The following is a 56041-nucleotide window of genomic DNA, read 5'->3' as shown; positions in this document are numbered from 1 at the left end:
AGGTCTCGGTGGTGACGCTGTAGCCGCTGACCGGGCTGACGGTCAGGCAGCCTCCGGTCGCGGTGTTCTTGAGCGTGCCGCCCGGGCCCTCGCGCCACTCCTGTCCGTTGCGGCCCCCGCAGTTGAACGCCAGCACCTGATGCCCGAGCGTCTGCGCCTGCAGGCACTTCCCGGACCGCCCGCTGACGATCCGGAAGCCGCCGCCGGGAAGGCTCTGGTACGACCACGTGGCACCGGCGCCCTCGCAGGAGCCGTCGTAGGGGGCGTCGCTGTAGTGGGCCGCCAGGCACTTGCCGTTCGCGGCGTTCTTCAGCGTGAACGTCCCTGATGCGGGCACCTCGCCGGCATCCTGGCCGCCGCCCGCCTCCGCGTCGCCACCGCCGGGGTTCCCGTCCGTCTGCCCGTCACCGCCGCCGGTCTGCGCCCCTGCGTCTCCCTTGCCCTTGCCCTCCGGCTTCCCGGCCGCGGCCCGGTCCGCGTCTCCCGGTGACGCCGGTGCCTGTCCGCCGGTGCTGTCTTCGCCGGACGCGCGCGCGGACGGTGAGCTCCCGGCGCCGGCCGCGGACCGGGAGGGGCCGGCGGAGACGGTGGCCGAGGCGGACGCACGCGGCCGTGCCCGGTCGTCGCCGGGGTCGAAGGCGTAGGGGAGGAGCTGGAAGGCGAGGGTCGTCCCGGTGACGACGACCACGACGGGAATCACCACCAGCCGTACCCGGGAACGCTGCCGCCCGGACTTCCCGGCTTCCGGCTTCGGTGCGGCCACGGGTCCGGGTCCGGGTACCGGTTCCGGAGCCGACGGTCCGGGCGTCGTGGGCGCTGTGGTCTCCGGGGCCCCGCGGGCCGCGAAGGCGGCGCGTTCGGCCAGCTCTCCGGTGATGGCCTCGGGCCAGAGCGGCGGGGTGAACGGGCCGTGCCGGTCGGCGAGCCGGACGAGTTCGGCAGCGGTGGGACGGCCCTCGTAGTCCTTGTCGAGGCAGCAGGCCACGACGTCGGCCAGCTCGGTGTCCAGCTCCCGCAGGGCGTCGATGTCGGGCGCCTCGTGCACGATGCGGTACAGCACCGGAGGGCCGGAGCCCTCCCCGAACGGCGGGGTGCCGGTGGCGGCGTACGCGATCACCGAGCCCAGCGCGAAGATGTCCACGGCACTGCTGGACGCCCGGGTCCCGGTGGCCTGCTCCGGCGACATGTAGCTGGGGGTGCCCACCATCATGCCGCTCAGGGTCAGCCGGCTCTGGTCCGCGGCGCGGGCGACACCGAAGTCGATGAGGGTGAGACCCTCCGGCGTGAGCATCACATTGGACGGCTTGATGTCCCGGTGCACCATCTCCCGCTCGTGCACGAGGGCCAGAGCGGCGGCGGCCTCACGCAGCAGCAGCCACAGCGCGTCGACGGGCAGGGTGCCGTGCCGTTCGACCGCGTCGCTCAGGGTGATGCCGGGCACGTACGCGGTGGCGAACCACGGGGGCTGGGCATCCCGGTCGGACGCGAGCAGCGGAGCGGTCGCCTCGGCCGGCAGCCGCGACAGGTTGTCCAGCTCGTGCCCGAAGCGCCGCAGGAACCCCTTGTCCTCGGCAGCCACCGAGGGCCGTACCTGCTTGACGGCCGCGTACCGCCCTTCGTGCACACCGAGATACACGCGGCCCATGCCGCCGGCGCCGAGGCGCCCGATCAGCGGGATGGGCCCGATCCTTGACGGATCGCCCTCCTCCAGCGGATCGGCACCGCTCCCTTTGAGTTCAAAGCCCCCGCCCCCGCTCACTCGCTCTCCTCGCTCACCGTCCTGCGGAGCGAAAGAGCTTACTGGGTGGAGAGGTTGTCAGGCGGCGCGTTCTCAGCGCAGGCCCGCGGTGAAGGCGGCCCAGGCACCCCGGCCCACCATCAGCACCGGCCCGTCAGGATCCTTGCTGTCGCGGACGGGAACGGCACCGGGAAAGTCGAGGGCCACCTCGACGCAGTTGCCGCCGTTGTCGCCGCTGTAGCTGCTTTTGATCCAGGTCGTGGCCGAGCTGAACTTGTCGCTGTTCATCGTGCTCGTACCTCTCCATCGCCTCGCTGATCAGAGCGGCGGACTCGAGAGCTGACGGAGCATCCGCCCTGAGCACATCATAGGTCTGCAAGTGCCGTCCGTAGACGGCCGGATCGTCACTGAAATGGCCTCGATCCAGTGACTCGGAGTAAACCCATTTGTGCCCGTCCGGCAGCTCGATCAACGACATCGAGGCGTTGGGGCGCACGAGTTCGGCGCGGTCGGCAGGCGCCACCTGCACGTGGATGTTGGGGCAACGGGCGACGTCGAGCAGGTGCGCGCACTGCTCCCGCATGACGTTCGATCCGCCGATCACGTTGCGAAGACAGCTCTCGTCGAGAACCACGGCGTAGAACGGACCTCCGCCGGACACAAAGCGCCGCTGCCGGCTCAGGCGGGCACGAACCCGCTCCTCCACTTCCTCACCGCTGGTGACGCGCGAAAACAGCGCCCGTGCGTACGACTCTGTTTGCAACAGGCCAGGCACCACCTGCACTTGATACTCACGCAGTGCCACAGCCACCGCATCCATCTCCGCCCGGCGCCGGAACCAGTCCGGATGCTCCACCTGTGGGTACCAGTCGATCCTCCCCCACAGCCGGCCCAGGACCCCGCCCGTGCCGAGCAGTTCGTCGCACGTCTTCGCGAACGCGTCCGTCGGTACGCGCGTGCCCGCCTCCACCCGCGCCACATGGGACCGGTCGCACGGGATGCGCCCCGCCAGCCCCTCCTGCGTCAGCCCAGCCGCCTCCCGGAAGTGCCTCAGCACCTCACCGAACACGGCGGCCGTGGTCGCCCCCGTACTCCCCCCGGCGTTGCGTCGGCTCACGGCGCCCCCTCCGTGACAGTGGTCGAGTGTCACGCGTCATGCATTGATGCCCACGATTCCACTGCGCCACGCTCGACACACCGAGAGTGACGAAAGGGAATCGCCGATGGATCTGAGCGCCGAGGTCCGCGAGGCCAACCGCCGTTCCGCGATCCGCCTGTCGCTGGCTCACCCGCTGGTCCCGGTGAGCCCGCCCCCGGAGCCGGTCCCCGGCTGCGGGGAGTGCGCCGAGCTGGCCGCGCGGCGCAGCAGGGCGCGGGCGGCGGACGACGGCAGCGCGGAGACGGACGCGGACGTGCTGCTCAGACGCCACCAGCGACGCGTCCACGAGCCGCCGGCCCTGCGGTCGGGGAACACTGGCCGTATGGAGACGATCGATACCGCCACCGCTCGTTCCTGGCTCGGGGTCGCGTTGGAGGAGGCGCGGGCGGGGCTTGCCGAGGGCGGGGTTCCGGTGGGGGCCGCGCTGTACGGGGCGGACGGGGTGCTGCTGGGGCGGGGGCGGAACCGGCGGGTGCAGGACGGGGATCCGTCGGTGCACGCGGAGACGGCCGCCTTCCGGGCGGCGGGCCGGCAGCCGTCGTATCGCGGGACGACGATGGTGACCACGCTGTCGCCGTGCTGGTACTGCTCGGGGCTGGTCCGGCAGTTCGGGATCTCGCGGGTGGTGATCGGTGAGGCGGTCACCTTCCGGGGCGGGCACGAGTGGCTGGCCGAGCACGGGGTGCGGATCGTGCTGCTGGACGATCCGGAGTGCGTCGCGATGATGCGGGAGTTCGTGGAGCGCCATCCACAGCTGTGGAACGAGGACATCGGGAACACCGGGACCATCGGGAGGTGAGCGCGCCTGCCTCCCGATGGTCCCTGCCGGTGTCCCCGGTGCCGGCTCAGAAGCCGGCGGCGGTCAGGACGCCGAGGCCGACGTCCGCATAGGAGTGCTTGCCGGAGACGAAGATGTTGACGCCGTAGTAGTTGAACAGCCAGCAGCCGAAGGCCAGCAGGGCCAGGTACGCGGCCTTGCGGCCCTTCCAGCCGGCCGTCGCGCGGGCGTGCAGGTAGCAGGCGTAGGCGACCCAGGTGATGAAGGACCAGACCTCCTTGGGGTCCCAGCCCCAGTAGCGGCCCCAGGCGTCGCCCGCCCAGATCGCACCCGCGATGATCGTGAACGTCCACAGCGGGAAGACGGCCGCGTTGACCCGGTAGGCGAACTTGTCGAGCGAGGCGGAGGCGGGCAGGCGCTCCAGGACGCTGGTGGCGAAGCTGCCGGGCTTGCCGCCGCCGGCCAGCTTGCTCTCGTAGGAGTCCTTGAACAGGTACAGGATCGTGGTGACCGCGCCCAGGTAGAAGACCGCGCCGCAGAGGATCGCCGTGGAGACGTGGATGTAGAGCCAGTACGAGTGGAGGGCGGGAACCAACTGGTCGCTGGCGGTGTACAGGACAGTGACAGCGAGGCCGAGGTCGAGGAGGACCGAGGTGATCAGGAACAGCCCGATCCAGCGCACGTTCTTCTTCAGCGCCAGCAGCGTGAGGTACACGCCGACGGCGACGGTGGAGAACGTGATGTTGAACTCGTACATGTTGCCCCAGGGCGCCCGCTGCACGGACAGCGCCCGGGTGAGCACGCCGCCGAAGGCCAGCAGGAAGCCGAGCACGGTGAGGGACACGGCGATACGGCCGTAGAGGTCGCCCTGCTCGTCACCGCCGTGGGCGCCGGGGCCGTCCGGTACGTCCCGGGTGCCGGCCGTGGCCCGGACGACGACCTTGGGCCGCTCCAGGACGGCGGTTCCGCCCGCCTGCTTCACCGTCACCGCCGGCGCCTTCCTGGACTCCGCGCCCGGGGTGAGCGCGGCGGCCGTGCGGGCGACCTTGCTGCGGCTGCCGAAGAGCCATTCGGCGATGTACGCGAAGAAGGCCAGGGTGTAGACGGCCATCGCGGAGTAGATGAGCACATTGCTCATCTCCGCGAGGCTTTCGTTGGTCGCGGCGGCGAGAGTCACTGCTGCTCAGCCCCTTCGGCAGATGCAGGGTTGCGGTGGTCGGGTGTCTTCGCTGATGCGTCGTCCGGTCCGGGAGCGCTGTCGGGAGCGGTCGCGGAGTCGGGGTCGGGCTCGGGGGCGCCCGGTGCCTGTGCGTAGAGGGCCTCGGCGAGGTCGCCGAGTTCCTCCGGGACCTTCGCGGACTCGCTGCGGCCGAGGCCGGCCATCTCGACGACGGTCACCCCGTCGGCGCCCGCGGTGGCCCGCACCCAGACGCGGCGGCGCTGGATGAACAGGGACGCGGCGAGGCCGCCGATGGCGACGATGGCGCCGCCGAGGGCCCAGCCGCCGCCGGGCTCCTGCACGACCTGGAAGCCGGCCCACTCCTTGATGTCCTTCTCGAAGGTGACCGAGCCCGCACCGTTCGGGAGCTTCATGGTCTCGCCGGGGCGCAGCAGCTTCTTCAGCAGCTTGCCGTCGGGGCCCTTGAACTCCTTCATCTTGGACTTGTCCATCTGGTACACGCTCTGCGGAATGCCGGAGTCGGCCTTCAGGTCGCCGTGGTAGGCGTTGAGCGCGAGGACCGGATAGTCCAGGGCGGGGAACTGGGAGAGCATCGTGCCGGTCGCCGACCCGCCGAAGGTCGGCACGAAGAAGGCCTGGAAGCCGAGCTGCTCCTTCTTGCCCTCGGGGTTGCGGTAGCCGTCGAGGACCTTGACCACCCCGGAGGAGGTGACGTTGGCGTCGAGCGGCAGCAGCGGGACGGCGTCCTGGAAGACGATCTGGCCCTTGCCGTCGCGGACCGTGACGACCGGTGCGTAGCCGTGGCTGACCAGGTAGACCTTGGCGTCGCCGATCTTCAGGGGCTCGTTGACCTTGACGGTGGTCCTCTTCTGCTCGCCGTAGGCGCCCTCGCTGTAGGTGAGGTCGGCCTCGTAGGTGCGCGGGGTGCCGCGGTTGGGGCCGGTGCGCTCGTAGGTGCCCTTGAAGTCCTTCAGGTCGAAGCTGAAGGGTTCGAGGTCGTCGGTGGTGAAGAGGCTGCCGGACTTGAAGTCGTCGTACTGGGTGAGCGTGTTGGCGAAGCCGTGGCCCTCGACGATCAGCTTGTTGCCCTCGGACTTGAACAGCTGGCCCCAGGCGAAGGCGATCAGCATCACGATCAGGGCGATGTGGAAGGCGAGGTTGCCGACCTCGCGCAGATAGCCCTTCTCGGCGGCGACCGCGTCACCGGAGAGATGAGCACGGAAGCCGCGCTTCTTCAGCAGGGCGAGCGCGGCCTCGCGGACCTGCTCCGGGCCGGTCTCGGTGCGCCAGGTGGTGTGGGCGGGCAGCCGGGTCAGCCGCCGGGGCGCGCCCGGCGGGCGGCCGCGCAGCTGGCCGACGAACTGCCAGGTGCGCGGGACGATGCAGCCGATCAGGGAGACGAACAGCAGGATGTAGATCGCGGAGAACCACACCGAGCTGTAGACGTTGAAGAGCCCCAGCTTGTCGTAGACGGGGGCGAGCACCTCGTGCCGCTCGCGGAAGTCGGCGACCTTGGTCTCGTCGATCCCGGTCTGCGGGATCAGCGAGCCGGGGATCGCGCCGAGCGAGAGCAGCAGAAGCAGCAGCAGGGCGACCCGCATGGAGGTGAGCTGCCGCCAGAACCAGCGGGCCCAGCCGATCACGCCAAGGGAGGGCAGGTTCGGCGCCTCGTCGGGGGCGGTGGACAGCTGGGCGCCGGCCGCGCCCAGCTCCTGGTCGTCACCGGCCTTCGTGGTGTCGTCCGTCGTGGTGTTGCTCATCGGGTCAGATCCCCACAGTGAAGCCGTTGGACCAGGTCTGCATCTGCGCCACGAGGCTGTCCCACGCGCCGGTCAGCAGCAGCACACCGGTGACGATCATCATGCTGCCGCCGATGCGCATGACCCACACGTAGTGCCGCTTGACCCAGGCGAACGCGCCGAGCGCCTTGCGGAAGGCGACGGCGGTGAGCACGAAGGGCACGCCCAGGCCCAGACAGTACGCCACGGTCAGCAGGGCGCCCCGCCCGGCGCTCTCCTGCTGGGCGGAGAGGGTCAGCACGGAGGAGAGGGTGGGGCCGATGCAGGGGGTCCAGCCGATGCCGAACAGGGCACCGAGCACGGGCGCGCCCACCAGCCCGGTCGCCGGTCGCTTGTGGAAGCGGAACTCGCGCTGGGTGAACCAGGGCATCAGCCCCATGAAGAAGACACCCATGAGGATCATGAAGGCGCCGAGGATCTTGCTGAGGACGGCCTTCTGCTCCTGGAGGGTGTCCCCGAAGTAGCCGAAGAGGGCACCGCTGGAGACGAACACGGCGGTGAAGCCGAGCACGAACAGGGAGGCGCCCATCACCATGCGGCCGCGCCGGGCCTCGGCCAGGTCGGTGCCGGAGACTCCGGTGACATAGGAGAGGTAGCCGGGGACCAGGGGCAGCACGCAGGGCGAGAAGAAGGAGACGAGGCCGGCGAGCACGGCGATGGGCAGCGCCACCAGCAGGGCGCCGTTGAGCACCGTGGTGTTCGGGTCCATCAGGTCACTTCTCCGCGACGACCGGCTTGAGCATCTTCAGCAGCCGTTCCTCGCTGAGCGGGGACAGGGAGCGGGCGGCGATCCTCCCGTCCCGGTCCAGGACCAGGGTGGAGGGGATCGACTGCGGGTTGAGCGTGCCCTTGGGGAAGCGGAGCATCAGCTTGCCCGTGGGGTCGTACAGGCTCGGGTAGGGGACGTCGAAGTCCTCCTCGAACGCCCGGGCCGCCCGGATGTTGGTGTCGCGGGTGTTGATGCCGACGAACTGCACGCCCTTGTCGGCGTAGTCGTTGGCGACCTTGGTGAAGTACTTGGCCTCCGCACGGCACGGGTTGCACCAGGAGCCCCAGACGTTCAGCACGACGACCTTGCCCTTGTAGTCGGCGACGTCGAGCTGCTTGCCGTCGACGGTCTCGCCGGACAGCTCGGGGGCCGCGGCGCGCTCGCCCTTGGCGGCGGTGGAGATGCCGTCGGTACCGGTGACGAAGTTGGTGTCGCCGCCTCCGCCGGAGGTCCCGCCCTCGCCGCACGCGGTGGCGAGCAGCGCGGCCACGGCGGCACCGGCGGTCAGGGCGACACGGCGGCGGACGCCCGCACGGCGGTCACGGCCGACGCGGGCGGCGCGGTTCGGGCGCTGGGGGGCGCGGCTGGCGGCACTCATGTGAAAAGTTTCGCATGCCCTTCCAGGGGATCATGCGCACCCCCCTTGCGGGCGGAAACCCGCATTTCAGGCGCCGTTCGAGGTGCTCTCCCCGGTGCCGCTGCCGGTGTCCTCCATGAACGCCTTCCAGCCACCTGCCGGTTCCTGCCCGACCTCCAGGGTGCGCAGCCGGTTCAGGACCTCGGGCTTCTGCACGTCGAGCCAGTCGACGAACTGGCGGAAGGAGACGAGCCTCACGTCGCCGCCCTTCTCCTTCTCCCGCGCCATGTGCTTGAGGGCCTCCTCCACGGCGTCCATGTAGATGCCGCCGTTCCACTCCTCGAAGTGGTTGCCGATGAAGAGGGGAGCCCGGTTTGTCTCGTACGCCCGCTTGAAGCCGGATATGTACGCCTGGGCGGCCTGCCGCCGCCAGCCCGGGTAGTTGTGCGCGGGCGCCTTGGTCGAGTTGACGGACTGGTTGGCGAGCATGTTGTAGTCCATCGACAGGACCTCGAAGGAACGGCCGGGGAACGGTATCTGCTGCAGCGGCAGGTCCCATATGCCCTGCCTCTTCACCGGCCAGGTCTGGCGGCCGCCGGGCGAGGAGGCGTCGTAGCGCCAGCCCAGCTCGCGGGCGACGGGCAGCAGGTTCTCCTGGCCGAGCAGGCAGGGCGTACGGCCGCCGACCAGCTCCTTGTCGTAGTCGAAGGGCAGGGACGGCAGGTCCGTCCAGCCGGTGTTGGTCCGCCACTGCTTGACGAAGGACTTCGCCTGGTCGATCTCGCTGCGCCACTGCTTCGGCGTCCAGTTGGCGACGCTGCCGGTGCCGGCGCAGAAGTGGCCGTTGAAGTGGGTGCCGATCTCATGGCCCTCGAGCCAGGCGCGGCGGACGTTCTTCAGCGTGTCCTTGATGTGGTCGTCGGTGAGGTAGCCGATGTCGGAGGCGCCGCGCGGATTGTTCGGCGGGTCGTAGAGGCGCTTCTTCGACTCGGGCAGCAGATACAGCCCGGAGAGGAAGAAGGTCATGGACGCGCCGTGCTCCTTGGCGAGGTCCAGGAAACGGGGGAAGAGCCCGTTGCCGACCTCGCCGGCACCGTCCCAGGAGAACACGACGAACTGGGGCGGGACCTGACCCGGCTCCAGCGGCACGGGCTTCTCCGGCTGGTGGGGCTGCCGCCCGGTGAAGGAGGTGGACCCGTCACCGATCGGGCGCGCCGTCCTGGAGGGTTCGGGCGAGGCGCCCGCCCCTTCGTCGCCGCGGGAACCGCCGGCGTGGGTCGAATCGTCCGACCCGGTGAGGCCTCCGCAGCCGGCCAGCGAGGCGGCGGCCACGGCGCCCGCGCCGAGCCCGAGCATTCCCCTGCGGGTGAGAGTGCGCATGGCCTCCCCGTTCGTCACATCATCAGCTGGTCACTCATTCAGAGGCCGTGACGGAGGCGGAGGTTCCACTCATTTGGGGAGATTGTGCAACGAACAGGGCACGCGACGGTCATGAGCCGCCCCGCTTGCGGTAAGTAGGCGCGCTACGCCCGATTGCGCCCGCCCACTGCCCCGTGCAGGACGACATCGACGCACGGCGGAGGCGGAGGCCCGGCGGCCGCACGGCCGCCGGGCCCCGGAACGACGGGCCTCGAAACGCCGGGCCCCGGAACGACGCGGGCAGCCGGGAGCCGTGGTGAGGGCTACGCGCCGAAGGCCTTGCCGCCGCCTGACCCCTTGCGGCGCTTGGCGCCGGCCAGGAGGTGCGGGGGGACGAGGTCGCGGGCCGGTTCGCTGTAGCCGACAGAGACGATCTTGTCGCCCTGGAAGGTGAAGCTGGTGAGCGAGGCGAGGGTGCACTGGCGCTTGCGCGGGTCGTGCCACAGCCGCCGCCGCTCGACGTAGGACCGCACGATCCAGATGGGCAGCTGGTGGCTGACCAGCACCGCCTCGTGGCCGCGGGCCGCGTCCCTCGCCGCGTTCAGGGCGCCCATCATCCGGATCACCTGGTCGACATACGGCTCGCCCCAGGACGGCTTGAACGGGTTGACCAGGTGCTTCCAGTTCTCCGGCCGGCGCAGGGCGCCGTCGCCGACCCCGAAGGTCTTGCCCTGGAAGACGTTGGCCGCCTCGATCAGCCGCTCGTCGGTGACGATGTCCAGCCCGTGCGCCTTGGCGATCGGCTCGGCCGTCTCCTGCGCCCGCTCCAGCGGGGAGGCACCGACATGGACGATGTCGCGGCCGGACAGGTGCTCGGCGACCCGGTCCGCCATGCGCCGGCCCAGTTCCGAGAGGTGGTAGCCGGGCAGCCGCCCGTAGAGGACGCCGGTCGGGTTCTCGACCTCGCCGTGCCGCATCAGGTGCACGACGGTGACGTCGGCGCCCAGGTTCTTCTTCTGGTCGGCGCTCACGCGGTGGCCTCCGCTGCCGCTCGGGCCGCCGCCGGGAGGGCGTCGGCGATCCGCTGCACCGCCTGCTCGTCGTGCGCGGTGGACACGAACCACGACTCGAAGGACGACGGCGGCAGATACACGCCGTTCTCCAGCATCGAGTGGAAGAAGGCGGTGAAGCGGAACGACTCCTGCGCCTTGGCGTCCTCGTAGGTGCGCACCGGCCGGTCGGTGAAGAAGACGGAGAACATGTTGGAGGCGTTCTGCAGCGTGTGCGCCACGCCCTCCTTGGTGAGCGCCTCGCTGACGAGCGACTGGATCTGTGCCGAGACGGCGTCGATCTTCCGGTAGGCCGCCTCGTCCAGCAGCCGCAGCTGGGCCAGTCCGGCGGCGGTGGCCACCGGGTTGCCGGAGAGAGTGCCGGCCTGGTAGACGGGCCCGGCGGGGGCCAGGTGCGCCATGACGTCGGCCCGCCCGCCGAACGCCGCGGCGGGGAAGCCGCCGCCCATCACCTTGCCGAAGGTCATCAGGTCGGGGCGCACACCGTCCACGCCGTACCAGCCGGCGCGGCTGGTACGGAAGCCGGTCATCACCTCGTCGGAGATGTACAGCGCGCCGTTCTTCTCGCAGGCGTCCTTCAGCCCCTGGTTGAACCCGGGCAGCGGCGGCACCACGCCCATGTTGCCCGGCGAGGCCTCGGTGATCACACAGGCGATCTCACCGGGGTGGGCGGCGAACGCCGCGTGCACGGCCTCGAGGTCGTTGTACGGCAGCACGATGGTGTCGCCGGCCTGGGCGCCGGTGACGCCCGGGGTGTCGGGGAGCGCGAAGGTCGCCACACCGCTGCCGGCGGAGGCGAGCAGCGAGTCGACGTGCCCGTGGTAGCAGCCGGCGAACTTGATCACCTTGCTGCGCCGGGTGAAGCCGCGGGCCAGCCGGATCGCCGACATGGTGGCCTCGGTGCCGCTGGAGACCAGCCGCACCTGCTCCAGCGGCTCGATCCTGGCGACCATCTCCTCGGCGAGCGCGACCTCGCCCTCGCCCGGCGTGCCGAAGGAGGTGCCGCGGGCCACGGCCTCCTGCACGGCGGCGATCACCTCGGGGTGCGCGTGCCCCAGGATCATCGGGCCCCAGGAGCAGACGAGGTCGACGTACTCACGCCCGTCGGCATCGGTCAGGTACGGCCCGTTTCCGGACACCATGAACCGGGGCGTGCCGCCGACGGCGCGGAAGGCACGCACCGGTGAATTGACGCCACCGGGAGTGACGGCCGCGGCCCGATCGAACAGCGCCTGCGAGGCGGGGGCTTCGTATGGATATGGCAGTTCGCTCATGACCTGCGACTTCTCCGACCTTCTGTCGACTTCTCGGGCTCTCGGAGGGCTCCGGTGCCGAGTGCGAGGGACGTTGTTCAGGGTAGGCCAGGGGCGCCGGGGAAGGGCTTCAGGGGCGATCCGGGCAGCGGCGTGGCAGGTGCATGACCAGGGGCGGCAGGCCGGCGGGCCCGCACGAGCGCCGGCCGGGCGGTCGCGAAGAGCGACCGCACCGATCGTTCTCGGCCACCGCGCGGATCTCTGCGGCCTCCGGTCCCCCTCACCGCCGTGTGATCTGCGAAACTGGCGTCTGGTACACGCAGCTCACACGGCCCGGGTCGGGCGGAGGCCGCGAAGATCGCGCGGACCGATGTTTCACCGCACGTTTCGGCGGGCGGCCGTGGGGGAGGTCACTGACACGATCATCGGGTTGCGCGGCGGGGGCCGCGCGTCCTAGAAAAGCAGTCGGGTGGAGATATGCATCGCGGTGGCGGACTGGGCGAGGGGACTGATGACCTGGGTCCTCGACGTGCCCGGCGGGGAAGGCACCGGCGCGAGACCCAGCACACGGACGAGGCGGCGAACGCGGCAGGCGCGAACGAGTCCCGTCAGACTCATGGAGTTCCGAGCGAACCCGAGCGGCTCGACGGACGTATACACGGACGGATCGATCGGCTGGGACCGGGGAGCAGGAATGGTGGTCGGGTGGGGGTGACGTACAAGTACTTCGGCGCGCCGGACGGCGCCACGGCAGCCCGCGTCCCGATCTCGATGCGTCCCGAGGAACTCGGCGGCGACGAGCTCGGCATGGGCGGCATGTTCACCAAGATCAAGCCGGAGACCATGGCGGCCATGGTGCTGACCGGCATCGAGGGCGTTCCCCTGCACAAGGTGCCTCCGCTGGAACTGGTCGTGCTGCACCCCGACTACGCGGTGGTCAAGCTGCCCATGACGGTCGTCGACCCGCTGCGCGGCATCGGCGAGGAGGCGGTCGGCGCGGCAGCCTTCATCTGGTCCACGGTCCCCGACCGCGGCGGCCCCCGCGACGCCTTCAACGTCTACCAGCTGCTCCACGAGTGGCAGGACTTCAGCCACCGGCTGCACGAGGCGGGGCACCAGCCGTACTGCCTCGTCTGGCCCTGATCCGGGGCCGCTGATCCGGGCGGGGTTCTCCGAATCCGGGCGGGGTTTCGGGCCCCGCCCTCGTCATGTGCGGGAGGGACCACCGCCCTCGTCATGTGCGGGAGGGACCACCGCCCTCGTCATGTGCGGGAGGGCCCCCGCCCTCGTCCGTGCCGGGTGAGCGGACCGGCCTCAGTCGCCGCGGCCGCCCAGGATGCCCCGCTCGTACGCCGTCGCCACCGCTGCCGCACGGTCGTTGACCCCGAGCTTGGCGTAGAGGTGGGTGAGATGGGTCTTCACCGTGGCCTCGCTGATGAACAGCTCGCGGGCGATCTCGCGGTTCGAGGTGCCCCTGGCGACCAGGGCGAGAACTTCGCGTTCGCGGGGTGAGAGGGGCTCGTTGGCGGGCGCGCGGACCGCGGAGACCAGACGGGAGGCCACCGCCGGGGACAGGACCGTGCGGCCCTCGGCCGCCGCGCGCACCGCGGCGAACAGCTCCTCGCGCGGGGCGTCCTTCAGCAGATAGCCCGTCGCGCCCGCCTCGATCGCGGGGATGGTGTCGGAGTCCGTGTCGTAGGTGGTCAGGACCAGCACCTTGGCGCGGGCGCCGCGGCGGGTGAGTTCGGCGATGGCGCCGACCCCGTCTCCGTCCGGCATGCGCAGGTCCATCAGAACCACGTCCGGGTCGAGTTCGGCGACCAGCGCGACCGCCTCGACACCGTTGGCGGCCTCGCCGAGCACGGTGAAGCCGGGCGCCGACTCGAACATGCCCCGCAGGCCGTCCCGCACCACGGGATGGTCGTCGACGACGAGCAGGGAGATCACGGCGTCCTCCGGCACGGCGTCCTCCGGCACGCGGTGCTCGGGCACGCCGTCCTCGGGGACGCGGTCCCCGGGAGCGGGGTCCTCGGGAGCGGCGGCACCCTCGTCACCGGTCACGTCATCGGTCATGGCGCACCAACGGTACGCGAGCCGACACCGCCGTGCCGTACCCCGGTTCGGACTCGACGGTCAGCGAGCCGGCGATGCGTTCGGCGCGGGCGCGCATGCCGTCGAGGCCGAAGCCGCCGGTGCCGGTGCGCTCGGGCAGCGTCAGCGGGTCGAAGCCCCGGCCGTCGTCGCGCACGTCCAGGGTGACCTCGTCACCCATGAAGCTGAGCGTGACGCCGACGCGCGAGGCGGACGCGTGCCGGGCGGCGTTGGCCAGGGCCTCCTGGGTGATGCGCAGCAGCGTCGCCGACACCTCGGCGTGCAGGGACTCCTCGGTGCCGGTGAGCGTGAACTCGGCCCGTACACCGTTCTGATCGGACCACTGGGCGACCAGCTTCTCCAGGGCCTGGGGCAGTCCGTCGTGGGTCAGGGCCACGGGCGCGAGGTTCTGCACGGCGCGGCGGGCCTCGCCGAGGCTGTGCCGGGCGAGGTCGGCGGCGCGCCGCACATGCTCGTGGGCGGTCGCCGGGTCCGGTGTGCCCGCGACGACCTGCAGCTGGGCGATGATGCCGGTCAGGCCCTGGGCGATGGTGTCGTGGATCTCCGCGGCCAGCCGTCTGCGTTCGTCGGCGATGCCCGCTTCTCTCGCCTGCACCAGGAGCTGGGCGTGCAGGGCGGCGTTCTCGTCGAGGGCCTGCTGGAGGGCGGCGTTGGTGCGTTCGAGCTCGGCGATGGTGGCGGCGCGGGCGCGGGAGCGTTTCTCCTCCTGCGCGGAGAGGTTGCTGATCACGGTGAGCAGCACGTTGTTGGCGACCAGCAGCCCGGCGAACAGGGCCCACTGCGCGCCGCTGCGGAACGGCATCCCGCCGGCCTGCGAACCGGCCACGGCCACCGAGCAGGCGAACGGTCCGGCCCGCTGCCACCGCCTCCCGCCGGGGATCAGCTTGTCGGCGTCGAAGTAGCCGGTGACGGCGTAGAACGCGAAGAAGGGGTTCAGCCAGGTGAGCGCGAAGCCGAGCGCCCAGCGCAGGGTGTAGTACACCGCTCCGGCGGGCGTCGGCCCGGGACGGGAGCGGCCGGCCCGGCCCCAGTACAGCTGCAGCAGGAGGGCCGCGGGCACCAGGACCGCCGCCGTGTACCGTTCACCCGCGCTCGGCGTCAGCTCGGGGGCGGTGGCCGCCGCCAGGAGCGTGCCGCCGCCGAGCAGTCCGTACGGCCCCCACCTGCGGAACAGCTCCCAGCGCCGCTCGATGTCCGTGTCCGCCGCCGTCATCCCCCCAGTCTGCACGGAAGCCTTCCTACTCCCACCGGAACCAGCGGCTCGCCACCGCCGTCAGCAGCACCGCCCAGGCGGTGAGCACGGCGAGGTGGGACAGCGACGGCCAGTCGCCCGCGGCCGCCTGGTCGAGGGCGCGGGCCGCCGCTCCGAACGGGGTGAACCCGACGACGCGGGCGAGCACGTCCGGCATGGCCGCCACGGGCACCCAGACGCCGGCGCAGAACATGCTCGGGAAGAACACCGCGGAGCCGACCGCGGCCGCGATCTTCGCGGTCCGGGCACGCGCCGCCACCAGGGCCCCCATGGCCAGCGCGGCGGCGACCGCCAGCAGCAGGGCGAGGACATAGCCGAACGGCTGCTGCGGCAGCCGTACGCCGAAGGCGAGGCGGCCCACCGCGAGCGACAGCAGCGCCGACACCAGTCCCGCGGCGCCGTGCAGGGCCATCTGCGCGGACAGCAGGGCCGACGGGCGCACCGGGGTCGCCGACATCCGGCGCAGGATGCCGCGCTCCCGGTAGCCGGTGACGACGGGCGGCATCGCCTGCACTCCGGCCACGATCAGGGCGACCAGCACGGTCACGGGCACATAGGTGTCGATGAGCCGGATGCCGCCCAGGTCCTCGCTGACCTTCCGGAACGGCGGGATGCAGCCGAGGATCGCCAGCAGCAGGGGCGGGAACACCAGGATCCAGAAGAGGTTGCCGGGTTCCCTGCGGAAGAGCCGGGCCTCGGCACACAGCACGGCGTTGCGCGGGGAGGCGCCCCCGCGGGCGCCCGTCTGAGTCGTGGTCATGTTCCGGCTCCGTCCGGGTGTTCCGAGTGCGGCGTCTCGGGCGTCAGGCCGTCGTCAGGCCGTCGTCAGGTCGAGGAAGGCGTCGTCGAGCGTGGCGTCGGTGACGCGGAGCTGGTGCGCGGCGATCCGGCGCCGGGCGAGGAGCGAGATGACCGCGTTGACGGTCTCGTCCGTGCCGGCCAGCGTGATCCGGCCGTCCTTGTGCTCCACGGAGGCGAGCGCGGGCAGCGCGGCCACCTCCTCGTCGTCGAGCGGTTCCGACGGCGTGAACGAGATGACGGTGGAGCCCGCCGCCCGGCCGATCAGCCCGCGGGGTGTGTCGAGCGCGGCGATCCGCCCGTTGTCGATCAGGGCGATCCGGTCGCACAGCCGCTGCGCCTCCTCCATGAAGTGCGTGACGAGGAGAACGGTGACGCCGCGGGCGCGGACGTCCTCGATGAGCTGCCAGGTGTCGCGGCGGGCGCGCGGGTCGAGCCCGGTCGTCAGCTCGTCGAGCACCACGATCCTGGGGTCGCCGACCAGGGCGAGCGCGATGAACAGGCGCTGCTTCTGGCCACCGCTGAGCTTGGCGAACCGGGTGCCGAGCTGACCGGCGAGGCCGAGGCGTTCGGCGAGCGGACGCCAGTCGGCGGGGGCCGGGTACAGGGCGGCGTACAGCTCCAGCGCCTCGCGCACGGTGAGTTTCGGCTGCAGCTCGCTCTCCTGCAGCTGGGCACCGAGGACCCGGGTCACCGCCTCGTGGTCGGCGACCGGGTCGAGCCCGGCGACCCGGATGCGGCCCGCGTCGGGGAGGCGCAGGCCCTCCACGCACTCGACGGTGGTGGTCTTGCCGGCGCCGTTCGGGCCGAGGATGCCGAAGATCTCGCCCTCCTCGACGGCGAAGGAGACGCCGTCGACGACGGTCCGCCCGCCGTAGGACTTGCGCAGGCCGCTGACTTCGACGACCGGCCCGGAGGCGGTCGCCCTGCTGCTCGCCGTGGTCATGCGACGAGCCTCGCGCACGGGCGGCGCCCGCCGCATCGCCCATCACGCTCGAAGCGGCATCAGCCGATCGGCGGATGCGGTGGTACGACCTCGTGCCGGCTCGCCCCTCCGGTCCCTCCGTCGGCTGCCGTCCGGTGGCCCGGGACCGGGGGGTGGGTGACAGTGGCGGCAGGTCGGGTGGTGCGAGGGAGATGCGATGCTCCGGATCGGGTCATGAGCCATCCGGGCACCCTCGTCCTGATCATGGGCGCGGCCGTCCTCGCCCCGCTGCTGGTGTTCGCGGCCGGGCGGTGGGTGCGGATCCCGCTGGTCATCTTCGAGATCGTGCTGGGCGTGCTGATCGGGCCGGACGTGCTCGGCTGGGCGCACAGCACCGAGGTGGTCGACACGCTCGCCGATCTCGGACTGTCGATGCTGATCTTCCTCGCCGGCTACGAGATCGACTTCGCGGCGGTGCGCGGCGACACCCTGCGCCGTTCGCTGTGGGCGTGGCTGGTCTCGCTGGGCCTGGGGATCGGGCTGGCCTTCCTCGTCAGCGGCGAGGACGTGCTCCAGGCACTGGTCGTCGGCACCGCCCTGACCAGCACGGCGCTCGGCACGGTCCTGCCGATGCTGCGCGACAGCGGCGAACTGAAGGGCCGCTTCGGGACGGTGATGTCCGCGTTCGGGGCGGTCGGGGAGTTCGGCCCCGTGGTGGCGGTGACGCTGCTGCTCAGCGGGCGCCGGCCCGCCGAGTCCGCGGCGCTGCTGGTGGCGTTCGGCGTGATCACGGGCCTCGCGGTGCTGTGGGCGCTGCGGCCCCGGCCGCCCTGGTTCGGGCGGCTGGCCGAGCGGACCCTGCACAGCAGCGCCCAGTTCGCGGTCCGGTTCGTGATGCTGCTGCTGGCCTGCATGCTGGGCCTCGCCGAGGTGTTCGGCCTCGATGTGCTGCTCGGCGCGTTCGCCGCCGGGGTGCTGACCCGGATCATCCTGCAGCGGGCGGTGCCCGCGGCGGGCGGGGTGGTGCTGAGCAAGGTGGAGGCGATGGGGTTCGGCTTCCTGGTGCCCCTCTTCTACGTCGTCACCGGTATCGAGTTCGATCTGCACGCGCTGCTCCACGATCCGGAGGCGCTGCTGCTCGTGCCGGTGTTCCTGCTGCTGGTGGTGCTGGTGCGGGGCGGGCCGGTGTTCCTGCTCGCGCCGAGGGACCTGGGCCGCAGGGACCGTGCTGCGCTGGCGCTGTTCGCCTCCACGTGTCTGCCGCTCGTCGTCGCGATCACCACCATCGGGGTGGACCAGAAGCTGCTCGCCACGGACGAGGCGGCCTCGCTGGTGGGGGCGGCGATGATCTCCGTGCTCGTGCTGCCGCTGCTGGCGACGCGGGTGCGGGCGGGTGCCCGGAGACCGGAGAGGGCGGAGGAGGACGGCCGTGCGGGCCGGGCTGCTCCGGCCCGGCCCGCACGGGAGGGGGTGGACGACTCCGAGTCGTGGTGACTCCGGGTACGCCGCCGGTCAGGCGGCCACGCCCGCTCCCCGGGGCTCCCCCCGCTCCGTCTCGTGCCGGGACGTGATCAGGGCCGAGCGGGCACGGGCGGCGCGGGAAAGGACCGTGCCGAGCGGGCAGCCGCTGAGCGCGGCCGACTCCGAGACCCGTCACCCGGGGGTTCAGAAGCCGAAGACCTGGGTCCAGGTCCAGTCGTCGGTGGTGACGCCGACCCCCATGGTCTTGAGGTCGCAGTTGAGGATGTTCGCGCGGTGGCCGGGGGAGTTCATCCAGGCGTCCATGACCGCCGCGGCGGAACTCTGGCCCTTGGCGATGTTCTCGGCGCCGGGGCTCGGGTAGCCCTGGGCCTTGGCGCGGTCGACGAAGGAGCGGCCGTCCTGGCTGGTGTGGCTGAAGTAGTTGTTGGCCGACATGTCCTCGCTGTGCAGCTGGGCGGCCTTGGCGAGGCGGCTGTCGGCGGTCACCGGACCACAACCGGCCTTGCTGCGCTCGGCGTTGGTGAGCGCGAGGACCTGCGCGGCGGGTGAGCCTGCGGGGGCCGCCTGCGCGGTGGTCGACGGCTTCTTCCGCGGCTGCTGCTGCGCGGTCCTGGTGCGTTCCGGCTGGGTGGCGCGAGCGACCGTCGTCTTCCTGGGGGACGTGCTGGGCTTCGGGGACGCCGAGACCGACGGCTTGCGGGACGGGCCGGCGGAGGGCGAGGCGGAGGGCGAGGGCGAGGGCGTCACCGTATCGGTGCCGGACGTGGCGGACGGTTCGACGCCCTCGGGCGCCGACTGCACGGTGGTGCCGTCCTTGTCCTCCGGGGTGAGGATCGTGATGCCGCCGACGGTCCCGCCGGCGACGAGCAGCGCGACGGCGGCGGCTGCCACGGTCCGGTTCCGCCGCCTGCGCTGCCGGGTCCGGGCCCGGCGGCTGGTGCGCGGGCCGGCGCCGGCACCGATCCCGGCGGCGGGCGTCGGCGCCTCGGGCCCGGGCGCGCCGTGCGCGCGCGGGACGGCCGTCGTGGGCGCATCGACGTCGACGGGACCGCCGGGGAAGCCGTGGTCGCCGTACCCCGGTCCCCCGCCGGCCGCCGGTATCGGCTGGGTCGCCCCCGCGTCCGTGGTGAACGCCGGCCGGCTCGCCCCGGCGTCCGCCGCGAACGCCATCGGTGCCGCATCCGCCGCACCACCCGCGAAACCGGCCAGCGCCCCGCCGAGCAGGCCCGCGACCGGCACCAGCCCCAGGCCGACCAGCAGACCCTCCGCCGGGGCCAGGTCGGCCTGGAAACCGGCGCAGCGGGTGCAGTCCCGGGCATGGCGGGCGATCCGCTTGCGCCACAGGGCGGACGGGGTGCCGTCCCAGATGCCGACGACGTCGTCCAGCAGCACGCAACGCGGCTGCGCCGCCAGCGCCCGTACCACCAGCCGGGCCGTCTCCAGCTGGGCCTTCATGCGCTGCACCCGGACCGCCGTGTGCTGCGGCGACAGCTCCAGCGCCGCGGCCACCTCCGCGCGGGTCAGCTCGCCCGCGGCTTCCAGCCACCACAGGGACAGGAGCGCCTGGTCGTCCGGGTCCAGCCAGCGGGTGGCCTCCGCGACCTCGCGCCGCTGGCCTTGAAGTCCGAGCCGGATGATGGTCAGGTCCACGAAGTCGGCGCCGGGGTCGGCGACGTCGTGCGCGTCGTGCAGTTCCTGGCCGGCCGGTACGGTGCGGCCGTCGCGCCAGTGGTGGCGTATCTGGTTCATGGTGATGGCCACCAGCCAGGACCGGAACTTGGCGGGGTCGGCCAGTGAGCCGAGCGAGCGCAGGGCGCGCAGCATGGTCTCCTGCACCACGTCGTCGACGTCCGGGTGACCGTTCAGCGCCCTGCCCACGATGTTGTAGACCAGCGGCAGGCAGCCGGCGACGAGCTGGTCCTGCGCCCGCTGGTCACCGCTGCGCGCCGCCTCGACGACCGCCGCGCCCATGTCCCCGCTCGCTGCCATGCTCGTCCACTCTCCTTCTCGGTCCGGGGCTGTCCTGCCCTGCACAAGAGGAGAGCCACTGCCCGGGACGGGATAACAAAAAGCCTCCGGCCCGTTCAAGACATACGGAAAACCGCACCCGTTTGTTCGGATGCGGACCCCCGTTGTTCCCTTGCTCCCGGTTCTTCCGTTGCTTCCGCTGGCCGGACGTGCGGGAGCCGGTACCGCGCGGCGCGGGCGGCGGGGACGGGACCGGTCAACGGGGCACGAGGCCGGTCAACGGGGCACGGGGCAGGCCGGGGAGCGGGCGGCTGCTCAGTCCTCCGCGCTCGCGCCCGCTCCCGCCACCGTGAAGCCGATCACCGTGCCGCCGCCCTCGCGCCGGAAGGCGTAGGGGGCTCCGCCGTGGGCGAGGGCGACCTCGCGGACGATGGAGAGGCCGAGGCCGGAGCCGGGGAGGGAGCGGGCGGCGGGGGCGCGGTAGAAGCGGTCGAAGACGCGGAGCAGGTCGTCCTCGGCGATGCCGGGCCCCCGGTCCAGCACCTCCACCCGTACCGTCCCCGGACGGGCGGGGCCCGCGACGGCGATCTCCACCGGCCGGCTGCCGTCGCGGTCGAACTTGACCGCGTTCTCGACCAGGTTGGACAGCGCCCGCGTCAGCATGCCGGGCCGGCCCTCGGTGGTGGTGTCGCCGCTCGCCCGGACCAGGATCTCCCGCCCGCTGCGGCGGCGGGCCAGACCGGCGACGTCCTCGGCGATCTCGGCGAGGTCGAGCCGCTGCGGCGGCTCGCTGTCCGACTGGCCGGCCGCGAGGTCGACCAACTCGTTGACCAGGTCGGTCAGTTCCCGCGCCTCCTGGGTGAGGTCGTCGACCAGTTCCTCCCGGGTGCCGGGCGGAAGCTCGTCGATGCGGCGCAGCAGCGAGATGTTGGTGCGCAACGAGGTGAGCGGGGTGCGCAGTTCGTGGCCCGCGTCCTGGACCAGGCGGCGCTGGTCCTCCTCGGACTGGGCGAGCCGGCCCAGCATCCGGTCGAAGGCGCGGCCCAGCCGGCCCACCTCGTCGTGCCCGGCGACCGGCACCTGGATGCCGAGCCGGCGGGTGCGGGCGACGATCTCCGCGGTGTCGGTCAGCACGACCAGCCGGCGCGTGATCCGCCGGGCCAGCCACCAGCCGAACAGCCCGGCGCCGACCACCACCGCCAGCATCAGCACCAGCGTGCGCCGCTGCAGCGCCCGCAGCAGATCCTCGGTGTCGCTGGACTCCTGGGCGACCTGCACCGCGCCCCGGCTGCCGCCGAGCGCGACCGTGGCGACCCGGTAGACGTCGTCGCCGACGTCGACCTCCGCGTGCGTCACCACCTGCCCCGCGGTGCGCGCACCGGCCACCTCGCGGTCGGCGTCGACGACCGGCAGGCCGGGGCTGCCCGGGTCGAAGACGCTGCCGTCCGGCCCGAGCACCTGCACGTCGGTCCGCGCGGGCCGCACCAGGTCGTGGCCGGGGGCGGTGGAGGAGAAGTCGACCGGCGTCATCCGGTTCGCCCGCACCTCCTGGCGCAGATCCTGCACCACCTCGTCGAAGACGGACTGCTGGTCCACCCGCACCAGACGGGCCGCGGCGCTGTAGGAGAGCAGGCCGACCAGCACGGTGACGACGGCGGTCACCGAGGCGAACGCCACCGCGAAGGTGGTCCCCAGCGACAGCAGCCGCAGCCGGCGCCGCCCGCCCGCGGGGCGCGCGCTGCCCGGCACCCGCACCTCAGTCCTCCCGCAGCACGTAACCGACCCCGCGCACCGTGTGGATCAGCTGCGGCGCGCCGGGCTGGTCGAGCTTGCGGCGCAGGTAACCGACGTAGACGGCGAGGTTCTTGGAGCCGGGGCCGAAGTCGTAGCCCCAGATGCGGTCGTAGATGGTGGCGTGGTCCAGGACGACACCCGCGTTGCGCAGCAGCAGCTCCAGCAGCTCGAACTCGGTGCGGGTCAGCTCCAGTTCTCGCTCGCCCCGCCAGGCGCGGCGGGCCTGCGGGTCCATGCGCAGCCCGGCCGCCTCCAGCAGCCTGCCCGGCGCGGCGGCGTTCGGCGTGTCCGGCTGTGCGGCAACGGGGCCGGTGCCGTTCGGCCCGGGGGCGGGGGCGGCCCGCCGGAGCAGGGCGCGCAGCCGGGCGAACACCTCCTCCACGTCGAACGGCTTGACCACGTAGTCGTCCGCGCCCGCGTCCAGACCGGCGATCCGGTCCGCGGTCTCCACCAGCGCGGTCAGCATCAGCACGGGGGTGCGGTCGCCCTCGGCGCGCAGCACCCGGCACACCTGGAGCCCGTCGATGCCGGGCATCATCACGTCCAGCACCAGCACGTCGGGCCGGCTGCGGTGGGCCTCCGCCAGTGCCTCCACCCCGTCGGCGACGGCGGTGACGCGGTAGCCCTCCAGGGTCAGGGCGCGCTCCAGAGCGTTGCGGATGGCTCGGTCGTCTTCGGCGAGCAGAACGGTGTGCGGCACGTGCCCAGTGTGCCAAGTGCCGTTCCGCGGGACGGGGGCGCCGGTACTGGCCGGCTCCCTTCTTACCGGGTGGCCGGCCGACCACACCCGCCCCGCTCACCCTCCGATTTGTTTATGATTCAACTATACGGGTGAACCGCGAACCCGGCAGCCCTGTTCCGCCACCCCGCCCCCGGGCGGCCCCGCGCGCACATGAAGGGGACCCGGCCGCGCCGAACACGACCGGGCCCACCCGCCGCCTCCCGCGGACGGCCGCCGCCCGCGAGCCACGGAATCGACATCACGCACTACGGCACCAGCACCAACCGTCCCCGCAGCCCGCCCCTCGCCAGCCGGGCGTGCGCCTCCGCCGCGTCGTCCAGGGCGTACGTCCCGGCGACCCGCAGCGTCAGCCTCCCCTCCTCCACCAGCCGGACCAGCTCCGCCAGCCGGGCCCCGTCGGCGGCCACCTCCACCCCGGAGACCCGCACCCCGCGCTCCGCGCCCGGCACGGCCGTCGGAATGAGGCCGGCGTACGCCCCGCCGTCCCGGACCCAGGACACCGCCCGCCCGCCGAGCACCGCCGCGTCCAGCACGGCGTCGAAGTCACCGGCCGCGGGCTCACCGCTGACGAAGTCCGCGGCCCCCAGCGACCGCACGGACTCCTCGTCGCCCCGCCGGGCCAGCCCGGTGGCCTTCACCCCGCGCAGCGCGGCGAGCTGCACGGCGTACCCGCCGACCGCACCGGCCGCACCCGTCACCAGCAGCGAGGAGCCGGGGGCCGGGGCCAGCAGATCCAGCGCCCGGGCCGCGGCCAGCGCGTTCAGCGGAAGCGTCGCCGCCCGCACCGCGTCGGCCGTGCGCGGGGCCCTCGCCACCGCGCCCGCGGGCACCACTACGTACTCGGCATGCGTGCCCAGCGGCTTGATCATCCCGTACTGCAGCGCCACGACCTCGTCACCGACGCCCCATCCGGCCGCCGCACCCGGCGAGACGGCCCCGCCGGCCGCGGCCCCCGGACCCACCGCGTCCACGACCCCCGCGACGTCCCAGCCCAGCCCGAGCGTGCGCCCGGCGCCACCGAACACGCCTTCACGCACCGCCGCGTCCACCGGGTTCAGCGCCGCCGCCGCGACCTTGATGCGCACCTCCCCCTCCCCCGGCTCCGGCACCTCGGCCGGCACGATCCGCACGCTCTCCGGCCCGCCGAACGACGTCACCACCGCCGCACGCATGACACGCCTTGCACTCATGACGACAACTCCTCACGTCGGTCCGTCCGCCGCGAGCCGGCCCGTTCGTTCGTCCGCCGCCCCACGGCTGACCGCAACCCTAGGAAGAGCTACTATCCAGAAGGAAGTAGTTACCGCAGAGTGCGTATGTACCCGAGGAGTGAGTCATGCCGACCACCACGGCGGCCCAGCGCCGCCAGCAGGCCCGCATCGAGTACGACGCCTTCCTGCGCGACTGCCCCACCAACCAGCTCCTCGACCGCATCAGCGACAAGTGGGTCGCCCTGGTCGTCGCCGCCCTCGCCGCCGGCCCCATGCGCTACAGCGAACTCGGCCGCAAGATCGCCGGCGTCAGCCCGAAAATGCTCACCCAGACCCTGCGCACCCTGGAACGCGACGGCCTGATCAGCCGCACCGTCACCCCGTCCGTCCCGGTCCGCGTCGACTACAGCCTCACCCCGCTCGGCGAGAGCCTCAGCCGCCTCCTGACCGCCGTGAAGGACTGGGCCGAGACCCACATCGAGGAGGTCCACCAGTCCCGCGAACGCTACGACGCCGCGAACGCCTAGCACCCCGCGAGGGCTACGGCACCTCCCCCGCCCGCAGGCGGGCCGCCTGACGGGTGGCGAACTCCGTGGTGCGGCGCATGTGCTCGACGAACAGGGCCAGCTGCTCGTCGTCGAGATCGTCGAAGAGCGCCAGCCAGCCGCCGAGCCGCTCCCACACGCGCTCGAACTCCGCCGCCCGCTCCGGCACCGGGGCCACCAGGACCCGGCGCCGGTCCTCCTCGTCACGGCGCCGCTCGACATACCCGGCCCGCTCCAGGCGGTCCACCAGGCGGGTCGCCGAACCCGTCGTCAGTCCGGTCAGCTCCGCGACACGGCCCGTCGTCACCGGGCCGCCCTCCAGCGTCAGCAGGCTCAGGCACTGCAGATCGGTCGGATGCAGCCCCAGGTGATCGGCGACCGCCTGATTGAACAGGGCGTACGAGGCGATGTACCGGCGCGCGACCACGGACAGCTCCGCCAGCAGCCGCGACCGCGCGTTTCCCGACATGCAGAAGGTATCCCCGCCGCGGCGCCCTCCGGACGCCCTCCAACGAGGTGACACCAAGGGCGGCGGCAGACGACGGCCGCCCCGGAACCGCGTGCGAAGCTGACCGGCATGCTGATCCTCCGCTCCGCCGCCCTCTTCGTCCTCGCCGCCCTCTTCGAGATCGGCGGCGCCTGGCTGGTCTGGCAGGGCGTACGCGAGCACCGCGGCTGGCTGTGGGCCGCCGGCGGAGTGCTCGCCCTCGGCGCCTACGGCTTCGTCGCCACCTTCCAGCCCGACGCCCACTTCGGCCGCGTGCTCGCCGCGTACGGCGGCATCTTCGTCGCCGGGTCCATCCTCTGGGGTGTGGTCGCCGACGGCTACCGCCCCGACCGCTGGGACATCACCGGCGCGCTGATCTGCCTCACCGGCATGGCCGTGATCATGTGGGCCCCCAGGAACGGATAGCCGGGAACGGACAGCCCGAGTACGGACAGCCCGGGAACGGACAGCCCGGCGACGGACGACCGACGACACCGGCGCAAAGGCCGCACCCGGGGCGCGCCTATGCTGGCCGCACGACCCCGACACCGCCCGAGCCCGCCCGAGGAGCCGCAGACATGGCCAGCGCCGCACCGCCCGCAGCCTCCCGCATCGCCGTCGTCACCGGTGCGAGCAGCGGAATCGGCGCCGCCACCGCACGCGGACTGGCAGCCGCCGGCTACCGGGTCGTCCTCACCGCACGCCGCAAGGACCGCATCGAGGCCATCGCCGAGGAGATCAACGCCGCCGGGCACTCCGCGACCGCCTACCCCCTCGACGTCACCGACCGCGCCGCGGTCGACGAGTTCGCCACCGCCTTCAAGACCATCGGCGTCCTCGTCAACAACGCGGGCGGCGCACTCGGCGCCGACCCCGTCGCCACCGGCGACCCCGACGACTGGCGCCGGATGTACGAGACCAACGTGATCGGCACCCTCAACCTCACCCAGGCGCTGCTCCCCAAGCTGGACGCCAGCGGCGACGGCACCGTCGTCGTGGTCTCCTCCACCGCGGGCCACGCCACCTACGAGGGCGGCGCCGGCTACGTCGCCGCCAAGCACGCCGAGCACGTCCTCGCCGAGACCCTCCGCCTGGAGATCGTCGGCCGCCCGGTCCGCGTCATCGAGATCGCCCCCGGCATGGTCAGGACCGAGGAGTTCGCCCTCACCCGCTTCGGCGGCGACGCGGAGAAGGCCGCCAAGGTCTACGAGGGCGTCGCCGAACCCCTCACCGCCGAGGACGTCGCCGACACCATCACCTGGGCCGTCACCCGGCCCAGCCACGTCAACATCGACCTCCTGGTCGTCCGCCCCCGCGCCCAGGCATCCAACACCAAGGTCCACAGGGAACAGCCATGACCGACGACGCCGAACAGAAGCGCCTCGCCCTGGAGAAGAAGCGCGAACGCTACGTCTGGATCTACCTGGGCTACTTCCTCTTCGGCATCCACGTGGTCGCCTTCGTCATGATCTACGCGGTGATGCACGCCAAGTAGCCCCCGGCGACACCGCCGGGGGCCACTCTCGTCCGGTCAGCCCTTGACGCAGACGACCTGCTTCAGCTTGGCCACGACCTCGACGAGGTCGCGCTGCTGGTCGATGACCTGCTCGATCGGCTTGTAGGCGCTCGGGATCTCGTCCACGACGCCGGAGTCCTTGCGGCACTCCACGCCCTGGGTCTGCTCCGCCAGGTCCCTGGCCGTGAAGCGCCGCTTGGCCGCGTTGCGGCTCATCCGCCGGCCGGCGCCGTGGGACGCCGAGTTGAACGACTTCTCGTTCCCCAGCCCCTTCACGATGTACGAGCCGGTGCCCATCGAGCCCGGGATGATCCCGTACTCGCCGGAGCCCGCGCGGATCGCACCCTTGCGGGTGACCAGCAGGTCCATGCCCTCGTAGCGCTCCTCCGCCACGTAGTTGTGGTGGCAGGAGATCTCGGGCTCGAAGACCGGCTTCGCCTTCTTGAACTCCTTGCGGATCACGTCCTTCAGGAGCGCCATCATGATCGTGCGGTTGTACTTGGCGTACTCCTGCGCCCAGAACAGGTCGTTGCGGTAGGCCGCCATCTGCGGCGTGTCCGCCACGAAGACCGCGAGGTCCCGGTCGACCAGGCCCTGGTTGTGCGGAAGCTTCTGGGCGATGCCGATGTGGTGCTCGGCAAGCTCCTTGCCGATGTTGCGCGATCCGGAGTGAAGCATGAGCCAGACGGAACCGGACGTATCAAGGCAAACCTCGACGAAGTGGTTGCCCCCGCCGAGCGTGCCGATCTGCTTCGCCGCGCGCTCCTCACGGAACTTGACCGCGTCCGCGACTCCGCCGAAACGCCCCCAGAAGTCGTCCCAGCCACCCGTCGGGAAACCGTGCAGCCGGCCGGGATCGACGGGATCCTCGTGCATGGCCCGCCCCACCGGAATCGCCTGTTCGATCTTCGAGCGGAGGCGGGAGAGGTCGCCGGGGAGGTCGTTCGCGGTCAGGGACGTCTTCACCGCCGACATGCCGCAGCCGATGTCCACGCCCACGGCGGCGGGGCATACCGCGCCCTGCATCGCGATCACCGAGCCGACCGTCGCGCCCTTGCCGTAGTGGACGTCCGGCATGACGGCGAGGCCCTTGATCCACGGGAGGGTGGAGACGTTGCGGAGCTGCTGGAGTGCGCCCTCCTCGACGGTGGCCGGGTCGGTCCACATGCGGATGGGTACCTTCGCGCCCGGCATCTCCACGTACGTCATGACGTCCTCATTCCCCCGAAAGCGTGCATAAAGGATTGAAACGCAAAACCGGCGCCAAGGTCGATGAAAAGGGATGACGGACCGGCGTCCACGGCAGTGCGTGCGATACACATTGTCTGCAGGCGGCGCCCCCGCACGGCAAGCGATTAAGCAGCCGGGGCCCCCGCCCGGCCCGGCGGGCACCGGCCCGCGTCCACCGTCGAGAGGAGCCCGATCGTGCAGCGGAAGGCGTACGCGGCCGGCGTCGCCGCACTCCTCGCGGCGCTGCTGGCCGGCTGCACCGGCAGCTCCGGCGACGGAGGCACGACGGACAACTCCAACCCGGGCGAGCCGGGCACCGCGACGCAGGCGGCGGAGCCGGGCAAGTACGCGGCGCTGCCGGAGCCCTGCGGCGCGGTGGACCAGAAGCTGCTGGACGAACTGCTGCCGGGCATCGCGCAGTTGCCGGACGAGGCGCAGCGGGAGAAGGCGTACGCGGGTGAGGCGACGGTCACCTTCGACACGGACCGCAAGGCGGGCTGCCGCTGGAAGGTGGAGTCGGCGCAGGCCACCAATCATCTGCGGGTGGATTTCGAGCGGGTCGTCTCCTACGACAACGCGGTGAGCGACGACAGCGAGGCGGAGCGGCTGTTCGCGAGGCTGCTGACCGAGGCGGATCTGGCGGAGCCGGAGGCCGGGGCGTCGGGTTCGGCGAGCACCGGCGGCGACGACAAGGAGGACGGCGACGGCGAAGGGGCGAAGTCGCCCAAGTCGCCACCTTCGTCCGGTTCGTCGTCGGGGACGTCTCCCTCGTCGCCCTCGTCGTCCTCCTCCGGTCTGCCGTCGCGGGTTCTTGAGGACCTGGGTGACGAGGCGTACCTGGCCGACGAGCTGAGCAGCTCGGGTTCGACGGCCAAGCAGCGCACGGTGACTGTGGCGTTCCGCACGTCCAATGTGATCGTGACCGTCGAGTACGCGGAGCAGTCGGCGATGGTCGGCGTGGTGCCGGACAGCGAGGAAATGCAGGACAGGGCGCGGAAACTGGCCTCCGGGCTGTCCGGTTCGCTGAGCGGCTGAGGGCTCTCCACGGGCTCTTCACGGCCGTCCGCAAGTCCCGCGAAGGAAGACCACACGAGTGGCGTACCGCGTACCGTGACCCCTCGGACCCCGTTCCGACCGCAGGGAACACGAGCGTCATGAGTGAAGGAACCATGCAGCGACGAGCACAGCGAGATCAGCGTGATCAGCGGACCAGGCGCCTGAACCGGGTTCTTGTCTGCGCGGCCGCCGTCCCCGTGATGCTGGTCGCCGGCTGCTCCTCGGACTCCGGCTCCGGCGAGGGCAAGGACAAGGGCGCGGGTGCGACCGTCTCGACCTCGAAGAGCCCGTCGCCGACGGTGCAGGCGGCGGCGTTCAAGACGCTGCCCGAGCCCTGCGAGGTGCTGTCGGAGAAGATGCTCGACGAGCTCGTGCCGAAGGCGAAGAAGGGCAAGGAGGGCAGCTCGGACGATGTGTCGTCGCGGGCCAGCTGCTCCTGGAGCAGCCTCGACAACAACGGTGTGAAGGGTTCGCAGTTCCGCTGGCTGAATGTGTCGCTGCTGCGTTTCGAGTCGGATGTCACGCGTGGTTCGGGTGACAAGCTGGCGAAGCAGTACTACGGCAAGCAGGTGCGCTCCGCCGAGGGGTCCGAGGGTGCCAGGGACGTGAAGTCGGAGCCGGTCGCGGGGACGGGCGACGAGGCCACGGCGGTGCGCTACGAGCTGAAGAAGAAGGAAGGCACCTTCAAGCAGCAGACGGTGGTGGCGCGGGTCGAGAACGTGGTGGTCACGCTCGACTACAACGGTGCCGGTCTGGCCGGTGACAAGACGCCGGACGCCGACGACCTGATGAAGGACGCGAAGGCGGCGGCGAAGCAGGCGGTGGCGGCGGTGACGAAGGCGAACGGCTCGTCCGGTTCGAAGTCGTCGTCGAAGTCGCCGTCCAAGTCGTCGTCGAAGCCCTCGTCCGAGTCGTCCGCGTCATCCAAGTCATCCAAGTCGTCGGAGTCGTCCGAGTCGTCGTCGGGGGCGGGCAAGTCCTCGGAGTAGTCCTCCGAGCCGTCGGCCACGTCGTCGGAGCTGCCCGGCACGTGCTGATCACGGCGCCGAACGAGAACCGGCCACCCGTCCCCCGCACACATGTGCCACTCTGTTGCGCGCAAGAACAGGCATGCGGAGGGGAGTACGGGTGGCCGCGCCACTGCAGCTGACACGGATGCACCGGGTTCTCATCGGTGTGGTCGTGACCGGTGCCGTGATCATCGCCGGTATCGGCTTCGCCGGTTCGTACGCGGCCGTCCGTGAGCTGGCCCTGAAGAAGGGCTTCGGCGACTTCAGTTATGTCTTCCCCATCGGTATCGACGCCGGCATCTGTGTGCTGCTGGCGCTGGATCTGCTGCTGACGTGGATCCGCATTCCGTTCCCGCTGCTGCGGCAGACGGCGTGGCTGCTGACGGCGGCGACGATCGCGTTCAACGGTGCGGCGGCGTGGCCGGATCCGCTCGGCGTCGGGATGCACGGTGTGATCCCGGTGCTGTTCGTGGTCGCGGTGGAGGCGGCCCGGCATGCGATCGGGCGGATCGCGGACATCACGGCCGACAAGCACATGGAGGGCGTGCGGCTGACCCGGTGGCTGCTGTCGCCGGTTCCGACGTTCCTGCTGTGGCGCCGGATGAAGCTGTGGGAGCTGCGCTCCTACGATCAGGTGATCAAACTGGAGCAGGAGCGTCTGGTCTATCAGGCGCGGCTGCGGTCGCGGTTCGGCCGGGCCTGGCGCCGCAAGGCGCCGGTGGAGGCGCTGATGCCGCTGCGGCTGGCGAAGTACGGGGTGCCGCTGGCGGAGACGGCGCCTGCGGGGCTGGCGGCGGCGGGCATCGAGCCGGTGCTGATACCCCCGGCGCCGCAGCCGGAGGCGGCCGGCGCCATGGGGACGGCGCAGCAGGCGGCGGCGCCCGCGGGTGAGCAGCGTCTGGAGCTGGAGCGGCAGGCGGCCGAGCCGCAGCAGCAGTTCGAGGCCGGCCCGCAGTACGACGGGGACGGGCCGTACGACCCGGCGATGGACCAGAATCCGTGGCTGCACGCGCGGGATCCGCGCAGTGTGGAGTACCACGGCGACTACGACCCGACCTATGACCCTGAGCAGTACGCCCAGTGGGCGGAGGAGCAGCGGCAGGCGGACGAGTATCTGGAGCAGGAGGAGCCGCCGGCGCCGGATCCGGGGGTGGAGGAGACGGGCGGTTTCCCCATCCCGGTGTCGCCCGGGCGGACCCGTGAGCTGGGTGAGGGCGGGGGCGCGCCGGAGCCCGCGGGGCCGACGGAGGAGGACTTCTACCGGCTCTTCCGTGAGTCGGTGAAGGGCGGCAACGGGACGCCGACGCCGCGTGGTTTCGCCGCGGACGTCGAGGCGGTCTACGGCGTGACGCTGGACGGTCCGGAGGCCAAGCGCATGATGGACCGCTTCTCGAACCGGCTGAACGCCGAGCTGACGGAGGAGCACATCGCCTGAGGCGGGGCGGCCCGCGGCGGGAGCGCAGGAGTACGCGGAGGGGGCGCCCGGTGGATTCCGGGCGCCCCCTCGTTGTGTGGGCGTACGCGGAGCGCGGTGGCTCACTCGCCGAGCAGGTACCGCACCTTCTCCTGGCCCACGGCGAGCAGCAGGGTGGGCAGGCGCGGGCCGGTGTCGCGGCCGACGAGGAGCTGGTAGAGCAGGGCGAAGAAGGCCCGCTGGGCGGTCTTGATCTCCGGCGGCAGCTCCTTGGGCGTGGCGTCGGCGGAGAAGCCGGCCTGGACCTTGGGGACGCCGTAGACGAGGTGGGTGAGCCCGTCGAGGGACCAGTGCTCGGCGAGGCCGTCGAGAAGGAGCCGGATGGATTCGCGGCTGCGCTCGTCGAGGGACTTCAGCAGTTCGGCGTCCGGTTCGTCGCGGACGATGGTGCGCTGGTCGGCGGGGACGTGGGTGTTGATCCACGCCTCGGCCTTGTCGTAGCGGGGGCGGACCTCGTCGAGGCTGGTGAGCGGCCGGGACGGGTCGAGCTCGCTGAGGATGCGCAGGGCCTGGTCCTCGTGGCCGGCGGTGATGTCGGCGACGGAGGCGAGGGTGCGGTAGGGCAGCTTGCGGGGCGTGGACGGCAGCTCGCCGCGGGCGGTGCGCACCGCGCGGGAGTGTGCGGCGCGGTCGGCGGGCAGTGCGGTGCCGTCGGCGACCTTGGCCTCGAGGCGGTCCCACTCGTCGTAGAGACGCTGGATCTCCTGGTCGAAGGCGACCTTGAAGGACTGGTTGGGCTTGCGGCGGGCGTAGAGCCAGCGCAGCAGCTGGGGCTCCATGATCTTCAGCGCGTCGGCGGGGGTGGGGACGCCGCCGCGCGAGGAGGACATCTTGGCCATGCCGCTGATGCCGACGAAGGCGTACATGGGCCCGATGGGCTGCTTGCCGCCGAAGATGCCGACGATCTGTCCGCCGACCTGGTACGACGAGCCGGGTGAGGAGTGGTCGACGCCGCTGGGCTCGAAGACCACGCCTTCGTAGGCCCAGCGCATGGGCCAGTCGACCTTCCAGACCAGCTTGCCGCGGTTGAACTCGTCGAGCCGGACGGTCTCGGAGAAGCCGCAGGCGGTGCAGGCGTAGGTCAGCTCGGTGGAGTCGTCGTCGTAGGAGGTGACGGTGGTGAAGTCCTTCTCGCAGTTGCCGCAGTACGGCTTGTACGGGAAGTAGCCGGCCGAGCCGGAGCTGCCGTCGTCCTCCGTGGCGGCGCCGGAGCCCTCGGCGGCCTCGAGTTCGGCCTCGTCGACGGGCTTCTGGGACTTCTTGGCCGGGGCCTTCTTCGTGCGGTACTGGTCGAGGATCGCGTCGATCTCGTTGCGGTGCCGCATGGCGTGCAGGATCTGCTCGCGGTAGGCGCCGGAGGTGTACTGCTCGGTCTGGCTGATCCCGTCGAACTCGACGCCCAGCTCGCCCAGCGATTCGATCATCGCGGCCTTGAAGTGCTCCGCCCAGTTCGGGTAGGGGGAGCCCTTGGGGGCGGGGACGGAGGTGAGGGGCTTGCCGATGTGCTCGGCCCAGGTCTCGTCGATCCCGGTGACGCCGGCCGGCACCTTGCGGTAGCGGTCGTAGTCGTCCCAGGAGATCAGGTGCCGGACCTGGTACCCGCGGCGGCGGATCTCGTCGGCGACCAGGTGCGGGGTCATGACCTCGCGCAGGTTGCCGAGGTGGATCGGGCCGGAGGGGGAGAGACCGGACGCGACGACGACAGGTTTGCCCGGGGCCCGGCGCTCCGACTCCTCGATGACCTCATCCGCGAAACGGGAGACCCAGTCGGTGGTCTCGGTGCTCTGAGCCACGATCGGCACGTCCTCTTTTTCTGGAGTTCCTGGGGCGGGATCTGATGCTGATGGAAGGTACTGACGAGTACCGCCCCGGCCATTCTCCCAGACCGGCACGCGCCCGGGAAAACGGCTTTACCCCCCGTGGGATACTGACGGGGTCTATCCATCCCCACGAGGAGAACGGCACCCCTACTTATGGCCTCGGTCACCTCCCTGAGCGACACCGTCCAGCAGCAGCTCGCGTCCGCGATCTCGGCCGTCCGGCCCGAGGCGGCCGCGGACCCGCTGCTGCGACGAAGCGACCGGGCGGACTACCAGGCCAACGGCATCCTGGCGCTGGCGAAGAAGGCGAAGGCCAATCCGCGGGAGCTGGCGGCCGAGGTGGTGGCGCGGGTGACCACCGGCGATGTGATCAAGGACATCGAGGTGTCCGGGCCGGGCTTCCTCAACATCACGATCGCGGACGAGGCGATCATCCGGAATCTGGCCGCGCGTTACGCCGACGAGGCGGGCCGCCTCGGTGTGCCGTACGCGGAGCACCCGGGCACCACGGTGATCGACTACGCGCAGCCGAACGTGGCGAAGGAGATGCACGTCGGGCATCTGCGCTCGGCGGTGATCGGTGACTCGGTGGCGAAACTGCTGGAGTTCACCGGCGAGAACGTGATCCGCCGCCACCACATCGGCGACTGGGGCACCCAGTTCGGCATGCTCATCCAGTACCTGGACGAGCACCCGCACGAGCTGGACCACAAGGAGGCCGAGGTCACCGGCGAGGAGGCGATGTCGAACCTCGACCGCCTCTACAAGGCCGCGCGCAAGCTGTTCGACTCCGACGAGGACTTCAAGACCCGGGCCCGGCGCCGTGTGGTGGACCTCCAGGCGGGCGACCCGCACACGCTTCGGATGTGGCAGAAGTTCGTCGACGAGTCGAAGATCTACTTCTTCTCCGTGTTCGAGAAGCTGGACATGGAGATCCGCGACGAGGACATCGTCGGCGAGTCCGGCTACAACGACATGCTGGCGGAGACCTGCCGGCTGCTGGAGGAGTCGGGTGTCGCGGTGCGCTCGGAGGGCGCGCTGTGCGTGTTCTTCGACGACATCAAGGGCCCGGACGGCAAGCCGGTGCCGCTGATCGTGCAGAAGTCGGACGGCGGCTTCGGCTACGCGGCGACGGACCTGTCGGCGATCCGGGACCGGGTGTTCAACCTGAAGGCGAACAGCCTGATCTACGTGGTGGACGCCCGCCAGTCGCTGCACTTCAAGATGGTGTTCGAGACGGCCCGCCGGGCGGGCTGGCTGAACGACGACGTCAAGGCGTACCAGCTGGCGTTCGGCACGGTCCTGGGCAAGGACGGCAAGCCGTTCAAGACCCGTGAGGGCGAGACGGTCCGGCTGGTGGACCTGCTGGACGAGGCGATCGAGCGTGCCTCGGCGGTCGTGCGGGAGAAGGCGCAGGACCTGTCGGAGGAGGAGATCGCCGAGCGCGGGGCGCAGGTGGGCATCGGCGCGGTGAAGTACGCGGACCTGTCGACGTCGGCGAACCGGGACTACAAGTTCGACCTGGACCAGATGGTCTCGCTGAACGGCGACACCTCGGTGTATCTGCAGTACGCCTACGCCCGGATCCGGTCGATCCTCCGCAAGGCCCCCGAGGACGCGCGTCCGGCCGCGCACCCGGAGCTGCCGCTGCACGAGGCGGAGCGCGCCCTGGGACTGCATGTGGACGCGTTCGCGGAGACGGTGGCGGAGGCGGCCCGCGAGTACGCCCCGCACAAGCTGGCGGCCTACCTGTACCAGCTGGCGTCGCTGTACACCGCCTTCTACGACAAGTGCCCGGTGCTGAAGGCCCAGTCGCCGGAGCAGGTGGCCAACCGGCTGTTCCTGTGCGACGTGACGGCGGCGACGCTGCGCCAGGGCATGGCGCTGCTGGGCATCCGGACGCCCGAGCGCCTCTGACCGCCACAGCGGACGGCTGACATACGGGTGCGGCCCCTCCTCTCCCCCGAGGCGAGGACAGGCCGCCGCTCGTTGCCGCCGCCGGAGGTGGCCGGCGCCCTCGGCGCGCGCGGCTCCCTCCGCACCCCGATGACCGCGGCGGTCCCCCGGCACGCTGGTCCGGGCCCGCTTCCGTCCCGCCGGGCGGGCACCCGCGGGTGCTTCGTCGAGGGCACCGTCCGCGCCCCGGCGCCTCGCCCTCCGGACGAGCTACGCCGTGAGACCGGCCCGGAGTCTGCGCAGCCCCTCCGCGATCTCGTCCGGGGTCTGGGTGACGAAGCAGAGCCGCAGGGTGGAGCGGTCGGGGCCGTCGGCGTAGAAGGGGGCGCCGGGGACGTAGGCGACGTCCTCGCGGACCACCTGCGGAAGCAGCGCCGTGGTGTCGTACGAGGCGGGCAGCCGCACCCACAGGAACATGCCGCCCTCGGGCCGGGTCCACACCGAGCCCTCGGGCAGGGCGGCGGGCAGGTGGGTGAGCATGGCGTCGCGACGGGCGCCGTAGACGCCGGCGACGCGGCGGACGTGGGCGTCCAGGTCGTGGTCGGCGAGATAGCGGGCGGCGGCGAGCTGGTTGACGGTGGGGGTGTGCAGATCGGCGGCCTGCTTGACCACCGCGCAGGCGCGGCGCAGCCCGGCGGGGGCGCGCAGCCAGCCGAGGCGCAGGCCGGGTGCCATGACCTTGGAGAAGCTGCCGAGCAGCACGGTGCGGTCCTCGGCGCCGGGCAGCGAGGCGATCCAGGGCACGCGCTCGCCCTCGTAGCGCAGCTCGCCGTAGGGGTCGTCCTCGACGATCCACAGGCCGCGCCGTGCGGCGACCCGGGCGACGGCGGCCCGCCGGTCCGGGGGCAGGGTGCGGCCGGTGGGGTTCTGGAAGGTCGGCACCAGGTAGAGCAGCTTGGGCTGCTCGCGGGCGACGAGCAAGTCCAGCGCCTCGGGGTCGAGGCCGTGCTCGTCGCCGGGGACGGCCAGCACCCGGGCTCCGGCGAGCCGGAAGGCCTGGAGGGCGGCGAGGTAGCAGGGCCTCTCGACCAACACGGTGTCGCCGGGTTCCAGCAGTGCGGTGGCGAGCAGGGACAGGGCCTGCTGGGAGCCGGTGGTGACGAGGAGGTCGTCGGCGGTGGTGGGCAGGCCGCGGGCCCCGGTGCGGGCGGCGAGGGCGGCCCGCAGTGCGGGCTCGCCCTCGGTGGTGGAGTACTGCAGCGCCTGCGCGGGTCTCTCGTCGAGCACCGCCCGGTACGCCGCCGCGATCCCCTCGGTGTCGAACAGCTCGGGTGCGGGCAGCCCGCCCGCGAAGTTGATCACCTCGGGGCGGGCGGTCACCGCCAGGATGTCCCGCACGGGCGAACCGCCGGTGTTCCGGGCGCGTGCGGCGAGCAGGGGCACGGACGCGGACGCGGTGACGGTCATGACAGGCTCCCGGGCTGCGGCGGCGTGGTGTCCCCGCACCCTAAGGAATACCTGCGTCCTACAAGCACTCGTTTCCGCGATGCGGACGCCCGCACCCCAGCCGTCAGGAGCGACGCCCACCCGGCGGTCGGTCGCGCAGCCCGCCGCTGCCGTCGGTCGCGCAGCCCGCGCCCGCGGTCAGTCGCGCAGCTTCTGCGCGACCTCCGTCGCCCAGTAGGTGAGGATGTTCCGGGCGCCGGCGCGCTTGATGCCGGTGAGGGCCTCCATGATCGCCCGGTCGCGCTCGATCCAGCCCTTCTCGGCGGCGGCCTCGATCATCGCGTACTCGCCGGAGATCTGGTACGCGGCGACCGGCACGTCCACCGCGTCCGCGACGCGGGCCAGGATGTCCAGGTAGGGGCCGGCCGGCTTGACCATCACCATGTCGGCGCCCTCCTCGAGGTCCAGCGCCAGCTCGCGCAGGGACTCGCGGGTGTTGGCCGGGTCCTGCTGGTAGGTCTTGCGGTCGCCCTTGAGCGAGGAGGCGACGGCTTCCCGGAAGGGGCCGTAGAAGGCGGAGGCGTACTTGGCGGTGTAGGCGAGGATCGCCACGTCCTGGTGACCGGCCCGGTCGAGGGCCTGGCGGATGACGCCGATCTGGCCGTCCATCATGCCGCTGGGGCCGACCACATGGGCGCCCGCCTCGGCCTGCACCCGGGCCATCTCCGCGTACCGTTCGAGGGTGGCGTCGTTGTCGACGCGGCCCTGCTCGTCGAGGACGCCGCAGTGGCCGTGGTCGGTCGTCTCGTCAAGGCACAGGTCGGACATCACCAGCAGGTCGTCGCCGACCTCGGCGCGCACGTCCCGCAGGGCCACCTGCAGGATGCCGTCGGGGTCGGTGCCCGGCGTGCCGACGGCGTCCTTCTTCGACTCCTCGGGCACCCCGAACAGCATGATCCCGGAGACCCCGGCCGCCACGGCCTCGGCCGCGGCCTTCTTCAGACTGTCCCGCGTGTGCTGCACGACTCCGGGCATCGAGCCGATCGGCACCGGTTCGCTCACGCCCTCGCGGACGAAGGCGGGCAGGATGAGGTCGGCGGGGTGCAGCCTGGTCTCGGCGACCATCCGACGCATCGCGGGGGTGGTCCGCAGCCGCCGGGGCCGCGTGCCGGGAAAGGATCCGTACGTCGTCATACACCTACGCTACGCCCGCCCGGACCCCGCATTTGCCGACGCGGAGTCGGCGCGGCCCCGTCCGCACGGGCCGCTCCGCACCGGGTGCGGGAGGGAGTTCCGGCTCAACGGCGGCGGCGGTGCACCGCGATGACCGCTGCCGTGCCGCCGGCGACCGCGCCGACGCCCGCCGCGGCGGGAATGCCGACCTTGGCCGCCTTGCGGCCGGTGCGGTAGTCGCGCAGGCGCCAGTCCATGGCGCGGGCGTGCTTGCGGAGCTTGCTGTCGGGGTTGATCGCGTAGGGGTGACCGACCAGGGACAGCATCGGGATGTCGTTGTGGGAGTCGCTGTAGGCGGCGCAGCGGGAGAGGTCCAGCCCCTCGGCGGCCGCCAGGGCGCGCACCGCCTCGGCCTTGGCCGGGCCGTGCAGGGGCTCGCCGACGAGCTTGCCGGTGTAGACGCCGTCGATGGACTCGGCGACCGTGCCGAGCGCGCCGGTCAGGCCCAGGCGCCGCGCGATGACCTGGGCGATCTCCACCGGCGCGGCGGTCACCAGCCACACCTTCTGCCCGGCGTCGAGGTGGGCCTGGGCGAGGGCCCGGGTGCCGGGCCAGATGCGCTCGGCCATGTACTCGTCGTAGATCTCCTCGCCGATGGCCTGCAGTTCGGCGACCTTGTGTCCCTGGACGATGGAGAGCGCGGAGTCGCGCGCCTCCTGCATGTGCTCGGGGTCCTCCACCCCGGCCAGCCGGAACCAGGCCTGCTGCCAGGCGAACCGCAGCAGCTCACGGGTGTCGAAGAACTTCCGCTTGTACAGCCCGCGCCCGAAGTGGAACAGGGCCGCGCCCTGCATCACCGTGTTGTCCAGGTCGAAGAACGCCGCGGCCCGCTCGTCACCGTGGACCGGGAACTCCGGTTCGCGTCCGGCGTCTTCGCGGTCGAGTACGTCGGTGGTGGACTTGCGTGCTGCCTCCGCCGAGGCCTCGCCTGCCAACACGCTCCGCGCCGTGGCGGAGCGCCTACGGGGGGTGAGCCATCCGAGAGCGGCCATGTCCGTGAGCATAGCCAGTCTGTTCGGTGTTTCCCGAGTCGAGAGGTTTGAACGTCGTGAACTCTACGCGTCCGCCTCGTTAAGGCGGGCGCGCGACAATGGCCGACATGAGCCCTTTCTTCCGGTCCAGGACTCGGCGGGACCACCTCGTGACCCTCATCCGCAAACCGGGATGTCATCTCTGCGACGACGCGCAGGTCGTGATCGAGAAGGTCTGCGGCGACCTCGGCGTGCGCTGGGAGCAGAAGGACATCACCCAGGACCCGGAGCTGCACGCCGAGTACTGGGAGCAGATCCCCGTGGTCCTCGTGGACGGCCGCCAGCACACCTTCTGGCGCGTGAACGAGGACCGCCTCCGCAAGGCCCTCACCGATTGACCGCCCCGATCCCCGGCCGACCTGCGACGACTGACCGGCCAGTACAAAGTGGCCGGATCGTCGCTTAGGATCGATGGCGGCTTGGTCTCGGGGGCGGGATTCACAGAGGAGAGTGTGCTGTTTTGCCCCCAGAAGAAAAGGAACGGTGTGCGTGCCGCGCCGGTTCCCCGCCGAGGCGGCAGGCCCGCGTGACTCGGGTCACGTTGGCCGGGCAAATCGGACACCATCTTTGTGCACGCGTTCACAAAGACATAGCCTGCTGTCGACGGGGCGGTCCGGGGACGCATGACCGCCTGAAGCCCCGCTCTACCCGCAGGAGCACCGTGGCAACTGGCCGAACTCACCGACCGGCGACCCGTAGCCGAGGGATTCCCGAGGCCACCGTCGCCAGGCTTCCGCTGTACCTCCGCGCCCTGACCGCGCTCTCGGAGCGCTCCGTGCCCACGGTCTCCTCGGAGGAGCTGGCGGCGGCCGCGGGGGTCAACTCCGCGAAGCTGCGCAAGGACTTCTCCTACCTGGGTTCCTACGGCACCAGAGGCGTCGGGTACGACGTCGAGTATCTCGTGTACCAGATCTCCCGCGAACTCGGCCTGACCCAGGACTGGCCGGTTGTGATCGTAGGAATCGGTAACCTCGGCGCCGCGCTCGCCAACTACGGCGGCTTCGCCTCCCGCGGTTTCCGGGTCGCCGCACTGATCGACGCCGACCCGTCCATGGCCGGGAAGCCGGTCGCCGGGATCCCCGTGCAGCACTCCGACGAGCTGGAGACCATCGTCCGGGAGAACGGCGTCCACATCGGCGTGATCGCGACCCCCGCGGGCGCCGCACAGGAGGTCTGCGACCGGCTGGTGGCCGCCGGGGTCACCTCCATCCTCAACTTCGCGCCGACCGTGCTGTCCGTCCCGGACGGCGTCGACGTGCGCAAGGTCGATCTCTCCATCGAGCTGCAGATCCTCGCCTTCCACGAGCAGCGCAAGGCCGGCGAGGAGGCCGCCGCCAGGACCGCCGCCGGTGTGCCGGCCCCCGCCGCCACCGATGCCACCACCGCCGCCGACGGCGCCAAGCGGACCTCCGCCACCGACCAGGGGCCCGACGGGGACGTACCCGCCGTGATGCCGGCATGAGTCTCCTCGTCGTCGGACTGAGCCACCGCAGTGCCCCGGTCAGCGTGCTGGAGCGGGCCTCGCTGAGCGGGGACGCCCAGGTCAAGCTGCTGCAGGACACCGTCGCCGCCGAACCGGCCGCCGAGGCCGCCGTGCTGGCCACCTGCAACCGCATCGAGCTCTACGCCGACGTGGACAAGTTCCACGCCGGTGTCGCCGAGCTGTCCACGCTGCTCGCCCAGCACAGCGGGGTCGGCCTGGAGGAGCTCACTCCTTATCTTTATGTGCACTACGAGGACCGGGCCGTGCACCACCTGTTCTCGGTGGCCTGCGGCCTCGACTCGATGGTCGTCGGCGAGGGCCAGATCCTCGGCCAGATCAAGGACTCCCTGGCCCGCGCACAGGAGCTGCACACCGCCGGGCGCCTGCTGAACGACCTGTTCCAGCAGGCCCTGCGGGTCGGCAAGCGCGCCCACTCGGAGACCGGCATCGACCGCGCCGGGCAGTCCCTGGTCACCTTCGGCCTGGAGCAGCTGGCCGCGGGCGCCCCGGTGGACGGCTGGGCACGAGACAAGAAGGCCCTGGTCGTCGGCGCCGGTTCGATGTCGTCGCTGGCCGCGGCGACCCTGGCGCGGGCGGGCGTCGCGGAGATCGTGATCGCCAACCGCACCCAGGACCGCGCCGAGCGCCTGGCGGAGATCCTCACCGAGGGCGACGACACGGACGTCCTGGCCCGTGCGGTCCCGATGGACTCGGTGCCGTTCGAGCTGACACGTGCCGACGTCGTGGTCTCCTGCACCGGCGCCACCGGCCTGGTGCTGACCGCCGACGAGGTCGCCGCGGGCGTGGCGGGCCGCACCGGCGAGCAGCCGGCCGGCCCCGGCGAGGACGGGAACGGCGCGGGCGAGGCGCCTGCGGCGCCCGCACCCGCGTCCGCCGCGCAGGACCCGCTGCCGCCGACCTCGGTGGGCACCGAGGAGAACTGCCCCCTGGACCTGTCCGCCGTGCAGCCCGGCTTCTCCGTGGCGGGTGAGGCGGCCGTGGCCGGCATGGACGCCGCCACCCTGGAGCAGCACGCCGCCTGGGTCGCCGGGGGCGCCGCCGCGCAGGACGCCCGCCGGGGCGGCCCGGAGGCCGACGCCGAGCTGATCGGCGCGCTGGCCGCGACCGCCGCGCAGGTGGGCCGCATCCCCGAGCGGCGCCGTCCCGCGCCCGTGGCCGAGCCGCCGCGCCCCGAGCCGGTGCTGTTCCTGCTCGACCTGGCCATGCCGCGGGACATCGACGCCGCCGTGCACCGCCTCGCCGGGGTGCGGCTGGTCGACATCGAGTCGCTCGCCGAGGCGTCCGCGGACGCTCCGATGGCTGCCGATGTGGACCAGGTCCGGCGTATCGTCTCCGACGAGGTCGCCGCGTTCGGGGCGGCGCAGCGCGCCGCGCACATCACGCCGACCGTGGTCGCCCTGCGCGCCATGGCCGCCGATGTGGTGGCGGGTGAGATCGCCCGCCTGGAGGGGCGGCTGCCCGGCCTCGACGACAAGCACCGCGCGGAGATCACCCAGACCGTGCGGCGCGTGGTCGACAAGCTGCTCCACGCGCCGACCGTACGGGTCAAGCAGCTGGCCGCGGAGCCCGGCGGCGCCGGGTACGCGGACGCGCTGCGGACCCTGTTCGACCTCGACCCGGAGACGGTCGCCTCCGTCTCGCGGGCCGGGGACAGCACCACCGAGAAGGACCGAGGGCCGGCATGAGTGACAAGGCACTACGGCTGGGTACGCGGCGCAGCAAGCTCGCCATGGCCCAGTCCGGGCAGGTGGCGAAGGCGGTCAGCCAGGTCACCGGACGGCCCGTGGAACTGGTGGAGATCACCACGTACGGCGACGTCTCCCGCGAGCACCTGGCGCAGATAGGCGGCACCGGCGTGTTCGTCGCCGCGCTGCGGGAGGCGCTGATGCGCGGCGAGGTCGACTTCGCCGTGCACTCGCTGAAGGACCTGCCCACCACGCAGCCCGAGGAGCTGGCGCTCGCCGCCATCCCGGCGCGCGAGGACCCGCGGGACGTGATCGTCGCCCGGGACGCGCTGAAGCTGACCGACCTGCCGCGCGGGGCGCGCATCGGCACCGGTTCGCCGCGCCGCATGGCCCAGCTCAACGCGTACGCCCGCGCCCACGGCCTGGACTTCGAGACCGTGCCGATCCGCGGGAACGTCGACACCCGGATCGGATACGTGCACAAGGGGGAGCTGGACGCCGTCGTCCTGGCCGCCGCCGGCATGAACCGGATCGGCCGCGGCGACGAGGTGACCGACTTCCTCTCGGTCGACACCGTACTGCCCGCTCCCGGCCAGGGGGCACTGGCGGTCGAGTGCGCCGCGGACAACGCGGGCCTGACCGCCGCGCTCGCCGAGCTCGACGACCCGTTCACCCGGGCCGCCGTGACGGCCGAGCGGTCACTGCTCGCCGCCCTGGAGGCCGGTTGCAGTGCCCCCGTGGGGGCCTTGGCCGACCTCCTGGCCGACGGGCAGATTGTCAAGGAAATGCGCCTGCGGGGTGTTGTCGGCACGACCGACGGTGCCACGCTGGTGCAGCTGTCCACCACCGGTCCCGTGCCCGAGACGCACGAGGCGGCGACGGCACTCGGTCGCGAACTCGCCTCCGAGATGCTCGCGCAGGGCGCGGCCGGTCTGATGGGGGAGCGAGCACATTGAGCCCCACCACCCTTCCCGCCCCTCCGGAACAAGGGCACGTCACCTTCCTCGGTGCCGGACCCGGAGATCCGGGACTGCTGACTCTCCGCGCCGTGGAGGCGCTGGCGAACGCGGACGTCCTCGTCGCCGAGCACGAGGTGCTCGACGTCGTGCGCCGGCATGCCAGGCAGGGCGTCGCCGAGGTGCAGACGGACGCGGCGGCGGACTCCTCCGCTGCTTCCGCCACGGGCACAGGCACGCCTCAGCTGACGGTTGTTGACGGCGCGTCAACAACCGCCGGCGACCCCGCTGTGCGGGATGCCGCACATCTTGTCATGGAGGCCGCGCGGGGCGGCAGGCGGGTCGTCCGTGCGGTGTCCGGCGATGTCGGCCTGGACGCCTACGCCGCCGAGGAGATGCTGGCGTGCGCCGCCGCCGGGGTGCCCTTCGAGGTGGTCCCCGGCATCGCGGCCGCCGTCGGCGTGCCCGCGTACGCCGGCGTGCCGCTGCGCGACGAGCAGGGCGCGGACGTCCGGTTCGTGGACGCGCGCACGGCCTCGGACCGCTGCTGGACGGAGATCGGCGCCTCGGACGGCACGGTGGTCGTCTCGGCCACGCTGGACACCGTGGCCGCCACCGCGGGCGAACTGGTGTCCGCCGGTCGCAAGCCCGACACACCCATGACGGTCACCGTGGCGGGCACCACCACCCGGCAGCGCACCTGGACCGCCACCCTCGGCACGATCGCGCAGACCCTGAAGCAGGCGAAGGTGCTTCCGTCCCCGGAGGGCGGCCGGCCCGTGATAGCCGTGGTCGGTGAGCGCTCCTCCGCCGCCCAGCGCGACCAGCTGGCGTGGTTCGAGTCCAAGCCGCTGTTCGGCTGGAAGGTGCTCGTGCCGCGCACGAAGGAGCAGGCGGCGTCGCTCTCCGACCAGCTGCGGTCCTACGGTGCCGTGCCGCACGAGGTCCCGACCATCGCGGTCGAGCCGCCGCGCACGCCCCAGCAGATGGAGCGGGCGGTCAAGGGCCTGGTGACGGGCCGCTACGAGTGGATCGCCTTCACCTCGGTCAACGCGGTCAAGGCGGTCCGGGAGAAGTTCGAGGAGTACGGCCTCGACGCGCGCGCCTTCGCCGGCATCAAGGTGGCCGCGGTCGGCGAGCAGACGGCCGCCGCGCTGGTCGCCTTCGGCGTCAAGCCCGACCTGGTGCCCAGCGGCGAGCAGTCGGCGGCGGGCCTGCTGGAGGACTGGCCGCCCTACGACCCGGTGTTCGACCCGATCGACCGTGTCTTCCTGCCGCGCGCCGACATCGCCACCGAGACGCTGGTGGCCGGCCTGATCGAGCTGGGCTGGGAGGTCGACGACGTCACCGCCTACCGCACGGTCCGCGCCTCGCCGCCCCCGGCGGAGACCCGCGAGGCGATCAAGGGCGGCGGCTTCGACGCGGTCCTGTTCACCTCCTCCTCCACCGTCCGCAACCTGGTCGGCATCGCGGGCAAGCCGCACAATGTGACGGTGATCGCCTGTATCGGCCCGGCCACCGCGAAGACGGCGGAGGAGCACGGCCTGCGGGTGGACGTGATGGCCCCCGAGCCGTCGGTCCACAAGCTGGCGGAGGCGCTGGCCGACTTCGGCGCCCGGCGCCGTCTGGCCGCGCTGGAGGCCGGCGACCCGGTGACCCGCCCGAGCGAACGCCGCCCGGGCTCCCGCAGGCGCCGTTCGACGACCTGACCGGCCCGAGTCCGGCGACAGGGCGGGGCGCCCCCGGTCCGGGGGCGCCCCGCTTCGTCGTCCCGCCGGCCGGACTCCCCCGCCGGGGGTCCTGCTCCCGGTCGTCTACGCGTCGTCCCGGCGCGGCCCGAAGAGCACCGGGATCAGGGTCCGCGCGTTCGGCCAGGGCATCAGCCCGCCCGAGTCCCGGAACGCGCGGACGCGCGCCTCGTACGTCTCCTCGAAGACCCGGACCGCCCGCCGCAGCTGCTCCGGCGTCACCTCCGGCTCACGTGTCAGCAGCTGCCTGGCGATCTCCAGCGTGTTCGCCTCCGGATCCAGCCCGGCGCTCGCCACCAGCTCCGGCGCCCGCCGCTCGGCCCGCTCCCGGCGCCGCCTCTGCTCGGCGGCCCGGTCCAGCAGCCGCTGGTACGACTCCTCCCGCGCCCGCTCCCTTTCCCGCTGCCGCAGCGCGGCGCGCTCCTGCTCCTTCGCCCGGGCCTTCTCCCGCGCCCGGGCCCGCTCCGCCGCCTTGCGCCGCCGCACCTTGTCCGGACCGCGCCGCGGTTCGGGCAGCGCGGGGTCGAGCGGAGGCAGGGACGGGTTCACGGGGTGCGGCCTCGCTGTTCCGGAGAGCAGCTCCCCGATGAACACATGGACCGGTACGGACGGCCTGCCGTCCGGCCTGCTGCGCTGTCTCGACACCTCGGCGACCGCGGTGTGCAGCAGCTGCGCTGCCCGCAACGGGGAGAGCTGCCCTGCCGCCTGACGCCGGTCCACCTCGTCCGTGAGGGCGGCCAGCAGGGCGCGCCCGACCCCCTCCGTCCCGCCAAGGTCCCGTCCCATGCGGCCATTGCACCACCGGGCCGACCGGATCGACCAGAGCGGGTCGTCCAGTACGCCACGCGACCAATCCCCGCTTCTTACCCCGCAACCCGCCTGTTCAGCCCTGTTGGCTGCACACGGCCACAACTCGCCCTACATGAACCCGGAAAACGAAACAATCCGGTCAACAAGCGGTCACTCTCCGGCACCTGGCAGGGCGTCAACCGACTACAGAAGCGACGTAATCGATGATTTGAGCAACTCGGTGTAGCAGCGCCTGTACGAAGCGTTATTCTCCTCAGACGCAAACCGGCACCTCTCCGTCGCTACGACGGGTGAAAGGTTCCGAAGTGCATGTGATGGAAGCTCTGCCTCTGGGAGTCCCGTGTACCCACACGTCGGGGTTGACGCCTCGGGCCTGGCTACGCTGCGCGCGACGGTCGCAACGGCCCGAGACCTGTTGCGCGGCTTCGTCCCCACCGCGTACGCCGTCCCCGCCTTCGCCACCGCACCCGTCGGCCCCTGCTACGCCCTCGCCGAAGGCAGTGCCGCGGTCGGCAGACGCGGGCGCTCCACGGGCGCGGCCACCGCGCGCCGGCCCGCCGCGGACAGCGACAGTGCTCGGATGATGGACCTGGTCGAGCGCGCCCAGGCCGGCGAGGCCGACGCCTTCGGGCGCCTGTACGACCAGTACAGCGACACCGTGTACCGGTACATCTACTACCGCGTGGGAGGCAAGGCGACCGCCGAGGACCTCACCAGCGAGACCTTTCTGCGGGCCCTGCGCAGGATCGGCACCTTCACCTGGCAGGGGCGCGACTTCGGCGCCTGGCTCGTCACCATCGCCCGCAACCTGGTCGCCGACCACTTCAAGTCCAGCCGCTTCCGCCTGGAGGTCACCACCGGCGAGATGCTCGACGCCAACGAGGTCGAGCGCTCCCCCGAGGACTCGGTCCTGGAGTCCCTGTCCAACGCCGCCCTGCTGGACGCCGTGCGCCGCCTCAACCCCCAGCAGCAGGAGTGCGTCACGCTGCGCTTCCTGCAGGGTCTGTCGGTGGCCGAGACCGCCCGGGTGATGGGCAAGAACGAGGGCGCCATCAAGACGCTCCAGTACCGGGCGGTGCGCACTCTCGCCCGGCTCCTGCCGGACGACGCCCGCTGATCCGGGCACGCTCGGCGACCCGCAACTCACGTTCCGTGAGGCCGCGTTGACTTCATCAACCGATCCCCCGGCGTCCGTAACCCAAGTACCGCACCGCTCGTTGTGCGGGATGCAGGCTCCCTGTGGTCACCCCCTGACCAACTTCGATCACCCGATCGTGTGCAAGTGGTCGGCTGGGGGAACCCTCAGGACCCCCTGGGGAGTCGACCGTCATGACGAGAGGAGGTGCCGCCAGTGATCGCGAATGTATCGGCGCACCGGCGGGCGAGCGCCTTCGCCCAGGCCCTGGAGGAGCAGACCGACCGGGGCACGGCGGCCGAGCAGTCCGAAGGACCGGCACCGATCGCCGCGGAGACCGAGCAGACGCGACTGCTCGAACTCGCCGGCGAGCTCCGCGCACTGCCCAGGCCGGAGCTGGACCCGGAGGTCAAGACCGTCCAGCGCGCCCAGCTGGTGGCCGCCTTCGAGGCCATGCTGCGCGAGGACACGGCGGGCGGCACGGCCGACCCGCCCGTACCCGAGCAGCGCGGCCGCCGCGCCCACGGCGCCCCCCGGGCGAGCGCCCTGAGCAGGCTCCGCCCCCGCTCCCGGCTCGCCAAGGGCCTCACCGCCGGCGGCATCAGCGTGGGCGTCGCCGCGGGCGCGCTCGGCGGAGTCGCCGCCGCCAGCTCCGACGCCCTGCCCGGTGACACCCTCTACGGGCTCAAACGCGGCATCGAGGACGTCAAACTCACCCTCGCCGACGGCAACGACGAGCGCGGCCGGGTCTACCTCGACCACGCCTCCACCCGGCTGAGCGAGGCCCGCCGCCTGATGGAACGGGGCCGCAGCGGCTCCCTCGACCACGAGTCCCTCTCCGAGGTCCGCCACGCCCTGTCCAACATGCGGCACGACGCCTCCGAGGGCCACCGCCTGCTGCGCGAGGCCTACCAGCGCAACCCGGACTCGCTGGCCCCCATGCAGGCGCTCTCCTCCTTCTCCGAGTCGCACCGCGACCTGTGGGGCGACCTGCGCCAGCGTCTGCCCCTGCAGCTCGGGGACGTCAGCGAACAGGTCTCCTCGGTCTTCGACGCCATAGACGAGGACGTCGCCCCGCTGCAGTCCATGCTCCCCGAGTCCCCGGCCCGCGAGGGCGGCGGCGACGGCAAGCAGCACGGCTCGGGCACGGCGCCCAGCGACTCCTCGAGCCCCGGCGCCTCCACGGCGCCCGGCAGCACCGGCGGCACCGCCCAGGAGCGCGGCTCCGGCAGCGGGGACCCCAGCAGCTCCGCCGACTCCGGCAAGGAGAACGACGGCCTGCTCGGCGGCAACACCGGCGGCCTGCTCGACCCGCCCAAGGAGAGCAGCGGCGGCAAGAGCTCACCGCCCATCACCGATGGCCTCACCCCGCCCGACAAGCCCGACGTCACCCTCCCGCCGCTGCTGCCCGGCCTGCTCCCGGGCCTCGGCATCGAGGGCGAGGACGCCGAGTAGGGCCGGGCAGGCCGCACAGGCCGAGGTGCCCCGTGCAGGGGCGTACGACGCCGCACAGCGGCACGGGGCGCCCTCCCGGTCCCCCTCCGGGAGGGCGCCCCGCCACGTCCGCAGGCGCTCCCGCGCCGACGCTCCTGGCCGACGCTCAGAAGAACACAGACCGCCGCTGCACCAGCAGCTTGTACAGCGTGTGCTGAATCTGTTCGCGCACCTGATCGGTCAGGTTGAACATCAGCATCGGATCCTCCGCCGCTTCCGGCGGATACCCGTCCGTCGGGATCGGCTCACCGAACTGGATCGTCCACTTCGTCGGCAGCGGGACCGCACCCAGCGGCCCCAGCCACGGGAACGTCGGCGTCAGCGGGAAGTACGGCAGCCCCAGCAGCCGCGCCAGGGTCTTGGCGTTGCCGATCATCGGGTAGATCTCCTCCGCCCCGACGATCGAGCACGGCACGATCGGAGTGCGCGCCCGCAGCGCCGTGGAGACGAAGCCGCCCCTGCCGAAGCGCTGCAGCTTGTAGCGGTCGGAGAAGGGCTTGCCGATGCCCTTGAAGCCCTCCGGCATCACCCCGACCAGCTCCCCCTGCTCCAGCAGCCGGGAGGCGTCCTCCGCGCAGGCCAGGGTGTGGCCCAGCTTGCGGGCCAGCTCGTTGACCACCGGCAGCACGAACACCAGATCCGCCGCCAGCAGCCGCAGATGCCGGCCGGCCGGATGCTCGTCGTGCACGGCGACCTGCATCATCAGGCCGTCCATCGGCACCGTCCCGGAGTGGTTGGCGACGATCAGCGCGCCGCCCTCCGCCGGGATGTTCTCGATGCCCTTCACCTCCACCCGGAAGTACTTCTCGTACAGCGGGCGGAGCAGGGACATCAGGACCTGGTCGGTGAGCTCCTCGTCGTACCCGAAGTCGTCGACCTCGTAGTCACCGGTGAGGCGGCGGCGCAGGAACGCCAGCCCGCTCGCGATGCGCTGCTCCAGGCCGCCGGATGCGTCGTCCCCTGCCTGTTTCCCGGGCCGCTCGTCCTCATGCGTCACCGGATCATCGTCCCGCACGGGGGCCACACCCGGCAGGGGCTGGACCTCCCCCACCGCGGGCGGCTCCCCGCCCGCGCGGCGGTTCGACGCACCACGGCGGCGCGACGAGCGGGGCGTGGAGCCTCCACCGCCTCCACGGGACCGGTCGTCGTCGAACGGAATGACCTTGGCGTCCGCCATCGTTGCTGCGCTCCTCAGTTGGCGCTCTGCTTCGGGGGGTGGGAGCTGCCCGGCGAAGGCAGCGCCGCGATCCGGTCGACAGCCGCGGCGAGGGCCTCGGGCGGAAGCAGCCCCGGCCCGCGGCTGCGCACGAAGTCCGCAAACGTTTCGGCAGTCGTGTACTTGGGGGTGAAGCCCAGCACGTCGCGCATCTGGTCCGTCGCCACCACCCGGCCATGGGTGAGCAGCCGGATCTGCTCGGGCGAGAAGTCCGTCATCCCCAGCGTACGCATCACCGTGTTCGCCCAGGTGACCGCGGGCAGCAGCAGCGGCACGGTGGGCCGGCCCAGCCGCCGCGAGCACTGGGACAGCAGCAGCACCCCGTCACCTGCGATGTTGAACGTGCCGCTGTTGAGCGTGCCCCGCCGCGGCTCGTGCGAGCCGATCCGCAGCACCTCGATCACGTCGTCCTCGTGCACGAACTGCAGCCGCGGGTCGTAGCCCAGCACGGTCGGCAGGACCGGCAGCGAGAAGTACGAGGCGAGCGGGCTGTCCGCGGTCGGGCCGAGGATGTTGGCGAACCGCAGCACGCACACCGCCACGTCCGGCCTGCGGCGCGCGAAGCCCCGCACATAGCCCTCGACCTCCACGGTGTCCTTCGCGAAGCCGCCGCTGGGCAGGGACTTGGGCGGGGTGGTCTCGGTGAACACCGCCGGATCGCGGGGTGCCGAACCGTAGACATTGGTGCTGGACTTCACGACCAGCCGTTTCACATGCGGGGACTTCTGGCAGGCACCGAGCAGCTGCATGGTGCCGATGACATTGGTCTCCTTCAGCGCGGCCCGGCTGCCGCTGCCCAGCGGGGTGCCCGTGACGTCGAGATGCACGACCGTGTCGGCGCCGGACTCGGCGAGCACGCGGGCGATGGTGGGCTGGCGGATGTCGGCCTGGACGAAGTCCGCGCCGCCCAGATGATGCTCGGGCGGGACCGCGTCCACGGCGACGACCCGGTCCACCTCGGGGTCACGCTGGATCCGCCGGACGAAACGGCCCCCCAGCTGGCGGGCCACTCCGGTCACGAGCACGACCTTTCCCAAGATCAGCGCCTTCCTTTCGCCCTGGTCCGTGGGGCCAACCTACCGGGTAGTAGTCGCTCTGTGGTGTCTTCCGACTGCGGGAAGTGACGAGCGGCCGAAACGCATGCCTGCGCGTACCCGGCGTGCGTGCGTCGTCCCATGACAGTGGCCCCCCACCGGCTTGCGGTGGGGGGCCACTGGACACGCTTTCGCGCTGCCGCTTACTTCTTGTTGCGGCGCTGGACGCGCGTGCGCTTGAGCAGCTTGCGGTGCTTCTTCTTGGCCATCCGCTTACGCCGCTTCTTGATAACAGAGCCCACGACTAACCCTCGCTCACTTCTCATCACTCGGTGTGTTTGGGCGCCATGGGCCCACACGACCTTCGAGGGGTTAGCCTACCCGCCCGAGCGCTGAGGTCGTAATCGAGGTACCCGGGGAGTGCCCGAAGGTGCCCTGGACGGGCGCTCCCCGGCTTGCCGTCAGGCGGTTTCCACCCCCACGTAGCTCTCGCGGAGGTAGTCGTGCACCGCTTGCTCGGGGACGCGGAAGGACCGCCCCACCCGGATCGCGGGCAGATGACCGCTGTGCACCAGCCGGTACACGGTCATCTTCGACACTCGCATCACCGAGGCGACCTCCGCCACGGTAAGGAACTGAACCTCGTTCAGAGGCCTTTCGCCAGCTGCAGCCATGACACACCTGAACCTTCCGCACTCGACGGCCACCGGCTTCCCCTTCCGGTGACTCTTCGTCGCTGCGTGCTCACTCCCCAATGTAGGGGCGGGTGATGCGAGTGGGGAAGAGGTGCACCCATCGGCGGCCTACTGTGACAGACACGCCCGATTGAGTACGTAGCGGGTCAACGGCAGGTAGTAATCGGACCGCGCACCGTCCTCGAGCGGAACAACGACGGACACGCACCCCTCCGCCTGCCCGACGAACGGCGCCGGATCGTTCACATCCGCCAGGGCGATCACCTCGAACCCCAGCTGACCTGCCCCGCAGGCCCACCCATGATCACCGATCACCAGATCCGGAAGCGGCCCGCCGGCCTCGGCCGCCGCGTCCAGCGCGGTACGAACCGGGAGAGGGGAGTGCGTGTGTGCGCCGGGCTCACAACCGGGGCGCTGGGGGTCGCCGTCGCGGACGAGCGCGACTCCCCGTACGTAGCCGAGGTTGTACGTGCGTAGGCCGAACCGGGTCGTTATGTCGACACAGCGACCCTGCGCCGGGGTGAGGACGGTACATCCCGCCGCCGACAAGGCGTCTGCCAGAGCGGCGTAGAAACCGAGCAGCCGGTGCGGGTGCCCGGTCCCCAGCAGCACCGCGTCCCGCCGCCGAGCGGCCGCCGCGAGCCGTTCCGCATAGGCGTCCAGAGCGGCCAGCGTCCGCTCCGGATCGATCACCTCCGGGCCCTCGGTGCGCCAAGGCTCGGCCGGAGACCCGCACCGCTCCGCCATCAGCTCGGCGACATCCCGCTGCCCCCACGGCCACACCGGCTCGATCCCGATCAGCACCCGCGGATCCCGTGCCGCGAACAGCCGATAGCTCCGCAGGCTCTCCTCCCGCGTGGTCGCCACCACCCCGGCAAGCCGAGCAGCAACCAGATGCCCCCGAATCTCCCCAGCACTGACCACCCCCCGATCCTGGCCCACCCCACCCCCTCAGGGGCCGGGTTCCCCGCAACGCCCCCCGGTCGGCGTACAGGCCCCACCCGGAGCAATCGGTCAGGAACCGGTCAGTTCCCTAGGCCAGCAACCCCCGCAGCGGAAAGACCGCCCGCCTCGTCGCCAGCACCGCCTGATCCAACCGATCCGCCGGGTCGTACCCCTCCTCCCAGGAGGCGAACGAAACCGGCCACCGCCCATCAGTCATCCGCACCGGCCCCAGCTGACGAGTCCGCGCGAACACCTCCTGCCGCCACCCCTCAGGCACCACCGTCTCCGGCTCCACCGCCCGTTCCGCAGCGATCCCCACCAGATGAGCCCACGACCTCGGCACGACCTCCACCACCGCGTAGCCGCCCCCACCCAGCGCGACCCACCGCCCCCCGGCGTACTCGTGCGCCATCTCATGACACGCCACCTGCACCGCCCGCTGCGCATCCAACGACACCGCCAGATGCGCCAGCGGATCCTCGAAGTGGGTATCCGCCCCGTGCTGCGTCACCAGCACCTGCGGCCGGAACTCCGCCAGCAGCTCCGGCACCACGGCGTGAAACGCCCGCAGCCACCCCGCGTCCCCCGTCCCCGCCGGCAGCGCCACATTCACCGCGGTGCCCTCCGCACCGCCCGCCCCGGTCTCCTCCGGCCACCCCGTCTGCGGAAACAGCGTCCGCGGATGCTCGTGCAGCGAGATCGTCAGAACCCGCGGATCCTCCCAGAACGCCGCCTGCACCCCGTCCCCGTGATGCACGTCGACGTCGACATACGCGACCCGCTCGGCCCCCAGCTCCAGCAGCCGCGCGATCGCCAGCGCCGCGTCGTTGTACACACAGAACCCGGACGCGGCCCCCGGCATCGCATGGTGCAGCCCGCCCGCGAAGTTCACCGCGTGCGGCGCCTCCCCCCGCCACACGGCCTCCGCAGCGCCCACCGACTGCCCCGCGATCAGCGCCGACACCTCGTGCATCCCGGTGAACGCCGGATCGTCGATCGTCCCGATCCCGTACGAGGTGTCCGCGGCCGACGGGTCCGCCGAGGCCGCCTTGACCGCGTCGATGTAGTCCTGCCGGTGCACGAGCCGCAGCGTCGACTCCCCGGCCGCCTTCGCGGCCACCACATCCACCTCGCGGTCGAGTCCGAGGGCGTCGATCAGGCTCCGGGTCAGGGCGAGCCGGACCGGGTCCATCGGATGGTCCCGGCCGAAGTCATAGCCCGTTACTGCCTCGTCCCACATCAGCTGTGTGCGGCCGCTCATGCCCGCCACCGTATCGGTCCGGTTGAGCCACGAACGACCGGGCATGGACGAGCGTCACCAGCACCAGCACCATCGGCACCAGCATCGCCCCGCGATAGCTCCAGACGTCCCCGACCGCCCCCACCAAGGGCGAACCGATCAGGAAGCCCACATAGTTGAAGACGTTCAGCCGCGCTATGGCCGCATCGGACGCTCCCGGCCCGTGCAGCTCATGGGCCCGCCGGCCCGCCGCGGCGAAGGTCTGCGGCACCAGCACGCACAGCCCGAGCCCGAGCAGCGTGAACCCCAGCATGCCCACCCAGGCGCCCGGCGCACCGGCCACCACCGCGAACCCCGACGCGGCCACCAGCGCCCCGCTCCGCACCACCGCCACGGCCCCGAACCGCCGCACCCCGAAGTCCCCGATCACCCGCCCCAGCAGCGTGGTGACCATGTAGACGTTGTAGGGGACCGTCGCCAGCTGCTCGCTGCTCCCCAGCACGTCCTGCAGATACTTGGCGCTCCAGTTGGAGACCGTGGAGTCCCCGATGTACGCCACGGTCATCACCAGACACAGCGGAAGCAGCCACCGGGACCCCGCGCCCCCGACGCCCCCGGCGTCCTCGACGCCCTTGCCGCCCCGCGCCTCCCCGCTCCCCTCCGCATCGACGTACCAGCGGCTCCCCGCCAGCGCTGCCGGCATCAGCACCAGCACCACCGGCAGGTACGACACCCACAGCGCCAGCTGCCAGTGCGCCCCGGCCCACGCCAGCGACGCCCCGACGATCCCGCCCAGGCTGTACGCGGCGTGGAAACCGAGCATGATGCTGCGCCCGTAGGCGCGCTGCAGACTCACCCCGAGCATGTTCATCGAGGCATCCAGCGCCCCGACCGCCAGCCCGAACACGGCCAGCGCAGCGGCCAGTACGGCCATCTGCTCCCCCGCCCCGACCACCAGCAGCGACACCAGCACGAGCGGCTGGGACCACCGCAGCACCCGGCTCGGCGCGGCCCGCCGCACCACCCGCCCGGTCGCCACACTGCCGGCACCGGCCAGGATCGGCACGGCGGCCAGGAAGACGGGCAGCAGGGAGTCGGACACCCCGTACCGGTCCTGGATCGCCGGGATCCGCGTCACGAGCAGGGCGAAGGCGACGCCCTGCACCAGGAAGGCGAACGCCAGCGAGGCCCTGCCGCGCCGCAGCACATCGGTCATGGCGGCGAGCGTAAGGCCCCGGCGTACCGGTGGGTAGATCCGGCCAAAAATGAATTTCCTTCAGTTTCACCGGCGTTCACCGGCATTCACCGGCGCTCGGCGCGTGGCATCGACCTCGCCGTCACCTCACACCGCGACGGCAGGCTCCCCCGCACCCTCGGCACGCCCGGCATCCGCGACCGTCGTCCCGCACACTCCGGGCGTCCTCGCCTCCGCCGCGAGCATGGCCGCCATCGGCCCCGCCCCCAGCGCCCCGCCCACCAGAAACGCACCCACCAGCGTCACGATCATCATCACCGTGCCCAGCCACACCATGGTGTCCACCGGCAGCGCATACGCCCCGATCACCCGGACCACGCACTCCCCGAGCAACGCCCCGCCCCACACCAGCGAGTACCTCCGCTCGGCCCGCCGGAACGCCGCCGAGCCCTCCATCAGCCGCTCCCAGGCCGCCTCCCGCGCCTCCTGGCCGCGGATGAGCCAGGGCTTCATGACCGAGGTCATCATCGGCTTCCCCAGCGCCACCGACACCAGCACACCGATCCCGATGACGCTGCCGATCGCGCTCTCCCGCACCAGCATCATCCGAGCGTCACCGGAGAGAAGGCCGAGCACCATCGATGTCACATTGACGAGCAGGATGAGCACGGCGAACGCATTCACCACCCGCTCCCACACCAGTCCCCACCCGGCACGCACGGCCGGGTAGACGCTGCTCCACGCGAGGGCGGCGAACTCGCTCAACCCAGCGGCGTTCCTCAGCAGGTAGTACGTCCCGACCGGCACCGCCACGTCCAGCCCCACCAGCAGGAGCGCCGGCCGCTTCCCCTTGCGCACACCCGAGTTCGTCGTCATGCCCTCAGCTTCCCGGCCGGCCGGGGTCGCGCAGTAGAAACGAACGTCCGCACCTCGGCATGACGGTTGTCATGAGCCGGCTGCTGCCGGGGGTCACACCAGCAGTTCGGGCAACTCCCGCATGTCCGCGAAGAATCCGGTGGCCCCCGCGAGCTTCTCCGCCGGCGTCATCGCCGTGAACCCGTACACATCCATCCCGGCCGCCACGGCCGCCTGCACGCCGAGGGGGCTGTCCTCGACCACCACACACCGCTCCGGGGCCACACCCATCCGCTCGGCCGCGTAGAGGAAGAGATCGGGTGCCGGCTTGCCCCGCCCGACATCCTGCGAGCTGAAGATCAGCTCATCCCCGAACCACCGGTCGAGCCCGGTCGTACGGTGCCCGACCCGGATCCGCTCATGGCTGCCGGACGAGGCCACGCAGTACCGCACCCCGTCAGCCGTCAGCTTCCCGAGGACATCCCCGACACCGGCCACCGGCTGCAACTCCCGCTCGAACGCGGCGAAGACGCGGGCGTGGAACACATCGTCGAAGTCCTCCGGCAGCTTCCGCCCCGACCGCTGCTCCACCAGCTCGTGCACGCGGTGCATGGCGGAGCCCATGTAGTCCCGGATGGAGTCCTCGTACGTGGTCGGGTGCCCCAGCTCGGTGAGATAGGCGGCGAGGTGCCGGTTGGAAATCGGCTCGCTGTCCACCAGCACACCGTCGTTGTCGAAGATGACCAGGTCATAGCGCATACCTCGACCCTAAACGCAGAGATCCCCCGTGCCGAACGGCACGGGGGATCTCTCTCACAA

Annotated in this window: 52 protein-coding genes (1 of these 52 cut by a window edge); 18 read left to right on the top strand and 34 right to left on the bottom strand. The window is 71.9% G+C overall.

The annotated features are described in order from the left end of the window. The 3 genes from HCJ93_RS03320 to HCJ93_RS03310 form a co-directional block, all read right to left on the bottom strand. On the bottom strand, positions 1-1759 hold the 5' portion of the coding sequence (locus HCJ93_RS03320; RefSeq protein ID WP_167990906.1) for a protein kinase domain-containing protein. The gene continues 38 nt to the left of window position 1, outside the view; only the first 1759 of its 1797 coding nucleotides appear in the window; the start codon lies at positions 1757-1759; the stop codon falls past the left edge of the window. Between the two features lie 72 nt (positions 1760-1831). Next, the gene (locus tag HCJ93_RS29245) at positions 1832-1945 is read right to left on the bottom strand and encodes a DUF397 domain-containing protein (protein ID WP_309141295.1); all 114 of its coding nucleotides are present in this window, start codon (positions 1943-1945) and stop codon (positions 1832-1834) included. Continuing rightward, positions 1893-2855 (bottom strand): helix-turn-helix domain-containing protein, encoded by a 963-nt coding sequence (locus HCJ93_RS03310; RefSeq protein ID WP_309141294.1) that lies wholly within the window; start codon positions 2853-2855, stop codon positions 1893-1895. The genes HCJ93_RS29245 and HCJ93_RS03310 overlap by 53 nt, the downstream gene beginning before the upstream one ends. 364 nt (positions 2856-3219) lie before the next feature. Here HCJ93_RS03310 and HCJ93_RS03305 point away from each other — a divergent pair, with 364 nt between their 5' ends. Then, the gene (locus HCJ93_RS03305) at positions 3220-3696 is read left to right on the top strand and encodes a nucleoside deaminase (protein ID WP_167991206.1); all 477 of its coding nucleotides are present in this window, start codon (positions 3220-3222) and stop codon (positions 3694-3696) included. Positions 3697-3742: 46 nt separating this feature from the next. Here HCJ93_RS03305 and ccsB read toward each other — a convergent pair whose 3' ends face one another. The 7 genes from ccsB to hemL all read right to left on the bottom strand — a co-directional run bounded on the left by ccsB (position 3743) and on the right by hemL (position 11703). After that, positions 3743-4852: a c-type cytochrome biogenesis protein CcsB gene (gene ccsB, locus HCJ93_RS03300; protein ID WP_167990902.1), complete on the bottom strand. Its 1110-nt coding sequence runs from the start codon at positions 4850-4852 to the stop codon at positions 3743-3745. Further along, entirely contained in the window at positions 4849-6615 is a 1767-nt protein-coding gene (gene resB, locus HCJ93_RS03295) for a cytochrome c biogenesis protein ResB (RefSeq protein ID WP_167990901.1), read from the bottom strand. Before resB ends, ccsB begins: the two co-directional genes overlap by 4 nt. A 4-nt stretch (positions 6616-6619) precedes the next feature. Further along, positions 6620-7363, bottom strand: a complete 744-nt coding sequence (locus HCJ93_RS03290) for a cytochrome c biogenesis CcdA family protein (RefSeq protein WP_167990899.1) — start codon at positions 7361-7363, stop codon at positions 6620-6622. A gap of 4 nt (positions 7364-7367) precedes the next feature. After that, positions 7368-8021, bottom strand: a complete 654-nt coding sequence (locus HCJ93_RS03285; protein WP_167990897.1) for a TlpA family protein disulfide reductase — start codon at positions 8019-8021, stop codon at positions 7368-7370. A 66-nt stretch (positions 8022-8087) separates the two neighbouring features. Continuing rightward, the gene (locus HCJ93_RS03280; RefSeq protein WP_206316786.1) at positions 8088-9356 is read right to left on the bottom strand and encodes a polysaccharide deacetylase family protein; all 1269 of its coding nucleotides are present in this window, start codon (positions 9354-9356) and stop codon (positions 8088-8090) included. 326 nt (positions 9357-9682) lie between these two features. Then, a complete protein-coding gene (locus HCJ93_RS03275) occupies positions 9683-10336 on the bottom strand; it encodes a histidine phosphatase family protein (protein WP_167991204.1) in 654 nt (217 codons plus the stop codon). Between the two features lie 50 nt (positions 10337-10386). After that, positions 10387-11703, bottom strand: a complete 1317-nt coding sequence (gene hemL / locus HCJ93_RS03270) for a glutamate-1-semialdehyde 2,1-aminomutase (RefSeq protein WP_167990893.1) — start codon at positions 11701-11703, stop codon at positions 10387-10389. 456 nt (positions 11704-12159) lie between these two features. On the opposite strand from hemL, the gene HCJ93_RS03265 reads away from it, so the two are divergent. Then, a complete protein-coding gene (locus tag HCJ93_RS03265) occupies positions 12160-12825 on the top strand; it encodes a hypothetical protein (RefSeq protein WP_206316769.1) in 666 nt (221 codons plus the stop codon). A gap of 171 nt (positions 12826-12996) precedes the next feature. Here HCJ93_RS03265 and HCJ93_RS03260 read toward each other — a convergent pair whose 3' ends face one another. The 4 genes from HCJ93_RS03260 to HCJ93_RS03245 form a co-directional block, all read right to left on the bottom strand. After that, positions 12997-13644 carry a response regulator gene (locus tag HCJ93_RS03260; RefSeq protein ID WP_167991201.1) on the bottom strand — a complete coding sequence of 216 codons (648 nt, stop codon included), beginning with the start codon at positions 13642-13644 and terminating at the stop codon, positions 12997-12999. Between the two features lie 100 nt (positions 13645-13744). Next, positions 13745-15007 carry a sensor histidine kinase gene (locus HCJ93_RS03255; RefSeq protein WP_167990891.1) on the bottom strand — a complete coding sequence of 421 codons (1263 nt, stop codon included), beginning with the start codon at positions 15005-15007 and terminating at the stop codon, positions 13745-13747. 25 nt (positions 15008-15032) lie between these two features. After that, positions 15033-15806, bottom strand: coding sequence for an ABC transporter permease (locus HCJ93_RS03250; protein ID WP_167990889.1), 774 nt, complete (start codon positions 15804-15806; stop codon positions 15033-15035). Between the two features lie 54 nt (positions 15807-15860). After that, on the bottom strand, positions 15861-16790 hold the full coding sequence (locus HCJ93_RS03245) for an ABC transporter ATP-binding protein (RefSeq protein ID WP_167990887.1): 930 nt from the start codon (positions 16788-16790) through the stop codon (positions 15861-15863). Positions 16791-17003: 213 nt separating this feature from the next. On the opposite strand from HCJ93_RS03245, the gene HCJ93_RS03240 reads away from it, so the two are divergent. Continuing rightward, positions 17004-18263 (top strand): cation:proton antiporter, encoded by a 1260-nt coding sequence (locus tag HCJ93_RS03240; RefSeq protein ID WP_167990885.1) that lies wholly within the window; start codon positions 17004-17006, stop codon positions 18261-18263. A 171-nt stretch (positions 18264-18434) separates the two neighbouring features. On the opposite strand, the gene HCJ93_RS03235 is transcribed toward HCJ93_RS03240, so the two are convergent. The 4 genes from HCJ93_RS03235 to HCJ93_RS03220 form a co-directional block, all read right to left on the bottom strand. Further along, complete coding sequence (locus tag HCJ93_RS03235) at positions 18435-20240, bottom strand: sigma-70 family RNA polymerase sigma factor (RefSeq protein WP_167990884.1); 1806 nt, start codon at positions 20238-20240, stop codon at positions 18435-18437. A gap of 294 nt (positions 20241-20534) precedes the next feature. Next, a complete protein-coding gene (locus tag HCJ93_RS03230; RefSeq protein ID WP_167990882.1) occupies positions 20535-21974 on the bottom strand; it encodes a HAMP domain-containing sensor histidine kinase in 1440 nt (479 codons plus the stop codon). A gap of 1 nt (position 21975) precedes the next feature. Further along, positions 21976-22713 (bottom strand): response regulator transcription factor, encoded by a 738-nt coding sequence (locus HCJ93_RS03225; protein WP_167990880.1) that lies wholly within the window; start codon positions 22711-22713, stop codon positions 21976-21978. Positions 22714-23000: 287 nt separating this feature from the next. After that, entirely contained in the window at positions 23001-23927 is a 927-nt protein-coding gene (locus HCJ93_RS03220) for a zinc-binding dehydrogenase (protein ID WP_167991199.1), read from the bottom strand. 164 nt (positions 23928-24091) lie between these two features. Here HCJ93_RS03220 and HCJ93_RS03215 point away from each other — a divergent pair, with 164 nt between their 5' ends. Next, on the top strand, positions 24092-24493 hold the full coding sequence (locus HCJ93_RS03215; RefSeq protein ID WP_167990879.1) for a winged helix-turn-helix transcriptional regulator: 402 nt from the start codon (positions 24092-24094) through the stop codon (positions 24491-24493). Between the two features lie 13 nt (positions 24494-24506). On the opposite strand, the gene HCJ93_RS03210 is transcribed toward HCJ93_RS03215, so the two are convergent. Further along, positions 24507-24980 (bottom strand): MarR family winged helix-turn-helix transcriptional regulator, encoded by a 474-nt coding sequence (locus HCJ93_RS03210; RefSeq protein ID WP_167990877.1) that lies wholly within the window; start codon positions 24978-24980, stop codon positions 24507-24509. Positions 24981-25088: 108 nt separating this feature from the next. Between HCJ93_RS03210 and HCJ93_RS03205 the strand changes: the two genes are divergently transcribed. The 3 genes from HCJ93_RS03205 (at position 25089) to HCJ93_RS03195 (ending at position 26493) form a co-directional block, all read left to right on the top strand. After that, positions 25089-25424, top strand: coding sequence for a YnfA family protein (locus tag HCJ93_RS03205; protein ID WP_167990875.1), 336 nt, complete (start codon positions 25089-25091; stop codon positions 25422-25424). 152 nt (positions 25425-25576) lie between these two features. Next, the gene (locus HCJ93_RS03200) at positions 25577-26356 is read left to right on the top strand and encodes an SDR family NAD(P)-dependent oxidoreductase (RefSeq protein ID WP_167990873.1); all 780 of its coding nucleotides are present in this window, start codon (positions 25577-25579) and stop codon (positions 26354-26356) included. Further along, entirely contained in the window at positions 26353-26493 is a 141-nt protein-coding gene (locus HCJ93_RS03195) for a hypothetical protein (RefSeq protein WP_167990872.1), read from the top strand. The genes HCJ93_RS03200 and HCJ93_RS03195 overlap by 4 nt, the downstream gene beginning before the upstream one ends. 36 nt (positions 26494-26529) lie before the next feature. On the opposite strand, the gene HCJ93_RS03190 is transcribed toward HCJ93_RS03195, so the two are convergent. Next, complete coding sequence (locus HCJ93_RS03190; RefSeq protein ID WP_167990871.1) at positions 26530-27723, bottom strand: RtcB family protein; 1194 nt, start codon at positions 27721-27723, stop codon at positions 26530-26532. Between the two features lie 216 nt (positions 27724-27939). On the opposite strand from HCJ93_RS03190, the gene HCJ93_RS03185 reads away from it, so the two are divergent. From HCJ93_RS03185 to HCJ93_RS03175, 3 genes are all read left to right on the top strand, one after another. Further along, positions 27940-28779: a DUF3558 domain-containing protein gene (locus HCJ93_RS03185; protein WP_167990870.1), complete on the top strand. Its 840-nt coding sequence runs from the start codon at positions 27940-27942 to the stop codon at positions 28777-28779. 119 nt (positions 28780-28898) lie between these two features. Next, a complete protein-coding gene (locus HCJ93_RS03180) occupies positions 28899-29789 on the top strand; it encodes a DUF3558 family protein (RefSeq protein ID WP_167990869.1) in 891 nt (296 codons plus the stop codon). A gap of 139 nt (positions 29790-29928) precedes the next feature. Continuing rightward, the gene (locus HCJ93_RS03175; RefSeq protein ID WP_167990868.1) at positions 29929-31245 is read left to right on the top strand and encodes a DUF2637 domain-containing protein; all 1317 of its coding nucleotides are present in this window, start codon (positions 29929-29931) and stop codon (positions 31243-31245) included. A gap of 101 nt (positions 31246-31346) precedes the next feature. Here the strand turns inward: HCJ93_RS03175 and lysS are convergent, their stop codons facing one another. After that, positions 31347-33086 (bottom strand): lysine--tRNA ligase, encoded by a 1740-nt coding sequence (gene lysS / locus HCJ93_RS03170; RefSeq protein ID WP_167990867.1) that lies wholly within the window; start codon positions 33084-33086, stop codon positions 31347-31349. Between the two features lie 171 nt (positions 33087-33257). Here lysS and argS point away from each other — a divergent pair, with 171 nt between their 5' ends. Beyond that, entirely contained in the window at positions 33258-35021 is a 1764-nt protein-coding gene (argS, locus tag HCJ93_RS03165) for an arginine--tRNA ligase (protein WP_167990866.1), read from the top strand. Positions 35022-35270: 249 nt separating this feature from the next. On the opposite strand, the gene HCJ93_RS03160 is transcribed toward argS, so the two are convergent. From HCJ93_RS03160 to HCJ93_RS03150, 3 genes are all read right to left on the bottom strand, one after another. Further along, on the bottom strand, positions 35271-36467 hold the full coding sequence (locus HCJ93_RS03160) for an aminotransferase-like domain-containing protein (RefSeq protein ID WP_167990865.1): 1197 nt from the start codon (positions 36465-36467) through the stop codon (positions 35271-35273). Between the two features lie 177 nt (positions 36468-36644). After that, positions 36645-37640 (bottom strand): porphobilinogen synthase, encoded by a 996-nt coding sequence (gene hemB, locus HCJ93_RS03155; protein WP_167990864.1) that lies wholly within the window; start codon positions 37638-37640, stop codon positions 36645-36647. A gap of 104 nt (positions 37641-37744) precedes the next feature. Continuing rightward, entirely contained in the window at positions 37745-38671 is a 927-nt protein-coding gene (locus HCJ93_RS03150) for an HAD family hydrolase (protein ID WP_167990863.1), read from the bottom strand. A 98-nt stretch (positions 38672-38769) separates the two neighbouring features. Between HCJ93_RS03150 and HCJ93_RS03145 the strand changes: the two genes are divergently transcribed. The 5 genes from HCJ93_RS03145 to HCJ93_RS03125 all read left to right on the top strand — a co-directional run bounded on the left by HCJ93_RS03145 (position 38770) and on the right by HCJ93_RS03125 (position 44564). Then, entirely contained in the window at positions 38770-39048 is a 279-nt protein-coding gene (locus HCJ93_RS03145) for a glutaredoxin family protein (RefSeq protein ID WP_167990862.1), read from the top strand. A 323-nt stretch (positions 39049-39371) separates the two neighbouring features. Further along, complete coding sequence (locus HCJ93_RS03140; protein ID WP_167990861.1) at positions 39372-40172, top strand: redox-sensing transcriptional repressor Rex; 801 nt, start codon at positions 39372-39374, stop codon at positions 40170-40172. Next, entirely contained in the window at positions 40169-41899 is a 1731-nt protein-coding gene (locus HCJ93_RS03135; protein WP_167990859.1) for a glutamyl-tRNA reductase, read from the top strand. The genes HCJ93_RS03140 and HCJ93_RS03135 overlap by 4 nt, the downstream gene beginning before the upstream one ends. Beyond that, the gene (gene hemC / locus HCJ93_RS03130; RefSeq protein ID WP_167990858.1) at positions 41896-42855 is read left to right on the top strand and encodes a hydroxymethylbilane synthase; all 960 of its coding nucleotides are present in this window, start codon (positions 41896-41898) and stop codon (positions 42853-42855) included. The genes HCJ93_RS03135 and hemC overlap by 4 nt, the downstream gene beginning before the upstream one ends. Beyond that, positions 42852-44564 (top strand): bifunctional uroporphyrinogen-III C-methyltransferase/uroporphyrinogen-III synthase, encoded by a 1713-nt coding sequence (locus HCJ93_RS03125; protein WP_167990857.1) that lies wholly within the window; start codon positions 42852-42854, stop codon positions 44562-44564. The genes hemC and HCJ93_RS03125 overlap by 4 nt, the downstream gene beginning before the upstream one ends. Positions 44565-44669: 105 nt before the next feature. Here the strand turns inward: HCJ93_RS03125 and HCJ93_RS03120 are convergent, their stop codons facing one another. Next, positions 44670-45389, bottom strand: a complete 720-nt coding sequence (locus HCJ93_RS03120) for a hypothetical protein (protein WP_167990855.1) — start codon at positions 45387-45389, stop codon at positions 44670-44672. A 364-nt stretch (positions 45390-45753) separates the two neighbouring features. Between HCJ93_RS03120 and HCJ93_RS03115 the strand changes: the two genes are divergently transcribed. Beyond that, entirely contained in the window at positions 45754-46530 is a 777-nt protein-coding gene (locus tag HCJ93_RS03115) for an ECF subfamily RNA polymerase sigma factor, BldN family (RefSeq protein WP_167990854.1), read from the top strand. A 234-nt stretch (positions 46531-46764) separates the two neighbouring features. Further along, positions 46765-48003, top strand: coding sequence for a DUF5667 domain-containing protein (locus HCJ93_RS03110; RefSeq protein WP_167990852.1), 1239 nt, complete (start codon positions 46765-46767; stop codon positions 48001-48003). 145 nt (positions 48004-48148) lie between these two features. Here HCJ93_RS03110 and HCJ93_RS03105 read toward each other — a convergent pair whose 3' ends face one another. The 9 genes from HCJ93_RS03105 to HCJ93_RS03065 all read right to left on the bottom strand — a co-directional run bounded on the left by HCJ93_RS03105 (position 48149) and on the right by HCJ93_RS03065 (position 55981). After that, positions 48149-49219: a lysophospholipid acyltransferase family protein gene (locus HCJ93_RS03105; protein WP_167990850.1), complete on the bottom strand. Its 1071-nt coding sequence runs from the start codon at positions 49217-49219 to the stop codon at positions 48149-48151. A gap of 14 nt (positions 49220-49233) precedes the next feature. Beyond that, positions 49234-50295, bottom strand: a complete 1062-nt coding sequence (locus tag HCJ93_RS03100; RefSeq protein WP_167990849.1) for an NAD-dependent epimerase/dehydratase family protein — start codon at positions 50293-50295, stop codon at positions 49234-49236. Positions 50296-50495: 200 nt separating this feature from the next. Continuing rightward, on the bottom strand, positions 50496-50594 hold the full coding sequence (locus tag HCJ93_RS03095) for a 30S ribosomal protein bS22 (protein WP_003948845.1): 99 nt from the start codon (positions 50592-50594) through the stop codon (positions 50496-50498). Positions 50595-50753: 159 nt separating this feature from the next. After that, positions 50754-50966 (bottom strand): helix-turn-helix domain-containing protein, encoded by a 213-nt coding sequence (locus HCJ93_RS03090; protein ID WP_019981034.1) that lies wholly within the window; start codon positions 50964-50966, stop codon positions 50754-50756. Positions 50967-51095: 129 nt separating this feature from the next. Next, positions 51096-51911, bottom strand: coding sequence for a phosphatase (locus tag HCJ93_RS03085; protein WP_167990847.1), 816 nt, complete (start codon positions 51909-51911; stop codon positions 51096-51098). Between the two features lie 109 nt (positions 51912-52020). Next, complete coding sequence (locus HCJ93_RS03080) at positions 52021-53193, bottom strand: acetoin utilization protein AcuC (protein ID WP_167990845.1); 1173 nt, start codon at positions 53191-53193, stop codon at positions 52021-52023. Continuing rightward, positions 53144-54388 (bottom strand): MFS transporter, encoded by a 1245-nt coding sequence (locus HCJ93_RS03075; RefSeq protein ID WP_206316766.1) that lies wholly within the window; start codon positions 54386-54388, stop codon positions 53144-53146. Before HCJ93_RS03075 ends, HCJ93_RS03080 begins: the two co-directional genes overlap by 50 nt. A gap of 126 nt (positions 54389-54514) precedes the next feature. Continuing rightward, positions 54515-55243 carry a VC0807 family protein gene (locus tag HCJ93_RS03070; protein ID WP_240967422.1) on the bottom strand — a complete coding sequence of 243 codons (729 nt, stop codon included), beginning with the start codon at positions 55241-55243 and terminating at the stop codon, positions 54515-54517. 93 nt (positions 55244-55336) lie between these two features. Then, positions 55337-55981 (bottom strand): HAD family hydrolase, encoded by a 645-nt coding sequence (locus tag HCJ93_RS03065; protein ID WP_167990843.1) that lies wholly within the window; start codon positions 55979-55981, stop codon positions 55337-55339. Between the last annotated feature and the right edge of the window lie 60 nt (positions 55982-56041).

The sequence above is a fragment of the Streptomyces composti genome (genome assembly GCF_012034205.1).
GTDB lineage: Bacteria > Actinomycetota > Actinomycetes > Streptomycetales > Streptomycetaceae > Streptomyces > Streptomyces composti.
Note: the sequence above shows the minus strand (reverse complement) of the source record. Positions and strands in the feature narration are given on the sequence as shown.

Bases quoted from the DNA above. Each gene is read 5' to 3' on its own strand.
- HCJ93_RS03305 (WP_167991206.1), top strand. From the start codon at position 3,220: ATGGAGACGATCGATACCGCCACCGCTCGTTCCTGGCTCGGGGTCGCG.
- resB (WP_167990901.1), bottom strand. From the start codon at position 6,615: ATGAGCAACACCACGACGGACGACACCACGAAGGCCGGTGACGACCAG.
- HCJ93_RS03290 (WP_167990899.1), bottom strand. From the start codon at position 7,363: ATGGACCCGAACACCACGGTGCTCAACGGCGCCCTGCTGGTGGCGCTG.
- HCJ93_RS03285 (WP_167990897.1), bottom strand. From the start codon at position 8,021: ATGAGTGCCGCCAGCCGCGCCCCCCAGCGCCCGAACCGCGCCGCCCGC.
- HCJ93_RS03280 (WP_206316786.1), bottom strand. From the start codon at position 9,356: ATGCTCGGGCTCGGCGCGGGCGCCGTGGCCGCCGCCTCGCTGGCCGGC.
- HCJ93_RS03275 (WP_167991204.1), bottom strand. From the start codon at position 10,336: ATGCGGCACGGCGAGGTCGAGAACCCGACCGGCGTCCTCTACGGGCGG.
- hemL (WP_167990893.1), bottom strand. From the start codon at position 11,703: ATGAGCGAACTGCCATATCCATACGAAGCCCCCGCCTCGCAGGCGCTG.
- HCJ93_RS03265 (WP_206316769.1), top strand. From the start codon at position 12,160: ATGCATCGCGGTGGCGGACTGGGCGAGGGGACTGATGACCTGGGTCCT.
- HCJ93_RS03255 (WP_167990891.1), bottom strand. From the start codon at position 15,007: ATGACGGCGGCGGACACGGACATCGAGCGGCGCTGGGAGCTGTTCCGC.
- HCJ93_RS03250 (WP_167990889.1), bottom strand. From the start codon at position 15,806: ATGACCACGACTCAGACGGGCGCCCGCGGGGGCGCCTCCCCGCGCAAC.
- HCJ93_RS03245 (WP_167990887.1), bottom strand. From the start codon at position 16,790: ATGACCACGGCGAGCAGCAGGGCGACCGCCTCCGGGCCGGTCGTCGAA.
- HCJ93_RS03240 (WP_167990885.1), top strand. From the start codon at position 17,004: ATGAGCCATCCGGGCACCCTCGTCCTGATCATGGGCGCGGCCGTCCTC.
- HCJ93_RS03235 (WP_167990884.1), bottom strand. From the start codon at position 20,240: ATGGCAGCGAGCGGGGACATGGGCGCGGCGGTCGTCGAGGCGGCGCGC.
- HCJ93_RS03220 (WP_167991199.1), bottom strand. From the start codon at position 23,927: ATGCGTGCGGCGGTGGTGACGTCGTTCGGCGGGCCGGAGAGCGTGCGG.
- HCJ93_RS03215 (WP_167990879.1), top strand. From the start codon at position 24,092: ATGCCGACCACCACGGCGGCCCAGCGCCGCCAGCAGGCCCGCATCGAG.
- HCJ93_RS03210 (WP_167990877.1), bottom strand. From the start codon at position 24,980: ATGTCGGGAAACGCGCGGTCGCGGCTGCTGGCGGAGCTGTCCGTGGTC.
- HCJ93_RS03205 (WP_167990875.1), top strand. From the start codon at position 25,089: ATGCTGATCCTCCGCTCCGCCGCCCTCTTCGTCCTCGCCGCCCTCTTC.
- HCJ93_RS03200 (WP_167990873.1), top strand. From the start codon at position 25,577: ATGGCCAGCGCCGCACCGCCCGCAGCCTCCCGCATCGCCGTCGTCACC.
- HCJ93_RS03195 (WP_167990872.1), top strand. From the start codon at position 26,353: ATGACCGACGACGCCGAACAGAAGCGCCTCGCCCTGGAGAAGAAGCGC.
- HCJ93_RS03190 (WP_167990871.1), bottom strand. From the start codon at position 27,723: ATGACGTACGTGGAGATGCCGGGCGCGAAGGTACCCATCCGCATGTGG.
- HCJ93_RS03180 (WP_167990869.1), top strand. From the start codon at position 28,899: ATGAGTGAAGGAACCATGCAGCGACGAGCACAGCGAGATCAGCGTGAT.
- argS (WP_167990866.1), top strand. From the start codon at position 33,258: ATGGCCTCGGTCACCTCCCTGAGCGACACCGTCCAGCAGCAGCTCGCG.
- HCJ93_RS03160 (WP_167990865.1), bottom strand. From the start codon at position 36,467: ATGACCGTCACCGCGTCCGCGTCCGTGCCCCTGCTCGCCGCACGCGCC.
- hemB (WP_167990864.1), bottom strand. From the start codon at position 37,640: ATGACGACGTACGGATCCTTTCCCGGCACGCGGCCCCGGCGGCTGCGG.
- HCJ93_RS03150 (WP_167990863.1), bottom strand. From the start codon at position 38,671: ATGGCCGCTCTCGGATGGCTCACCCCCCGTAGGCGCTCCGCCACGGCG.
- HCJ93_RS03145 (WP_167990862.1), top strand. From the start codon at position 38,770: ATGGCCGACATGAGCCCTTTCTTCCGGTCCAGGACTCGGCGGGACCAC.
- HCJ93_RS03135 (WP_167990859.1), top strand. From the start codon at position 40,169: ATGAGTCTCCTCGTCGTCGGACTGAGCCACCGCAGTGCCCCGGTCAGC.
- hemC (WP_167990858.1), top strand. From the start codon at position 41,896: ATGAGTGACAAGGCACTACGGCTGGGTACGCGGCGCAGCAAGCTCGCC.
- HCJ93_RS03120 (WP_167990855.1), bottom strand. From the start codon at position 45,389: ATGGGACGGGACCTTGGCGGGACGGAGGGGGTCGGGCGCGCCCTGCTG.
- HCJ93_RS03105 (WP_167990850.1), bottom strand. From the start codon at position 49,219: ATGGCGGACGCCAAGGTCATTCCGTTCGACGACGACCGGTCCCGTGGA.
- HCJ93_RS03090 (WP_019981034.1), bottom strand. From the start codon at position 50,966: ATGGCTGCAGCTGGCGAAAGGCCTCTGAACGAGGTTCAGTTCCTTACC.
- HCJ93_RS03080 (WP_167990845.1), bottom strand. From the start codon at position 53,193: ATGAGCGGCCGCACACAGCTGATGTGGGACGAGGCAGTAACGGGCTAT.
- HCJ93_RS03075 (WP_206316766.1), bottom strand. From the start codon at position 54,388: ATGACCGATGTGCTGCGGCGCGGCAGGGCCTCGCTGGCGTTCGCCTTC.
- HCJ93_RS03070 (WP_240967422.1), bottom strand. From the start codon at position 55,243: ATGACGACGAACTCGGGTGTGCGCAAGGGGAAGCGGCCGGCGCTCCTG.
- HCJ93_RS03065 (WP_167990843.1), bottom strand. From the start codon at position 55,981: ATGCGCTATGACCTGGTCATCTTCGACAACGACGGTGTGCTGGTGGAC.